Source organism: Variovorax beijingensis, from assembly GCF_007828835.1.
Lineage (GTDB): Bacteria > Pseudomonadota > Gammaproteobacteria > Burkholderiales > Burkholderiaceae_C > Variovorax > Variovorax beijingensis_A.
This window is the reverse complement of record NZ_VIVL01000014.1, coordinates 1-55,969: the sequence shown is the minus strand read 5'-3', so window position 1 is coordinate 55,969 and position 55,969 is coordinate 1. Positions and strand designations below refer to the sequence as shown.

Below are 55,969 nucleotides of genomic sequence, written 5' to 3'. Positions count from 1 at the left end.
CACAGGCCGTCGCCGCGCGGCAGGAGGCATGAGGATGAAGCAGCCCAACGGAAAGAAGAAGTACGGCGGCACGGTGCTGCCACACGCGACATCTGCTGTGAGCGAGCCTCCTGCCCGCGCGTCTCGCCGGGTGGTCATGAGCGTGCTGGCCTTCGCCTTCATGGCCGTCTCGAGCGCAGCGCTTGCACTGGGGCGTCTGCCCGTGGGACCGACAGCGGGTGACATGGACCTCTCACCGTTCTACCGGGCCGCCGGCCTGTTGCCCGATGCACCCGGCGTACTTCTGCGGGAGGAGGCGATGCCGGATCAGCCGGAGATCGACGCCGCCGGTGAAAGCCGGCGCATTCTCCACACGTCCACCGATGCGCGCTGGCAATCAGGCCAAATACCAGTCAGTGGCACGCTCTTCCTGCCCGTCGGAAAGGCGCCGGCCGCAGGCTGGCCCCTCATGGCTTGGGCCCATGGGACGCTCGGCATCGCGGATGCGTGTGCGCCTTCGTGGACCGGATTCCGTCCGCGCGATGCCTCCTACATCAATCGTTGGCTCAAGGCGGGTTTTGCCGTGGTCGTGACGGACTATCAAGGTATGGGCGGCCCAGGCCCACATCCCTATCTCAATTGGCAGGTCGAGGGACGTTCGGTGCTGGATTCCGCCCGGGCGGCCATTGCGGCGCGGCCCGCGCAAATCTCGAACCGGGTCATCATTTCGGGCCAGTCTCAGGGCTCCGGGGCTGCGCTGGGGGCGGCGAGGCTCGCGCGCGACTACGCGCCAGAGTTGAAGGTGCTTGGCGCGGTGGCAACCGGACTTGTCAGCACATTCCCGACGGGGCCGGTTTCACTGCCGACGCGCAACTCGAGCAACATGTTCCTCAGTTTCGCCGCAGGAGGGTTGCGCGACGATGGTCCCCAGATCGACGACATCGTCAGCGACAAGGGCCGCCAGCTCCTCGAGACGGCACGCACCGCTTGTACGGGGGAGGTCATGAAACTCGCCAGGAAGCTGCGTATCGGAGACCTGAGCGAGGCTCTGTCGATCTCCATGGAACGCCTGGGGGAACTTCGCATCCCCGTGACGGACATGCCGATGGGCAACATCGGCGTGCCGCTCTTCGTCGGAACCGGCCTGGCCGATGCAACCATCACTCCCATGCGCCAGTACGCTGCCGTGTCAGCACTGTGCGCGTCCGGCAACGACGTGGTTTGGATTCGCTACGAGGGCCACGGGCATGACGGCGCATTGCACGGGTCATTCGGTGACTCGATGGCCTTTGCGCGCACGGTGATGGCGAAAAAGAAAGTCTCGAGCAACTGCTCGAAGATCGCGCCGCCGGGTCCCCCGGGGGCGCGGCAGGAGGGCCTGATTTTCAATGACGATTGAAGCCATGTCGGTGACATCGTCTGCACTTCTGAGCAACTGCGCTCAAGATCAAGATCCAGGCATCGGGGTCAGTCGCCGCGAACGTTAGGCGTGCTTCGATCTAGGGCATCTGAGCGAATTTCATGGCACAGCTGCAACGCGGGACGCAAGCCCCGCGTACCTGTGCGCGAGCAGCCTGGAGGTTCTCCGTCTCCCGCAGCAAGCTCCGCCAGAAGGCGGTTGCGGGGTTCCTGGGATTTCGGAAAACCGGAAATTCTGATGTGATCGCGATGGCGAGGGCTGTAGTTTCGGAATTCAGTGAATAGCGTTTCAAAGAGCCACGCGCAGCGTGAAAATTCGGAGTATCAGGAACATCTGCTCGGGTAGCCCGAGCCTGTGCGGCTATTTGGTAAATTCCGAAATGAACTCCAGCAGTGTCAAAGTCGAGGCGGTCCGCGCCGCCGACCCGATTGCACCGCCCCCGATTTTGGTGCGCGGGCAGGGCGGCCTTGGGCAGTACGTGCGCCAGGCCAGAAAGCGGCAACAACTTCGCATCGACGACGCGGCGAATCTCTTTGGCGTCTCTGTCGACCTGGTCTCGCGACTTGAGAATGGAGCGGGCTCCGTCAGGCTGGACAAGCTGCAGGCGGTGCTCGATGGGCTTGGTCTTGCTCTTGTGGTCGGACCCAAAAGTGACCTGCAGAGTTTTGTGACCAGGCAGAAGGCGTTAGACGATGAGCGGGTCTGAGGACAATGTGCATCGCTTGCGCGTGACACACGATGGTGGCACCCCGGTCGTTACCAGGGCCATTAAATCCAGCTGTGTGTGGTCGGTCCCGAGAACTCCGTTGTCCCCGACTACCAGCAGAGCCGGGACCGGAAGTTCACTAGCAACGAGTCCAGTGGTGTCGTAGGCATGGGTCGACCGCGGGTCGAGCTCTCGTTCATCGCGGACCTGATGGACCGGATGTGCCGGGTGCCGACGGCTGCCTCGTATGCCGCAGTGCGCTTGCTAGCGACCCTGGCCGGGCGTCGCCTTGGCGGTTCGCATTGAGGGCCGCGCAGTCGCTATCGGTCGCGTTCACGCCCAACTCCATGCCAGGCACGGGTGCGTACGTGACTGGTGCGCCGACTCTGAGTCATCTAAGGCCTTCCCTCAGGGCTTCTCCAGTCCCATGGGAAACGGCCAGTCGGATCCGAAGAGCAGCTTGTCTTCGCCCAGCACCTCCCTGGCCAGGCGTAGGGCCGCAGGGTGGTGGGCAATGCCGTCGGCGTAGAAGCGCCGCGCGGCCTGCAGCGGCGGCTCCACGCCGAGGTCGACGCCCGGCCGCTGGGTGTCGAAACCCTTCTGCAGCCGACCGACCAGGGCGGTGAAGGCGCCGCCCGCATGCGCGAGGCAGAAGCGGATGCGGGGATAGCGCGCGGGGATTCCCGCGAGCACCAGGTGCGAGGCGGCCACGCCGGTTTCGTAGGGGTTGCCGAGCAGGTTCTCCAGGTAGAACTTGGCCAGCCGGGTGTCGGTGCAGGCGCCCGGGTGCAGGAAGGTAAAGACCCCGCGATCGTTCAGCCATTCCCACAGCAGCGCGTAGTGCGCGTCCGAGTACACGATGCCCGGATGCCCGCCCGCGGCCATGGCGACACCGCCAAACGGAGTGTCCTGGTGTTCCTCGATCAGCCGCGCCAGCAGCCCTGGATGTTCGAGCGGCAGGTGCAGCATCGCGGACAGGCGCCCTTCGCTGCGCGCGCAGACCGCGAGTAACTCCTGGTTGACGTAGCGCGCCCACTCGAGCGCCTGGTCCTCGGGCAGGTGCTGGCGGTAGAGCGGCGGCGGAATCGAGACCAGCGCACGCGCGATGGCGTGGGTCCCCATCCACTCGAGTAGGCGCTCGGGCTCGAACAGCGCGCGCACGCCGACGCGGTGACCGTCCAGCTCCAGCGCGGGCTGCTCCGGCAGCCAGCGGACGCCCGGCAGGCCCTCGAGCTGGGCCGCGTTGATGGGCGCCAGGTGCGTGTGAACGTCGAGGTCGGTCATGGGCTCAGCGCGGTTCGAGGTTGGCGTTCATTTCCTTGCCCCAGAATTCGGGCGCCCACTGGGGCCAGATGTAGGGCAGGTCGTTCCAGTCCTTGGACACCCAGGCCTCGCTGATCTTGTCCATGTCGCTGTAGTACTCGATCCAGCTGCCCCAGGGGTCGCGCGTGTAGTGGAAGAGGTTGGAGGCCAGGGCGTGCCGGCCCACGCCGAAGCCTTCCTGGTGGCCGGCCTTGTGCATCTGCAGGCCGCCAAGGCCGACCTCGTCGAGCGAGCCGACGTGGAAGCTGCTGTGCTGGAAGCCGCGGTGGCTGTCCTTGATGAGGCCGAAGCAATGGTGGTCGCGTACCCCCGTGCCGCCCGACATGAAGGAGACCTTGCCCGCGGCGCGGTCGGCGACACGCAGCCCGAGGGCGTCGGCGAAGAAGGCTTCGCTCTTCTCCCAGTCGTCCGTGAACATCAGCAGGTGGCCGAGCTTGCTCGGACGCACCGGCTTGCGCAGGTCCTGCCAGAGGTGCCGGTCGACGCGGGGTTCGGGCGGCGCGGCGGCCGGCGCGGGGGGCTGCAGCGGGGCGCTCGGCACCAGGTTGACCCAGGTGCCCCAGGGGTCCTGGAACCACAGGCCCTCGCGCACGCGGCCGAACGGCGGGGTGAGCGTGCGCACGCTCATGCCGTGCAGGTGCTCCTCGAAGCGCGGCAGGTCCTGCGGCAGGACTGCGAAGGACAGGTGGTGCAGGCGCTTGCTCGCGCCTCCCTGCAGGGCCACTACCTCGGGCGAGGCGGTGGCCGCGAGGCCGGCGTCCGTGTGCATTTGCAGCGCGCCCTGCGCGCGCTTGGCGTTCAGGCCGAACGCGGTGAAGAAATGTTCGGCCACGCCGAGGTCCGGGACCTCCAGGCCGTAGCCGGCCAGGTGCTGAACTCGCAGTATGTTGTCCATGGAAAGTGCTCTTTCAGGTCGAGTAGGTGGAGAGAGCCACCGGGCGCATGGTATTGCGCAGCTCACCGAGGCCGGTGGCGCGCACCACGAGTTCGTCGCCGGCCTTCAGGAAGACGGGCGGCGTTCGCGCGTTGCCGATGCCGCTGGGCGTGCCCGTGAGCAGGATGTCTCCCGCCCTCAGCGTCATGCCGAAGGACAGTTCGCTGATGAGTTGGACCACGCTAAAGGCCATCTGGGCCGCCGAGGCATGCTGCATGCGCGTGCCATTGAGCTCGAGTTCCAGGCTCACCGCCGACAGATCCACTTGGTCGCGCGGCACGATCCACGGCCCCAGGGGCATGGTGCCGTCGATGCTCTTGCCCTTGAGCCACTGGCCGCCGTGGCGGCGCTGCAGGTCGCGCTGCGACACGTCGTTGGCCAGGCAGTAGCCGAACACATGGTCCATGGCCTTGTCCTGCGGGATGCTGCGGCCCGTGCGGCCGATGACGACGACGATCTCGGCCTCGTAGTCCCACTTGGCCGAGAGGGCTGGGTCGAAGGCGATGGCCTGCGTCGGGCCGATCACGGCATCGGGGCCCTTGGTGAAGAAGGTCGGCGCGTCGGGCTTGGGCACGTCCTGGCCCTCACGCTTGCCTTCGCTTTCGTGGAAGTGGTCCCAGTAGTTCCAGCCCGTGCACAGCACGTCGCGGTGGAAGCGCCGGATCGGCGCCAGCACCTCGACCTGTTCCAGCGCGAAGCGTTCGGCCTGGCCGGTGCGGACCCAGGCCTGCACGTTCTTCATCGCATCGTCGCCGCCTTCGATGATGGCGACCAGGTCGCCCAAGTCGGACGGCAGCAGCACGCCCCCCTGCGCGTCCAGCAGGCAGGCGACACGTTCGGCCCCTTGGGCCCGCACAGTTCCCAGCTTCATCGTCATTGCGGGATGACCGCGATGGCGCTGATCTCGATCAGGTAGTCGGGCGACACCATCTTGGCCACTTCGACCATGGTGGAGGCGGGCAGCGGGTTGGCGAAGTACTCGCTGCGCACCTTGTGGATGGCACTGAAGTGCTCGATGTTGCGCACGTAGACGTCCACTCGGCAGATGTCGCTGAGGGTGCCACCCGCGGCCTCGACGGCGGCCTTGAGGTTCTCGCACACCTGGCGGGTCTGCACCGACACATCGCCGATGCCGGTCACGGTGCCGTCCTGGGTGCGCGCGGTCATGCCGGAGATGAAGACCAGGCGGCCCTTGGCCTCGATGGCGGTGGCCTGCGAGAAGTGGCCGTTGGGGGTGGCGAGCAGGGGGGAGGTGATCTGGGTTTTCATGAGGGGTTTTCCAGGAGTGAAAGAGAAGGTCAGGCGGGGAGGCGTTCGGCAATGCCGGCGTCCGCGGAGAGTCGGTTGAGCTTGTGTGCCAGGTCGCCCGAGATCGGGCAGTGCGCGCCGTTGCTGGCGTGGCGCGCGCGTTCGAGGTCGCCGGGTGCGTAGATGCGCTCGGTGCCGGGCGCGCGTCGGGAATCGCGGATGGCCTGGGCGAAGCCGGCCACCTGCGGTGCGATGCCGGCGCCGCCGTGGAGGCGCGCGGCGTCGATGGCGATGAAGGCATGCGAGCAGTCGTAGGGCTTGTCGAGCTCGCCGTAGAGCGGGCGCACCGCGGCGCCCACCGCGCCGTCGGCGAGCGCCCCGCACAGCAGGTCGATGGCCACGGCCAGGCCGAAGCCCTTGGGCCCCGCGGCGGGCAGCAGCATGCCCTGGATGGCCTCGGTGGCCGAGGTCGTGGCCTGGCCCGCGGCGTTCGTGGCCCAGCCCGGCGGGATCGGCTCGCCCTTGGCTTCGGCCAGGCGGATCTTGCCCATGGCGGTGGCGCTCATCGCCATGTCGACCACCAGGGGCTCGTCCTCGCGCGCGGGGAAGGCGATGGCCATGGGGTTGTTGCCGACCACGCGCTCGGCCCCGCCCGGTGCGGGCATCAAGGGCCGGGTGTTGGAGAACGCGAAGCCGACCATGCCCGCGGCGGTGAACTGGCGCGCCCAGTAGGAGGCCGTGCCGAAGTGGAAGGAGTGCCGCACGCTGACCACGCTCACGCCGTGCTGTCGGGCGCGGGCCGTGGCGAGCGCGACGGCCGCGTGGGCCGAGACCTGGCCGAGCGCGTTCCGCGCCGACATCACGACCAGGCCACCGTGGTCTTCGACGACCACGGGCTCGGCGTGGGGGTCGACGCTGCCCTGGCCGATGCGCTGCAGGTAGAGCGGCACCATGGTGACGCCGTGCGAGGCCACGCCTTCGAGGTCGGCGCAGACCAGCGAGTCGGCCACGCCGTCGGCCTTAGCGGCGGCCAGGCCGTGGGCGCGGAAGAGGGCGGCAGTCAAGCCGCGCAGGGCGTCGGCGCTGACACTGAGTTGGCTCATTGCGCGTCCTTGGGGTCGGTGTACCAGTCGGGCACCTGGGGGTAGTGCGGGCCGTCGTAGACCTCGACGACCACCGTTTCCTCGTGCGCCAGCGTCGGGCCGTGCACGTTGCCCTTGGGGTTGCAGTAGAAGGAGCCGGGCAGCAGCGTCACGCCAGTCTTCGTGTACTCGTACTTTCCGCTCAGGCAGTACATGAACTGGTTGGACGCGTGGCTGTGCGGCTTGGGAATGCTCGCGCCCTTAGCGAATTTGATCAGCGCGATGGAGGCGCCGGTCTGCTCGTCGCGCCAGAGCATCTTCTCGGCGACGCCGGCAAGCGACTTCTCGCGCCAGTCCATGCTGGCGGTGGCGATGAGGATCTCGTCGAGGGAGGGTGCGCCGGGCAGGTCGATCGCCGGCGGCGTGGCGGGGGATGTCATCGGGTATCTCCTTGAAGGGTTGTGTCAATGGATTGGCGGTGCGGGCGGCAGCCAGCCGGCGATCGCCCGTTCGGCGAGGACGACCATGAAGTAGGTGGCCATGCCCAGCGCCGAGAGGGCGAAGAGGGCGGCGAAGGCCAGCGGCGTGTTGATCTGCGAGGTGGCGCTGAGCAGCAGGAAGCCCAGGCCTTCGCTGGAGCCGACGAACTCGCCGATCACGGCGCCGATGACGGCGAGCGTCACGGCCACCTTGGAGCCCGTGACCACGAAGGGCAGGGCGGCCGGAAAGCGCACCTTGGCGAACAGCTGCCAGGGCGAGGCGCGAAGGCTGCGCGCCAACTCCAGCAGTTCCTTCGGCGTGGACTGCAGGCCCGCGGCGGTGTCGACCACGATGGGAAAGAAGGCCACGAGCCAGGCGATGGCGAGCTTGGACTCCATGCCGGTGCCCAGCCAGACGAGCAGCAGCGGAGCCAGCGCGACCTTGGGCACCGACTGCAGCGCGACCAGCAGCGGGTAGAACATCAGGTTGATCCAGCGGAAGGTGGACACCGCCACCGCGAGCGGAATGCCCAGCAGCAGCGCCAGGACGAAGCCGTACAGGGTGGCCTTGAAAGTGACCCAGCCGTCCTGCAGCAGCGCAGGCCGGAACTGCACGGTGGCCTGCAGCACCTGCCAGGGCGTGGGCAGCACGGCCGTCGGCAGGGACGCGAGCACGCAGACGGCCTGCCACAGCGCAAGGGCCAGCACGGTGCCGGCGACGGGGTAGGCGCATCGCTTCAGTGCGGACGAAACGCTGTTCATCAGTGGGCATCCTCCGAGAGCGCGGGGGTGGTGTCGTACGGGGTGATGACGCCGAGCGCCTCGCCGGCCTCGCGTTGCGCCTTGACGAAGGCCCCGTCGAAGCGCGTGCCGCGGTGGCGCTCGCTGCCCAGAGCGGGCCGGATCTCCAGCGCCACCCGCGCCGGGCGGCGGCTGAAGACCAGGACCTTGTCGCCGAGGTAGACCGCCTCCGAGATCGAGTGCGTCACGAATAGCACGGCGGCCCCGGTCTGGCGGCGCACGTCGAGCAGCAGGTCGTTCATGTCCAGGCGCGTCAGTTCGTCGAGTGCGCCGAAAGGCTCGTCCATGAGCAGCAGCTTGGGCTCGTGGATCAGCGCGCGGCACAGCGACACGCGCTGTTGCATGCCGCCCGAGAGCTGGTGCGGGCGTGCGCCCTCGAACGCCTCCAGGCCGACCAGGGACAGCAGGTCGCGAGCCCGCTTGCGCGCCGCGGCGTCGCTGCGCTTGAGGATCTCCATGGGAAACAGCACGTTGTCCAGCACGCTGCGCCAAGGCATGAGGCCAGGCGCCTGGAACACGAAGCCGTAGTCGCCATAAGGGCCGTTCACGTCGCGGCCGCCGATGCGCACCGTGCCCGAGGTGCGCGGGATCAGGCCGGCGACGATGCGAAGCAGGGTCGTCTTGCCGCAGCCGCTGGGGCCGAGCAGGGAGACGAACTCCCCCTGCTCGAAGCTGAACGACGCATCGTCCAGTGCCACCAGGTCCTGCGTGGCCTTGCCCCCGAGTTCTCTGGCCGAGAACACCTTTCGGGCGCGATCTATCACTCCATATGCCAAGTGAATCTCCTCGTTCTTGTGGACGCGGCCGCGAAGGCGGGATGCCGGTCGTTTATCCGCTGATATTGCCTGTGCAATACCTTATGATATATTACATGGCATGTCAATCAACCACCCGAGGTGACAGATGAAGGTCCTGAAAGTTGTTCTGGCTGCGGTCGCGGCGGTCCTGGCGCTGGGCGGCACCGCGCAAGCCCAGACGGGCGGCGGTGAGAAGGAGATCCGCTTCGCGCTCGACTTCATTCCCCTGGGTCGGCACGCGCCCTGGTACGTGGCCCTGTCCAAGGGCTACTTTAAAGAAGAGAAGCTCAACGTGAGCATCCTGCCCACCAAGGGCACGGCCGACGCCGTGCGCTACGTCGAGTCCGGCCTCGCGGAAATGGGCTTCATCGATATCCCCAGCCTTGTGGCGGGCGGCGCGGCGGGCGCGTCGGTGCGCATCGTGGCGGGCATCTACCAGAAGGCGCCGTACTGCGTGTTCAGTCTCGACCCGGGCGCCAACGTCGTGTCGCCCAAGGACATGGTCGGCTTGGAGATCGGCTCCAGCAACGCCTCCTTCATGCCGCGCATCTTTGCCGCGTTCATGAAGATGAACAGCCTCGATCCGTCCACGCTCAAGGTCGTGAACATCGATGCCGCGGCGCGCGTGCCCATGCTGGTGTCCAAGAAGGTGCCGGCCATCGACCAGTTCCTGATGGGCGAGCCCTCCATCCGCCGCGCCGTGGGCGGCGCCGGCACCCCCAAGTGCCTGCTGCTGGCCGACCATGGGCTGGACATCTACGCCAACAGCATCGGCGTGAAGGACGACTTCCTCAAAAGCCACCCGGAGGCCGTCACGGGCTTCGTACGCGCCGCCCTGCGCGGCTGGAAGGACGCGCTGGCGAACCCGGAAGAGGCTGCGCGCATCCAGACCAAGTACCTCAAGGCGCTCGATCCCGCCATCGTGGTCGAGGAACTGCAGATCCTCAAGCGCATCGCGCTCACGCCGGACGTGGTGCAGAACGGCTTCGGTACCATGTCCAAGGACAAACTGCGCCGAACGGTGAACTTCATCAGCCAGAACATCGAGATCGCCGGCGGCGCGCCCGACCCGGACCGCCTTTTCGTCGAAGGCTTCCTGCCGGCGACCCCGATCAAGCCCTAGGCGATTCCCAGCCCGAAGACGCGAACACCGCACATGCAGAACAACAACCCCAAGCAACTACCCGTGGCCATCGTGGGCGCGGGCCCCATCGGACTGCTGACGGCGCTGGGCCTGGCGAGCCAGGGCGTGCGTTGCGTCGTCTACGAGGACGACCGGCACCTCTCGCTCGACACCAAGGCCGGCACCATCCTCTCGCGCACGCTGGAGATCTTCCGCCGCTACGGCGTCGCCGACGAGGTGCTGGCCAAGGCCTTGCGGGTCGACGAAATCGGCGAGATCGACCGCCAGACCCAGCGCTCGACCTTCCCCGTGCTCCTGAGCGAGATCGGCGCGGAAACGCGCTACCCCTTCGTCATCAACCTGCCGCAGCAGGACCTGGAGCCCATCCTTGCGCAGTCGCTGGCCCGGCACCCGCTGGTGGAGCTCAAGCTGGGCCACCGGCTCGAGTGCTACGAAGACCACGGCGACCACGTGAGCCTGCACCTGCACACTGCGGAGGGCGAGATCCGGGCCGAGGCGGTGTTTCTGCTGGCGTGCGATGGCGGCCGCAGCACGGTGCGCGCGCAGATGGGCGTGGTCGTGGAGGGCATGTCACTCAACACCAAATACGCACTGGTCGATCTGGTGGTCGATCTCGACACCGAGAACCCGCGCGACTACCCCTACCTCGCATACTTCGCCGACCCCAAGGAATGGATGATCCTGGTGCGGCACCCTCACTGCTGGCGCTTCCTGTACCCCATGGCCGAGGGCGCTCCCGAGCCGACGGCCGAGGAGCTGCGCGACAAGTCGCTTTCGTTCATCGGCGACGTGAGCAATGTCCAACTGCTCAACAAGGTGACCTACAACGTGCACCACCGCGTGGCGCAGGAGTGGCGCCGCGGGCGGGTGTTCCTGATGGGCGACGCCGCGCACCTGATCACACCGATGTGGGCGCTGGGGCTCAATACCGGCGCGCTGGACGCGTCCAACCTGCCGTGGCGGCTGGCGTGGTACCTGCGCGGCTGGGCCGACATCGCCGTGCTGGACGGCTACGAGCGCGAGCAGCGGCCGCTGGCCATCCACGGCTCGGGCGAAATGGCCGAGGCGGCGCGCCAGTCCATGGCCAAGCGCGGCGACGCGGGCGCCCTGAGCGACAACAACTGGAGCAATGCCTGCACCCGCACCATGCTGGGCGTGACGCTCGACGTCGAAGGCAACGGCGAGTGGTCCATGGTGGTGCGGGAAACGCGCCCGCCCGCATGCGCGGGTGCGCGGCTGCCGGACTACCTGCTGCACACGCCCGAGGGACGGCAGGCGCGCGCCCACGACCTGTGTTCGGGTCGGTTCACGGCGTTGTACTTCAGCGACGTGCGCCGCCGGCCCGCGATTCCTGTCAACGGTTCCCCGGCCTTGCGGCACTGGGTGGTTTCGCGCTACGACGCGCCGCACGACAGCGGGCTGCGCGACCGCAGCCTGCTGGACCCGGGCAATGCGCTCATGAGCCGCCTAGGCGTGGCGCCCAATACGCTGGTGCTGGTGCGCCCGGACGAGTACATCGCCGCCATCGTGCCGATGGATGGGACGCTGAATCAGGCCGCCGCGCTGTACGAGCGCATCGTAGGTCTGCCCCCCGTGATGGAGAAACCCCTGTGAAAGCCAGCTTCGACTTTGCCGGCCACGTCGTCCTCGTCGCGGGCGCGGCCTCGGGCATCGGCCGCGCGACCGCGCTCTCCTGCCTGCAGGCCGGCGCGACCGTCCTGGCGATGGACATCGACGCCGCGGGCCTTGCGGCCCTGCCGCCCCAGGCGCGCCTGCTGACACAGGCGGTCGATATCTCCCAGTCCGACGCGGTGCGCGCTGCGCTGCGGCAATGGCTGGCGCGCGTCGGTCGCATCGATGGCGCGGTGCTGACCAGCGCCATCCAGCGGCGCACGCCGATCGACGAAACCAGCGACGCCGAATGGCAGCGCCACATGGACGTCAACCTCTCGGGCGTCTTCTACCTGCTGCGCGAGCTGTTCCCCGTGATGAAGGCGCAGCGCTCGGGCTCGATCATCGCCTTTACCTCGGGCTTGGCGAGCAACGGCTGGATCGGCGCGGCCGCTTACGCGGCCACCAAGGCCGGCATCGTGGGCCTGGTGAAGTCGGCGGCGCTCGAGTTGCGTTCGCACGGCGTGCGCATCAACGCGCTCTCCCCGGGCCTGGTGGCCACGCCCGTGTTCCTGGATTCCGCGAGCGCCGCGGAACTCGATATGTACGAGCGCACGCTCGGGGTGTCGACACCGGAGGAGGTCACGCCGACGCTGATGCACCTGCTGTCGGACGCCGCGGTGTCGATCTCGGGCAACGTGATCGAGCGCCGGCTGATCCCTCGCGCGGAAGCCTGAGCCAACGCCTGAGCCGGCCCGGGGCGGCCCGCGCAGCCTCAGCGCTCGAGCGAGCCGGCCAGGATGCGGTCGTGCAGGGAGCGCAGGTGCTCTTCCATGGCCTTGCGCGCGCCGTTGGCGTCTCGCTCAATGATGGCCTTGAGGATGTTCGTGTGCTCGCGCTGGTTGACGACCAGGCCGTCCTCCTTCATCACGCGCAGGTGCCAGATCAGCTCGGAGCGTTCGTGCAAGGGGCGCTGGGCATCGGCCAGGATCTGGTTGCCCGCCGCTTCCGCGATCAGCCCGTGGAAAGCCCGGTCGAGCTTCATGAAGGACATGCGCTCGCTCTGGTTCACGATGCGCTTGGACTCGGTCACCAGCTGCTTGAGCTCGGCCACCTGCTCCTTGGTGGCGCGCGTGGCCGCCAGGGCCGCGATGTTGGGCTCCATGGCCAGCCGGGCTTCGAGCAAGGTGAGCATGTCCTGCAGCGAATCGGGGCGGATGACCAGGCCCTTGCGCGGAATGACCTCGATCAGGCCCTCGGCCTGCAGGCGGTGCACCGCCTGGTGCACCGGCATGCGGCCGATGTCGAGCAGCTCCATGAGTTCACGCTCGTTCACGAACAGACCCGGCCGCAGCTGCAGCGTGAGGATGCGGCGCTTGAGCTCCTGGTAGGCCTGTTCGGCCAGCGACAGGGAGGGCGATTCGTTGGAGGCGGCTTTTCTGGGCATGGCGGCGAGCGGAACACTAGGCAAGGACCGCCGCGGCGCGGTGGTGACTTACCTTAGATATATCACACAATGCAAGCCCGGGCCGCGCTCAGGGCGAGGCTTGTGTCTCGCTGGGCAGTTCGCCGAAGCGTTCGCGGTAGTAGGCGGAGAAGCGCCCCAGGTGGGTGAAGCCGCAGCGCAGCGCGACCTCGGCGATGGAGTGCGCGTCCCCGCGCCTGAGCTGAGCGCGCGCGGCGTCGAGCCGCTGCAGCCTGAGCCAGGCCATGGGGCGCACGCCGAAGGCGCGCGTGACGTGCGTGTGCAGCGTGCGTTCGCTGACACCCGCGGCTTGCGCCACGTCGCCCAGCGCGATGGGCGAGGCGAGGTTGGCCTGGATGTAGCGGCCCGCGGCCTTGAGCACGCCGCCGTGGCCGCACGGCGCAGCCAAGTCCGCGCCCGCCTGCTCGCTCGCGAGCGTCAACAGGAACAGCGCCAGGCCCGTTTCACAGTGCCGCTCCCAGGCCGGGTGCGCGCCGCGCGCGCCCTCGGTGGACGGGCCGAGCGCGATGAGGGACTGCACGATCGGCCGCCAGCGCGCGCCGTCGACGCGGTCGATGACGGCGAGCGGGGCCGGCCAGGGCGGCGCGCCGCTGGCGGCATCGGGCCCGAGCCCGGTGTCGCTGGCGGTGGCGCGCAACAGCCCGTGCGGCACCCGCAGCAGCAACTGCTCGCTGCCGGGGCTCCAGCGCACGCGCAGGGCGTGGCGCGGCGACAGCAGCGCCGACTGCCCGCTGCCCAGCGACAGCGCTTGGCCATCGCAGACGATGTCGGCGCTCCCGCTCAGTGGGATCTGGATCAGCGAGAAGTCCTCGAACGCGGGGCTCAGGATTTCCGCCTCGGGGCCGTAGCGGATCAGCAGCATGCGGACCGAACGCAGCGGCAGCGCGCACAGCGAGGCGTCGACCTTGCCCTGCCCGATGCGCAGTTCGTGGTCCGCGATCCAGCGGCCGTGCACCGCGCGGGCCTCCTGGGGGTTGGTCGAGCGGAACACCCGCCGCCGATAGAGCGGCGAGGCGTCGACGCCAGGGGCGGCGGACATCGGCGCGCGGCTCAGCCGCCCGAGCCTTCGAACCAGTCGCGGGCCGAGGCGCCCTGGTCCGGGCCCAGGCTGGAGAAGCCGCCATCCACCGCGATGTCGGTGCCCGTGATCCACGAGGCCTCGTCGCTGGCAGCGAAGGCCACGACCCGGCCCACCTCGGCGCCATCGCCCACGCGGCCCAGCGGGTGCGTGATGCCGCCCACGCGGTCGGCGATGCTGCGCGAACCGTGCGCCATGCGCTCAAGCGATGGCGACCAGGTCCAGGCCGGCGACACCGACAGCACGCGGATGCCGCGCGGCGCCAGCGTGACGGCGAAGTTGCGCGTGATCTGGATCATGGCCGCCTTAGAGGCCGGGTAGATGGCGCGGTTGGCCGTGCCGAACTTGCCGCCCACGCTGCCCAGGTTGACCACCACGGCGCCACGGCCCATGTGCGGCTCGACCTTCTGCGTGAACACCGCCGCCGACACCAGGTTGACGTCCAGTGTGGCGTGCCATTGCGCGCGGCTGGAGGCCAGGCCGGCGTCGTCGTAGATGCAGGCGCAGTTCACCAGGATGTCTATCTGGCCGTTGACGGCCAGGGCCTGCGCCACACAGCGCTCGATCGCCTGGTCGTCGGTGATGTCGGCCTCGATGGCGGTGGCCGCCGCGCCGATCTCGGCGGCCACGGCCGTGCCTGCCGGCAGGCCGCGGCCCACGATGAAGACCCGTTGTGCACCCTCGTGCGCCAGGGCGCGGGCGATGTCGGCGCCGATGCCCTGGGTGGCGCCGGTGACGATGGCCACCTTGCCGTTCAGTCTTTGTGTCATGGGAGTTCCGGTGTCAAAGGGCCAGCACCAGGCGCTCGCCGCGCGCGCGCGAGACGCAGATGCAGAAGTTGCCGGCCTCGTGCTCGCGCGCCGACAGGCAGATGTCGCGGTGGTCGGCGTCGCCGCCAAGCACACGCGCCACGCAGATGCCACAGTCGCCCCGGCGGCAGTCGAACAGCGGGTCCAGGCCGGCGCTCTCCATCGCCTCCAGGATGGTCTGGTCGGCCGCCACCGACAACGTGAGCCCCGAGTCCTTGAGTTCGACCTCGAAGGCGCGGTCGCCTTGCGCCGCCAGCGCGCCGGTGAACAACTCGCAATGCAGCCGTTCTTCCGGCCAGCCGAGTTGGCGCGCGGTGTCGAGCACCGCGGCGATGAAGGGCTTGGGGCCGCAGACGTGCAGGTGCCGCTCGGCGATGGGCGGGCCGATCACCGTGGGCAGGGGAATGCCGCGCGAGGGGTTGCCTTCGTCGAACCAGCAGGTGGCGCCCGCCAGCGCCTCGACCTCGCCCGCGTAGGCGCCGAGCTCGCGGCTGCGCGCCACGTAGTGCATTTCGTGGGGCAGGCCCTGGCGTTCGAGCTCGAGCGCCATGCACAGGATGGGCGTGATGCCGATGCCTGCGGCCAGCAGCAGCGGCCGCTGCTGTTGGCCCTGCAGGGGAAAGAGGTTGCGGGGCGGGTTGGCGGTGAGGGTGTCGCCGCTTTGCAGGCTGTGCACCCAGCGCGAGCCACCGCTGCCGTTTTCTTCGAGCTGCACGGCGATTTCCAGCGCGTTCGCGCCGGCCGAGGGCCGCACCAGCGAATACGCGCGGTGCAAGGGGGCTGTGTTGGCCGTGCCGGGCACGTGCAGTTCGATGTGGGCGCCGGCCTCGTAGGCGGGCAGGGGCGCGCCATCGGCCAGGCCCAGCACGAGTTTGCGCACCCGCGGGGTGAGGGTCTCGATGTGCCGGACGTGAAGGGCAAGCGTGGATTCCATGGGGGCCTCGTCGATCGCGGTCTGTCGGTTCGCCGCGCGCCGGTGCGCACGGTGAAATCAATGTAGCGAGGCGGGGCGCGAGAAAAAAGCCAGCATCGGCAGTCCTTGTCCGTTTTCGACGCCGGCGCCGCACGGCGGATCGCCGTCCGGCGGCGCGCCCCGTCGGCATGGTGTAACCCCTCTTGCGCGCCGGGCCGGCGCGCGGGCATCGTTCTTGCAAATTGCACGACCCCACGTGTGCTTGCCGGTGTGTCATGACCCTTGCCTTTGCCCCAGCCCCCACGGGCCTCGCGAGCGCGCGCTCGCCCGCCCAGCTCGATCTCACACCGCTCTACGAGCGCTGCGTGTTCCGTTCCGCGGTGCGCAGCCGCTTCCACCAGTCGCTGCGCGACTCGCTCAACGACCACGAGGTGCAATGGGGCGCCGGCGATGCCGACGCCGTCATGTGGAGCGCCGCCACGCCGCGCCTGCAGCTCATGGTGTTGCGCTACGGCTCCGAGGTCGAGATCCGGCCGCGCCCCTTCGAGGATTTCGGCCTGATGCAGATGCCGCTGCGCGGCTCGATGCAGGTGGAGTCCGCGGGCGGCCGCCACGACGTGGGCCCCGGCCAGGTCGCGGTGCTGTCCTCGCGCGACCCGCTCACGCTGCGCTGGAGCGAAAGCTGCGAGCAGATCATCGTGCGCATGCCGCATTCGTTGCTGCGCAGCGGCGCCTCGAGCATCCGCAGCCCGGGCCGCGCGCCCGACGGGCAGCAGGTGTTCGTGCTGGAGAGCGAAGCGGCGCGGCAATGGGGGGCGCTCCTGCAATCGCTGCTGAACACCTTGCCGGCCAGCGACGCCGCTGACAGCGCGGCATCGCCCTTGCGCGACCCGGCGTGGATACACCACCTCGAAGACGGCATGGCGCTGTTCACCACGCTGCACATGCGCCAGCGTGCGCGCGAAGGCGCAACCACCGAGCCGGGCCCGGCGGCGCCTGGCGCCTCGGGGGGCTCCTCGGCCCGCCTGCAGGCCGCCGAGCGCTGGGTGCGCACGCGGCTGTGCGCACCGCTGGCGCTGGAAGACCTGGCGCGCGCGGCCGGCGTGAGCTCGCGCACCTTCTACATGGACTGCATGCGCCAACTGGGCGTGGGCCCCATGGCCTGGCTGCGCGACCTGCGGCTCGACAGCGCGCGGCGGCAACTGCTCGCCGACCCCGGCCGCAACATCACCGACGTGGCCATCGATTGCGGCTTCGGTCACCTGGGGCGCTTCTCCGCGTACTACCAGCGCCGCTTCGGCGAACTGCCGCGCGACACCGTGGCGCGCGCGCTGCGCTAGCCACCGGCCGGCCCCGACCGCTCGCTGCGTGCGCGGCGCTTGCGGAATCCGGACACAGATGGCGGCGCCGCTTCGGCCACCGGATAGCGCCCCGTCCAGGGCCTTCCTAGACTGGGGCCTCACTGCCCGCGCACGCGCCCCCGGGCGCGGCACCAGTGCCTGCCCCTCGCGTTCGGTCGCGAGCGTTCCCAACGTGTCACCCGAGCTTCAATGAACACCGACGCCTCTCCCTCTCCTTATGTGCACAACGCCTGGTACGTCGCGGCCTGGGCGAAGGACCTCGTGCACGCGATGCGCGCGATCACCATAATGGACCGGCCCGTGCTGCTGTACCGCACCGAGGACGGCCGCCCGATCGCGCTGGAGGACCGCTGCTGCCACCGGCGCGTCCCGCTGTCACGCGGGACCCTGATCGGCGACACCGTGCAGTGCGGCTACCACGGCTTCACCTTCGATTGTTCGGGCCAGTGCATCGCCATTCCCAACCAGGAGCAGATCCCGCCGCGTGCGCGCGTGAAGGGCTACCCGGTGTGCGAGAAGCACCACCTGGTCTGGATCTGGATGGGCGACCCGGCCCGGGCCGACGAAGCGCTGGTACCGGACTTTTCGGTGCTGAGCGACCCGCGCCATGCCTGGGAGCGCGACTACATGCACGCCCAGGGCAACTACCGGCTCATCGTCGACAACCTCAACGACCTGAGCCACCTGAGCTTCGTGCACAGCTCCACCATCGGCAACGCGGCCACCGCGCTCGCGGAGCTGGAGGTCAGCGACGGCGAGCAGGGCGTCACCCAGACGCGATGGATGATCGACACGCCGCCGCCGCCCACGTACCAGCGCCTCGCGGGCTTCGAGGGCCCCATCGACCGCTGGCAGGTCATCGCCTTCCTGCCGCCGACGACGGTGCGCATCCGCACCGGCGGGCGCGCGCGCAGCAACGGCGAGCACAACTTCGACGGCGACGACACCATCGGCATGGTCGCGCTGCACGCCATCACGCCCGAGACGGCCACCACCAGCCACTACTTCTGGGCGCAGACGCACGACTTCCGCACCGATGAACCCGCGGTGACGCAAAGCCTGTTCCAGGAAATCAAGAAGGCCTTCCACGAAGACCTCGAGATCTTCGCGCTGCAGCAGGCCGCGATCCTGAACGACCCGAACGGCGAGGAGATCAGCTGCCGTGCCGACCGCGCGCAGATCGCAGTGCGCCGACACATTCAGCGCCTGCTGCAACAGGAGAGCAGCGGGGCGCCCGCCAGCAAAGATTGATCGCCGCGGCACAAAAAAAGGCCCCGCGGCCTTGCGGTCGGCGGGGCTCCGGGGGCAGCCGGCACGCCGGCTGCGGGCCAGGCATCAGGGCAGCTTGCACTGCGCGGCGTAGGGGTCAGCGTGGTTGGGCAGGATCTCCCCGACGAGCTTGTTGGCGATGCGGCCCGACGCGTCCTTCTGCACCACGCGCATGTACAGCGTGTGGATCGGGAACTGGTTGTTGTTGAATTTGAACGGCCCGCGCAGCGAAGGGAACTGCGCCTCGCGCAGGGCCTTGCGCAGCGCATCGCGGTCGGCCACCTTGCCGTCGACGCGGCGCACGGCGTGGTCGATGAGCAGCGCGGTGTCGTAGGCCTGGGCCGCGGTCATGGTGGGGGCGCGGCCATAGGTCTTGGTGAAGTCTGCCACGAACTTCTGGTTTAGCGCGCCGGGCAGGTCGGCTGCCCAGTGCGAGGCGTTGTAGACGCCGACCATGGGTTCGCCCACCGCGCGCAGCGTGTCTTCATCGGCGGAGTAGCCCGGCGCCAGCAGCGCGATCTGTTTGGTCAGGCCGGCGGCCTCGAACTGCTTGATGAAGTTCACGCCCATGCCGCCGGGCAGGAAAAAGAACACCGCATCGGGCCTGGACGCGCGCAGGGTTGCGATCTCGGCGGCGTAGTCGAGCTGGCCCATCTTGGTGTAGATCTCCTCCACGATCGGCGCCGTGTACTGGCGCTTGAAACCGATCGCCGACTCGCGGCCGCCCGGGTAGTTGGCCGCGATCATGGCCACGCGCTTGTACTCGCGCGTGGCGGCGAAGCGGCCCATGGCCTGGGGGATGTCCTCGTTCTGCCAGGCGGCGACGAAGAAGTTCTTGTGGCACTTGGCGCCTGCGTAGTCCATGGGGCCGGTATTGGTGCTGATGTAGACCGTGTCGCTGGCCAGGATGGTGGGAAGCACCGGCAGCAGCACGTTGGAGTACACGACGCCGGTGAGTATGTCGACCTTGTTGAGCTTGATGAAGCGGTCCACGCTCTGGCGCGCGCTGTCCGGGCTCAGCTGGTCGTCCACGACCTGCAGGTCCAGCGGCAGGCCGCCGAGCCGGTCGCGGTTGTGTTTGACCGCGAGCGCGAAACCGTCGCGCGTGTCCTGGCCGAGCGCGGCGCCCGGCCCCGACAGCGTGGTGAGGAAACCGATCTTCAAGGGGGTGTTCGCCATCGCGGCGGGCGCGGCCAGCAGCGAGGCGGTCAAGGTCAGGGCAGACAGCAGAAGCTTCATTGGGGTCTCCGAAGCAGGGTGGTACAAAAAGGGCGGGAAAGGGAAGGGGTCACAGGCTGAGGTAGCGCGACCACAGCGTGCGGTCGGCGTCGAGCGCGGATGAGGTGCCCTGCCAGGCCACGCGGCCCTTCTCGACGATGATGTGGTGGTCGGCCAGGCGGATCAGGCGGTCCACGTATTTGTCGATCACCAGCGTGGTCTGGCCCTCGCGCCGCAACAGGGCCAGGCAGCGCCAGATTTCTTCGCGGATCAGCGGGGCGAGGCCTTCCGTGGCCTCGTCGAGGATCAGCAGGCGCGGCTGGGTCGACAGCGCGCGCGCGATCGCCAGCATCTGCTGTTCGCCGCCCGAGAGTTGGTTGCCGAAGTTCTTCTGCCGCTCGGCCAGGCGCGGGAAAAGGCGGAACAGGCTGTCCACGTTCCAGTGCGTCGACGCCGAGGCGCCCGGCCGGGGCTTGCGGTAGAAGGCCTGCAGGTGCTCGCGCACGGTCAGGTTGGGAAAGCACTGGCGCCCCTCGGGCACCACCGCCACGCCCAGCCGGGCGATGGCGTCCGAGGCCTGGCCGTCGATGCGGCGGCCGTCGAACTGCACCTCGCCGTTCAAGGGCTTGAGCTGGCCCAGCACGGTTTTCACCGTGGTGCTCTTGCCCATGCCGTTGCGGCCGAGCAGGCCGACGACCTCGCCCGCGGCGATGTCTAGGTCGATGCCGAAGAGCACCTGGCTGCGGCCGTAGCCGGCTTGCACGCCGCGGCAGGAGAGGAGGGTGTTGCCACGGCTCATGCGTTCACCTCGCTGCCCAGGTACACGTCCCGGACCTGTTCGTTGTTGCGGATCTCATCGGGCGTGCCCGAGGCCATCACCCGGCCGTACACCAGCACAGAGATGCGGTCGGCCAGACGGAAGACGGCGTGCATGTCGTGTTCGATCAGCAGGATCGCCATCGACTGGCGCAGCTTCTCGATCAGCTGGGCCACGCGTTCCGACTCGTCTTGCCCCATGCCGGCCATGGGCTCGTCGAGCAGCAGCAGCCTGGGCCGCGCCGCGAGCGCCAGCGCCACGTCGAGCTGGCGCTGGGCGCCGTGCGGCAGGGCGCCGGCGGTGTGGGCCAGGCGGCCCTCGAGGCCCACCATCTGCGCGAGGTCGAGCGCGTGCTCGTTGATCTCGGCGTGCCGGTCGCGCCGGCCCCAGGGGTGCCAGTAGCCCGGCAGGTGCGACTGCGCGGCGAGGCGCAGGTTGTCGAGCACGCTGGCGGCCGGAAAGATGCTGGTCACCTGGAAGCAGCGCGAGAGGCCGGCGCGCACGCGGGCGTGCGCGGACAGGCCTTGCAGTTCGCAGCCGTCGAGCGTGATGCGGCCCTCATCGGCGGGCAGCAGGCCCGAGATCAGGTTGACCAGGGTGCTCTTGCCGGCGCCGTTGGGGCCGATGAGCGCATGGACCTGACCAGGGTGCACATCGATGCTGACGTTGTCGGTCGCCAGCAGGCCGGGGAAGGACTTGCGCAGCCCTTGGGTGGAGAAGAGAGGCTTGGCCATCGGGTCCTCGCGGGGGTCAGTGGGCGGTTGCAGGCTTGCCGCGCCGATGGAGCTGGGCAAGCCCCTGCGGCACCGCCAGCACGATCAGGATCAGCAGGGCGCCGAGCGGCCAGTGCCAGTACTCTGTGGATTGGCGCAGCACCTCTTCGAGCACCATCCACACCGTGGTGCCGATGGCCGCGCCCCAGGGGCGCGCGACGCCACCGAGCACCAGCATGACCAGCAGGATGGAGGACTGCGACCAGTGGATGCTCGAGGGGCTGATGAAGCCGTTGTGCATGATGAGCAGCGAACCCGACAGGCCCGCTATCGCGCCCGCCAGCGTGAAGGCGGCCAGGCGCAGCCGGAAGACCGGATAGCCGAGCGCGGTCATGCGCGCCTCGTTGTCGCGGACGCCGCACAAGGCCTTGCCGTAGCGGCTGCCCAGCAGGTACTGCAGGCCCGCGAAGCAGGCTGCGGCGAAGGCCAGCACGAGCCAGAAGAAGGTGGCGCTGTCGTCCAGGCTCAGGCCCGGGCCGGCTTGCGGCCGAAACGGCAGGTTGTAGCCGTCGTCGCCGCCGTAGATGCGCATGGACACCGCGAGGTAGTACAGCAGCTGCGCGAAGGCCAGCGTGATCATGATGAAGTACACCCCGCGCGTGCGCAGCGCCACCGTGCCCATCAGGCAGGCCACCAGGCCGGCGCACACGCCGCTCAGGGCCCACAGCGCCCAGGCCGATTGCACGCCCGCCTCGACGAAGGCGGCCACCGTGTAGGCGCCGACGCCGACGAAGCCGGCGTGTCCCAGCGCCACCATGCCGCCGTAGCCGACCAGCAGGTTCAGGCTGGCGGTGGCGAGCACGACGATGAGGATGCGGCGCGCGAAGTCGAGGTAGTAGTATTGGTCGGTGGCGGCGGCCCACAGGGGCAGCGAGGCCAGGACCGCCAGCACGATCCAGGGCACGAAGGTGGGGGCGCCGAAGCCGCGCTCCCGGGGCGCGTCCAGGCGCATCGGGCTCGCCGAGGTGATAGGAGTGCTCATGGGGAAGCTGCTTTCTGGCGTTCAGCCGCGGGCCGGGAACAGGCCGCGGGGTTTGAAGAAGAGCACCGCCACCATCAGCAGGTACATGGTCATGCCCGCGAGGGCCGGTGAGGTGTCGGCCACCAGGGCCGGTGGCATGAACTGCTTGAGCAGCGCGGGCGCGAAGGCGCGCCCGACGGTCTCGACGGTGCCCACCAGCAAGGCGCCCACGAGCGCGCCGCGCACCGAGCCGATGCCACCGATGACGATGACGATGAGCGCCGGGATCATGATGGTCTCGCCCATGCCGTTCTGCACCGCCGATAACGGGCCCATCAGCGCGCCGGCCAGGCCCGCGAGCGCGGCGCCCATTAGGAAGATCACCGAGAACACCTGCTTGACGCGAACGCCCATCAGCTGCGCCATGGCGCGGTTCGAGGCGCCTGCGCGCACCAGCATGCCCAGCCGCGTGTGGTTCACCAGGGCATAGAGCAGCGCGGCGACCGCCAGTCCCGCCACTAGCACCAGCACGCGGTACGAGGGGTAGGCCCAGTCGCTCGTGATCTGGATCGGCTGGCTGAAGGCCTGGGGCGCGCCCGCGATGATGGGCGCGGCGCCCCAGGTCGCCTTGACGACGTCGTCGACGATGAGGATCACGCCAAGCGTGGCGACCACCTGGACCAGGTGGTCGGACACGTACAGGCGCCGCATCAGCGCGATCTCGAGCGCCAGCGCCAGCAGCACCGTGCCCACGACCGCGCCGGCCACGGCCAGCACGAAGGAGCCGGTGTAGAGCGAGAGGGTGGCGCCGATGTAGGCGCCCATCGTGAACAGCGAGCCATGCGCCAGGTTCATGGTGTCCATCACTCCGAAGACGAGGGTGAGGCCGGCGGCGAGCAGGAACAGCATCAGCCCGTAGCCCAGGCCATTGAGCAACTGCTCGGCAATGAGGGTGGAAGACATCAGCGGTCCCGTCCTTCGTGGAGGAACGGGGAGGCGGCGTGGACAAGGGGATCGGGCTTCACGAGGTTCTCCTGAGGGTTCGAGGGCGTGAAGAAAGTCTAGGGACGCGCGCTGGAACTCGATATCCGCAGCAGGAAGCCGCTGTCCGCTTTTCGCAGCGCTGGCGCAAGCCTTCATGGGGTTTGCACGGAGGCGGTGCACGCGCTCCGTTCGCGGTGCACGGACGCTGCCGAATCTGGACAGCGCGCGGCCTGGACGATGTGGAAGTTGGCTAGCGCGCGCCTTGGGCTGCGCTCAGACTTGCAGCCACCCCTTTCCCTTCATTGCTCCTCATCGACGAGACACACCCATGACGAACGACGAACTGGCAAAGCTGTTCAGGCCGGGAAGCGTGCACAAACGGCTCTACACCGACAAGGACATCTTCGACCTGGAGATGAACCGCATCTACGGCCAGGCCTGGATCTACGTTGGCCACGAAAGCCAGGTGCCCAGGCCCGGTGACTACCACGCGACGCGCATAGGCGATCAGGACGTGCTGATGGTGCGCGCCAGCGACGGCCAGGTGAACGTGCTCTACAACCGCTGCCCGCACAAGGGCGCCAAGCTGGTGACCGAAGGCGACGGCTGCGCGGGCAAGTTCTTCCGCTGCCCTTACCACGCCTGGACCTTCAAGCTCGATGGCACGCACATGTCGCTGCCGCTGCGCGCCGGCCTGGAAGGCACCTGCTACAGCGCCGACAACCCCGACTTCTCCATGAAGCGCCTGGCGCGCGTGGACCAGTACCGCGGTTTCGTCTTCGCCTCGCAGAGCGCGAGCGGTCCCGACCTGCGCGAGTTCCTCGGCGGCAGCGCGAGCACCATCGACAACCTGTGCGATCGCTCGCCGGTGGGCGAGGTCGAGGTGGCGGGCGGTGTGTTTCGCGTCATGCAGCAGTCGAACTGGAAGGTGTTCTACGAGAACCTGCACGACACCATGCACGCGCCGGCCACGCACGAGTCCTCGGTGGTCGCCGCGCGCGAGCAGTCCAAGGCCATCGGCGAGATGCCTTTCGAGCTGCTGATCCAGGAAGGCAATGGCGAACCCTGGGCCTTCTGGGAAGCGCTCGAGCTGCGCGCCTATCCCTACGGGCACGGCTACATGGAAGGCATCTTCGACCCCAACGCGGCCGAGAAGGACGCCGTCACCAAGGCCCACCAGGCCTCGCTGATCGCCGCGCACGGCGCCGAGCGCGCGCGCGAGATCATGGGCATGAACCGCCACAACACCATCATCTACGGCAGCGGTTCGCCCCACAATGTGTTCCAGCAGTTCCGCGTCATCCGCCCGATCGCGGTGGACCGCACGCTGATCGAGATCCAGGTGTTCCGCTGCAAGGAGGCGCCGCAGGCGGTGTTCGACCGCGCCCTGGTCTACGCCAACCTCATCAACTCGCCCTCGTCCAACGTCATGCCCGACGACGTCGAGCTCTACCGCCGTTGCCAGGAGGGCAATAGCACGCGCGGCGGCGACTGGGTGTCGCAGCACCGCTACCTCGGCACCGACATGTCCATGCCCGACGGCGGTGCCGTGTCCATCAATGGCACCAGCGAACTGCCCATGCGCAACCAGATGGCCGCGTGGCGCCACTACATGCTGGGCGACGACGTGTCCCCCGAACAAGAAGCGGCCTGTACCGGCCGCACCCCATTGAGTACCGCAGGAGCCCAGGCGTGAACCTTCTAGATCGAACCTTCGACCACTCGACCGTGCCGGTGAGCGGTGCGAAACTCGACGTGCAGGCCATCCGCGGCATCGAGCAGTTCCTCTTCAATGAAGCGCGCCTGCTAGACGAGCGCCGCTTCGACGAATGGCTGGGCCTGTGGACGCCCGAGGGACGCTACTGGGTGCCGCGCCACCATGGGCAGCAGTCGCCGTTCGACCAGATCTCGATGTTCTGGGAAGACGCGGTGCTGCGCGAGCTGCGCGTGCGCCGCATCACCAACCCGCGAAACTGGTCGCAGCAACCCGTGACGCGCAGCAGCCGGCTCGTGGGCCAAGTGCAGATCGACGGCCTCGACGCCGAAGGCCGGCTGATCGTGTCGTCCAGCATGCAGCTCACTGAGTACCGGCTGGACCAGCGGCAGCTCGCCGCGCGCGTGTTCCACAAGCTTGAGGCGGGTGATGACGGGCGCTGGCGGCTGCACCTCAAGCGCGTCAACCTGGTCAACTTGGACGCGATCTTCTCGAACCTCGAGGTGTTTCTGTGACACCCGTCACCACTGCCGTGCTGGCGCTGCACTACCAGAACGAGGTGCTGCACCCGGACGGCAAGATTCGCGTCGGCGTCGATGCGAACGACCCGCGGCGGGCGGCGGTGGTGGGCGCGGGGGCGCAGCTGCTCGCGGGCGCGCGCGAACGCGGCTGGCCGGTCATGCACGTGCGCATTGCCTTTCGCTCCGACTACTCGGACTGCCCGGTCAACACGCCGGTGTTTCGCAAAACCGTCGAGCTCGGTGCGGTCAAGGACGGCGAGTGGGGCGCGGACTTTCTCGACCGGCTGGTGCCGCAGGCGCGGCCCCGCGAGTTCGTGTTCACTCACACGCGCATCAGTGGCTTCGCGGGCACCGCGCTTGAGCAGACCCTTCGCATGCTGGGCGTGACGCGCCTCTTGGTGGGCGGCGTGGCCACGCACTCGGTCGTCGAGGGCACGGTGCGCGACGCAGCCGACCGTGGCTTCGAGGTCTGGGTCGCGCAAGACGCTTGTTCCGCTGGCACGCGGCAGGCGCACGAGGCCGCGCTGGCGAGCATGTCGCTCATCGCCACCATCACCGACGTGCCGAGCGGCTTCGCGGCGCTGGACGCGTAGCGGCCTGAGCGGGCGGTGGATCGCGCCTGATCGCGGCGGCGCACCGTGGTGCCCTGGCCGCGCCGCTTTGGCCAGTAACGGCAATGCTCATCCATTTTCCGCCACGACGGGCTCATCGGGCGGGGGCTTAGTGAAACCCAGATTGCCGGGCACCCGAGGGCACCGGTATCGTTCTTGCAAATTGCACGCCCCACGTGTGAAAAGCAGGTGCCTCATGCATGCCGACATTGCCCCCCCGTTGCCCTCGCCCTCGGCGGCGGCGCCTCCGACCGGGCTGGACCTGAGTCCTGTGTACCGTCATTGCGTGTTCCGCTCGGCTGTGCCTAGCCGGTCACACCAGCTGCTGACCGATTCCCTGATCGATCACGAGGTGCAGTGGGGCCGCGGCAGCGTGGATGCGGCCATGTTCCGCGCCGACACTCCCCGGCTGCAGGTCATGGTGCTGCGCTATGGCTCCGAGGTCGAGGTCAAGCCCCGACCCTTCGAAGGCTTTAGTCTGGTGCAGATGCCCCTGCGCGGCACGATGTCGGTGGAGTCCGGCGGCGAGCGGCTTGAGGTGGGGCCGGGCCAGGTCGCGGTGCTGCCCTCGGACCGGCAGCTCAAGCTCGCCTGGAGCGAGGCGTGCGAGCAGATCATCGTTCGTATGCCGCACGCCCTCATGCGCGGCGGGGTGTCGCAGCTCAAGGGCTTTGGCAACGCGCCCGGCGCGCAGCCGGGCTACCTGCTTGACGGCAGCGCCGCGCGCCAGTGGGCCGCGCTGCTGCAATCGCTGCTGGCCGCGGTGCCGGGGCAAGACGGCGCATCGCCACTGCGCGACCCCGCCTGGGTTCACCACATGGAAGACGGCATGGCGCTGTTTACCCTGCTGCACCTGCGCCGTTGGGTCGAACAATCGCTGGCCACGTCGCCAGCGGGCAAGGCCGGCGTCCGTTCGCTGCTCGGGACCTCGGAGCGTTTGCAGGCGGCCGAACGCTGGGTCAGCACCCGGCTGTGCGCGCCGCTGGCCCTGGAGGACCTGGCCCGCGCGGCCGGCGTGAGCGCCCGCACCTTCTACATGGAGTGCATGCGCCAGACGGGCGTGGGCCCCATGACCTGGCTGCGTGACCTGCGCCTGGACGCGGCGCGGCTCAAGCTGCTCGAGCGCACGGACCGAAACGTCACCGACGTGGCCGGCGACTGCGGCTTCGGGCACCTGGGGCGTTTCTCGGCCTACTACCAGCGCCGCTTCGGCGAACTGCCGCGCGAGACCCTGTCGCGCGCGGGTCGCTAGTGTCCTGTCCCAGTAATTCGCCCGCAGAGTCGGGCGAGTTTTTCAAGGATTGAATCGGCGGCGGCGGTCCAGACGAACGGCTTGCAGTTTTCGTTGTACTGGCTGACGAAGCTGTCGATCTTCTTGGTCAGTTCCTTGACGCTCTTGGACGAGCCGCGCCGGATCGCCTTGTCGGTGATGATCCCGAAGAAGCGCTCGACCTGATTGAGCCAGCTGGAATAGGTCGGGACAAAGTGCATATGCCAACGTGGGCGCTGCGCCAGCCATGCATGCACCTTCGGATGCTTGTGGCTGGCGTAGTTGTCCACGACGCAATGCACGTCCAGATCTTGCGACACGGCCTTATCGATCTCGCGCAGGAAGGACAGAAACTCTTGGTGGCGATGGCGCGGCTTGCAACTGGCAAGCACGGCCCCATTGAGCACGCTCAGCGCCGCAAAAAGCGTGATCGTTCCATGACGCACGTGGTCATGGGTGACTCCCTCCACGTAGCCCAGCCCCATCGGCAGCATCGGTTGCGTGCGCTCCAGCGCCTGGCACTGGCTCTTTTCGTCCACACACAGCACCAGAGCGTTCTCGGGTGGATTCAGATACAACCCCACCACGTCGCGTAGCTTCTCAATGAACAGCGCATCGGTGGGCAGCTTGAAGCTCTCTACTCGATGCGGCTTGATCTGAAAGGCTTGCAGGTAGCGCGCGACAGTGCTCTTGCTGATACCCGTTTCGCCCGCCAATGTGCGTGTGCTCCAGTGCGTGGAGCCGTCAGCCGGCTTGGTGTGCAACGTCTTGTTGATCAGCTCGGCAACCCGCTCGTCGCCCATCGATCGCGGGCGGCCAGGGCGAAGTTCGTCATACAGCCCTGGCAGCCGATCGCGTGCATAGCGGCCACGCCACTTCGTCACCGTGGCTCGGTTGATCCCCAGCGCTTGCGCAACGTCGGTGCTGGCCCTGCCTTCGCCTTCACAGGCCAACACGATTCGCGCACGCAACGCCAATGCAGCCGGCAGCGAACGCGACCTGGCCATCGAGGTCAGTTCTGCTGCTCGCCTCCGGTCACGCGGATGGTGGTCGTGCGCGTGTATGCGTTGGGTATGAGGCATCTCCAAGGATGCCCCATCCCACGCAGTTTTTGTGCCTGCGAACTAACGGGACAGGACACCAGCACGCCGGCAGCAGCGTAAACGGCCGCTTGCGTCTCTCCTTCCGAGCGCCAGCACGCCGCTGATCAGGCGGAGGCGAATGGGCTGCGAGAAACGGATAGCGGGTTCCGGTTGGCGGATATCGAGGCCCCGACCCCGTCCCTACACTGAATCCAACGCACGAGCCTCCGCCGAACCGGACGCCGAGCGGTATTCGTTGGCGCTGCACCTGAGCCTTCAACGAGTTCCCCCCCTATACCCAACAAGACCGGAGACACCATGAATCGACTGCTCACTCGCGTCGCGCTCGTCGCGGCCACTATGTGCATCCCCATCGCGAGTGCAAGCGAGACACTGAAGATTGGCTTCCTGACCACGCTCTCGGGTCAGGGCGCGGCGATCGGACAAGACATCAGAGACGGCTTCGCGCTGGGTGTCAAACACAGCGGCGATCGATTGGGCGGCGTTCCCCTGGAAGTCCAGTACGTGGACGACCAGCTCAGTCCAGAGAGCGCTCGCCAGACCGCCGACCGCTTCATCAAGTTGAACAAGGTCGACATCGTCACCGGCGTGGTTTACGGGAGCGTCCTGATTCCGATCCTGCCCGCCATTCTCGCCAGCGACACCGTGTACATCAGCACCAACCCCGGCCCCGCGGATTACGCGGGCGCCAAGTGCCACAAGAACCTCTTCGTGGCGGCGCTGCAGAACGAAGACATCCCGCAAGCCATGGGGCGCTATGCGGCCTCCAAGTCGTACAAACGGGTCGCCTTGATGGCGGCCAACTATCCGGGCGGGCGCGAGGCCATCGTGGGCTTCAAGCGCCAGTTCAAGGAAGTGGCGGTCGAAGAGATCTACACGAAGCTGGGTCAACTCGACTATGCGTCCGAGATAGTCACCTTGCGTGAGTCCAAGCCTGAAGCGATCTTCTTCATGCTGCCTGGCGCCATGGGCATCAACTTCATCAAGCAGTTCGAAGCGGCGGGCCTGACCAAGCAGATTGCCCTGTTGGCCCCGGGTTACTCCGCCGACGAAGACACGATTCGGGCGGTCGGCGATCCCGTGGTCGGGGTGTTCAATGCCTCGCAGTGGTCCGCGGACCTCCCGGGCGCGCTGAACCAGAAGTTCGTCGAGGATTTCACGAAGACCTATGGCCGTCCGCCGACCATGAACGCCTCGCAAGGCTACGACACCGCGTTGCTCATCGACAACGCCGTGCGCAAGACCGGCGGTAAGGTTCGCGATCGCGAAGCGCTGCGGCAGGCGCTGCGCAAGGCGGAGTTCCAGTCTCTGCGCGGTCCGTTCCGTTTCAACACGAACCAGTTTCCGATCCACACGCTGTACCTGCGCGTGGTGCAGAAAGATGCGTCGGGAAAGATCGGTAACAAGTTGGTGGGCGAACTGCTCCCGAACCATGCCGATCCTTATGCGGCGGAATGCAAGCTGTGATCCCGCGCCCGCTCTTTGCGGAATTCGGACGAACCCCTATCAACGCCGGATAGCCAGCCCGGTCTGGCGCGGCGACCATCGCACGGAAACAGGCCCTGTCGCGGGGCCGTCATGCACCACACAAACTTTTCAAGCACCTCAGTCAGGAGCGCATCAATGTCGGATATCACGGGATACAAAGTCGGCGGCTTGTTTGTGGAGACCTGCAAGCCTCGCCAAGCGGGCGCCAGGAAGAACCCCATCATCTTCGTACACGGTGGCTGCCATGGGAGCTGGTCCTGGGAGAAGTTCCTGCCGCACTTCGCCGAGGCAGGCTGGGAGTGCCATGCCCTGAACTGGTTCAACCACAACGGCTCGGATCCGCACCCGAAGAACGATCTGATCCAGCGCGGAATCGCCGACGTGGTGGAAGAGATCTCGCTGGTGGCGGGCCAGTTCGACGCCAAGTCCATCGTCATCGGTCACAGCATGGGCGCGCTGGCGTCGCAGAAGTTCGCCGAGCAGAACGCGCTCGCGGGCCTGGTCCTGAGCACCTCGGTGGTCCCTTCGGAGGTGGGCGGCGCGAAGATTGATGTGCCGGTCGACTTCAGCCGGCCCTGGGGCCCGCCGCCCTTCGAGATGGCGATGCAGCTTTTCTTCCAGGGGCTCACTGAAGAAGAAGGCCGTCACTACTACGCGCTGCTGTGCGCCGAGTCGCCCAGGGCCGCGTACGAAGCGACCCGCTGGACCGTCTCGGTCGACAAGACCCGGGTGTCGGGCCCGGTACTGGTGCTGGGCGCCGAACTGGATGTGTTGACTCCGCCGTCCACCTCGCGCGCGCTGGCCGATTTCTACGGGGCCGACTACCGCTTCATCCGGAGCCGTGGCCATAACCTGCTGCTCGAACCCGGCTGGAAGGAAACCGCGGACCTCATCATCGACTGGCTCGAACGGTCGGTCTGCTGAGCCCGATTCACTGACGCGTGCCTGCGCCCAAGGAGACTCCGTGCCTTCGCACCCAAGTCCCAGCCGGCCGCTGGCCGATGTGCTGCCCACCGACCCGGCGGCAACTGCCCAGGATGTGGTGGTCGGCGCATCCATTCCCCTGTCGGGTCCGCTCGCCGGGTTCGGCATGTACCAGCGCTGGGGTTATGAGACGGCCGTCAAGGACCTGAACCGGGCCGGCGGCATCAGGATCGATGGGCTGCAGCGAAAGATCAGGCTGATCGTTCGCGATGACCAGAGCGATCCGAGCGTCACGGCCGACAACACGGACCGCCTGATCGCCCGTGACGGCGCGGTGGCCATGCTCGGCTCTTGCACACCGCCGCTGGTCAATGCCGGTGCCAGCGTTACAGACCAACGCAAGGTGCCCTTGGTCACGGGTTGCAATCCGCTGGGGGTGTTCAAAGCGGTCAGGCAGTGGCAATACGCATGGAACATCTTTCTCGATGAACACGAGCTGTCGTCGGTTCCGTTCCGGATGATGGCCGACATGGGCCTCGTGTCCAACAAGAAAGTCGCCATACTCACGGACCACGGTCCTCACGAATCGCATCTGGCCGGCCAGCTGTGGCCGGCCCAGGCCGCCAGCGGGGGCTACACCGTCGTCCACAACACCGCCTTGCCTGCCGACCCACAGCAGCTCAGTGCCTTGATCGACCAGGCCCGATTGACCGGGGCGGACATCGTGCTGGTCGATGCCATCCCGCCGCGGGCCATTGCCCTGCGCCAGCAGATGGCCAGCGCGGGCTTTGCGCCCCGGTTTCTCGTCATCGAGAAGGGGGGCGAACCCGAGTTCTTCGCGCAGGCCACCGGCCCCTTGTCCGAAGGGGTTCTCGTCAGCGGCTACTGGGATGCGAGCTTTCCTTACCCCGGGGCCATGCAGCTCGGCCAGCGCTTCGAGGCCGAGACACAAGGAACGCCAGGCGCGCAAATCGCGAACTCGCACGCCGTGGCCCAGGTGCTGCTCGATGCGATTGCACAAGCGGGTTCGCTCGATGCGGAGAAGATCAACGCCGCGATCGCAGCGACTGACAGATCCTATGTCGTGGGGCCGGTGAAGTTCGCCGCGGACCACACCTCTCCCATCCCCCTCACCATGATGCAATGGCAAGGCGGCCGCGCACGCGTCGTCTGGCCGAGCGACCGCGCCAATGGCCACCTGATCGTCGGACTGCCATCCGTGCCTTAGACCCTTCCCGGTTCAAGCCGACCAGTTCAGGCCGGCCGGGTCAGCCAGGCCGGATCGGGGTCGGGCAGTGGATTCGCCGCGATCAGCGCGCGCGTGTAGCCGGCCCGGTCCATCAGGGCCGCGGCGCGCTTGGGGTCGTAGGCCGCGTAGCTGCGGGCCTGCAGGGTGTCGAAGGGCGTCACGTGGCGCTTGAGCAGGCGCTCGGCCAGGCCCTTCTGGTCGATCGGCATCGCCATCGCGAGCGCCTGGCGCACCTTGTCCTGGGTCATGGGCGCGACGTTGGCGAGAAAGATCATGCCGATGTCGGACACCGGCGTGATGCTCGCGCCGAAGTCCCTGGCGCGCAGGCGCTCGGCCTCTTCGTACGGCACTTCGAGCGTGAGGTCGGAGCGGTCCGACTCCAGCTCGGCCACGCGCGCCGAGGGGTCAGTGGTGAACTTGACGACCACGGCCTCGAAGGCCGGCTTGGGGCAGTAGTAGTCCTTGAAGGCGCGCAGGCGAATGTGCGAGTCCGGCACGAATTCGTCGACCTGGTAGGGGCCGCTGCCCACGGGCTTATTGTCAAAGCGCGCGGCGCCCACCTTCTCGTGGTAGGCCTCGGGCAGCATGTGGCCCGCGAGGAAGGCCATCCACTTGAAGAAGGGACGGTGGGGAACACCGTGTCGGGCGCGAAGCCAGAAATCGATCTGGCCGGCCATCACTGCCTGGATCACGGGTGCGGCGCCGCAGTAGGGCACGTGCGTGGCCGTGATGCCGGCGCTTTGTTTGAGCAGTTCGCCGGCCAGGTGAGGGGTGGTGCCGTTGCCCGCCGAGCCATAGCTCGTCTTGTCCGGGTTGGCCTTGGCGTGGCGATGAAGTCCTTGAAATTGTTGGCCGTCAGCGTGGCGCGCGTGATCAGGAAGAGCTGGCTGTCGGCGAGCAGGGCCACGGCTGCAGGTCCTTCTGCGGATCGAAGGGCATGCGCGCAAACATCGACGGGTTCACCAATTCGGTGGTGGAGGTCGTGATCAGGAAGGTGTGGCCGTCGCCGCCGTTACGCGCCACCTCGGTGCCCGCCACGTTGCCGCCCGCGCCGCCACGGTTCTCGATCACCAACGGCTGGCCCAGGGCCTCGCCGAACTGCTGCTGCACCGAGCGCGCCATCACGTCGGCCAGGCCACCGGCCGGAAAGGCCACCCTGAGCCGCACCGGGCGCGTAGGCCAGGCCGCGGTCTGTGCGGCAGCCGGGACCAGCATGGCCAGGCCACACAGGCCGGTGATCAGCGCGATGGCGTGACGGGAGACGGAAACGGGGAGGCGGCTCACGGGAGCTCCGGGAGAACGGGTGGGTGGGGGAAGCGTGGAACGGCAGGCCGGCGCTCATGCGCTCAGGCCCAGGGTATGCAACTGGGCGGCCAGGGCGCGGCCTTCCGAGTCCTTGAGCGCGGCCTCGCGCAGGCGGCCGAGCGCGGCGCCCGCGTCGGGCCGGCCCGCGAGTTCGCGCGCCGCGCGCTGCAGGCGATCGAAGCGGCTGCTGCCGCGCGCATGGGTGTCGCTGTAGCCCTTCACGAGGCGGCGGCAGCGCAGCAGCTCGATCGCGAGCACCGCGTCCTGCGACAGCAAGCGCTGCACCTCGACGAGCCAGGCCTCAATGTGCGCGGTCTCCTCGGCGTGGCGGCGGTTGCCGCGGCGCCGGCCGCGCAGGCCGGCCATGAAGCGCAGCTGCAGGTGGCCGCGCAGCGTGTGGGTCTGGATGCGGCGGCCGCGGTCCAGCATCAGGCCCAGCCGGGCCTTGAGCCGCGGCCAGGCGTCGAGCCAGTCGGCTAGGCCACGCGGCAGCAGGCCCATGATTTCTTCGAGCCGCGGGTGGAAGTACTCCTCGCTGCCCACCACGTCCGTGGCCTGGGCGCCCACCTCGCGGCGCAGGCGGGCTGCGCGCTCGCCGCGGGTCTTGAGATCGGCCACCCGGATCACGTCGTCGTAGCTCATGGCCACCGCGATCCAGCGCGCGGCCTCGACGGCGGCCTCGGCCTGGCGCTCGCCTGCGCTGGCCAGCACATGCCCTACGCGGTCGAGGTACTCGTGGCCATAGGCCGCGTCCTGGTAATCCACCACGCGCGCGATGCCTTCGCCCAGCCAGTTCCAAGCCGGCTCGGGGAAGTTGCGGCGGATGCGGTCGAGCAGCGGCTGCAGGCCGGCGGCCACGGCGCGTTCTGGCAGGGGCCGCGCGGCGGTGAGCATCGGGTCGGCCGGGGGCGGCGGCGGCTCGGCGCGCTGCGCCACGCCCACCGCGGCGCGCAGCGCCGCCAGGCTGGGCGTCACGCCCACGCCACTGCGCTCCACCACGGCCTCGAACTCGGCCTGCGAAAAGGGCAGGGCGCCGCTGCCCGCAAGCGCGCCGAACAGGCTGGCCGAGATCACGCTGCCCTGGCTCACGGCCAAGGCCTGCATGTCGTCGATCACAAGCTGGCGCGACTGCTGGCGCAAGATGGCCAGCACCGCTTCGCTGTCGGCCACGCCGTTGCCCGGCACCATTTTCTCTTCCACCGAGAAGGTGCGGTGGTTGCTGGTGATCACGGTGGTGCGGTCGGGCGTGACGAAGCCGCGCTGCACCGCGCGCCCGGCTTCCATGAGCTCGGCGGCGATCAGTACGTCGACGTCGCCGGGCACGGCCATCTGCGCCATCACGGGCCGCAGGCCGGGCGTGGGCTCGATGAGTTCGATGTAGTAAATGGTGGCGCCGGTGCGCTGCGCCACGCCGGCCACCGAGGTGGACTGCGCGGTCCAGCCCGCGTGTTCGGCCAGGTCCACGATCCAGTCGACCAGCACACCGCCGCCCTGGCCGCCCAGAGCCAGGATGGCGAGGTGGATGCAACGCGGTTGCAAGGGGTTGAGCCGGCTCATTTCAGCGCCTCCAGCGGGAACAGCGCGCGCTCGCTGCGCGCCCGCCACTGGCGCGCCTGCAACCAGCCCACGGTGGATCGGCGGATGCGGTCGCGCCAGCGTTCGAAGCGGCCCGGGTTGTGCACCTTGGTAGCCTTGTAGAACGAGGGGCAGAGCACGGCGGCGTCGGCGACTTCGCCGCAGTGGCCGCAGGCCACGCAGTGCTCGTCCACGCTGGCCACGGGGTCGGGCTTGAGCGCGTCGCCGCTGGGCGCGAGCGTGAGGCTGGGGCAGCCCGAGACGCGCATGCAGGCGTGGTCGCCCGAGCACACAGCGGCGTCGACACCGAAACGTTCCTTGAGCACCCGCTCGCCGCCCTTGATGGCCTTGGCCTTGGCGGGCTTCTCGCGGCGCTGGCGATTGAGCATGCACTCGCTCTGCGCGATCACCACCTTGGGGCCGGGCGTGTTGGTGCTCAACGCTTCCTTGAGCGCGGCGCGCATGCCGTTGATGTCGTAGGTGTGCGTGAGCGTGCGCACCCAGTCCACGCCCACGCCGCGCACCGCGCGCTCGATGGGGTGCTGGGTGCTGCGGTGGGGGTTGAGCGCGCGCGAGGACGGGATGTCCTGCCCGCCCGTGGCCGCCGAGTAGTTGTTGTCCACGATCACGAACACGTTGTCCTGCTTGTTGAACACAGCGTTCGCGATGCCCGAGGTCAGGCCGTTGTGCCAGAAGCCGCCGTCGCCCATGAAGGCGATCGCGCGCTTGGACGCCCCCAGCTGCGCGCCCGCCGCGAAGGCAGAGGCGCTCGAACCACCCAGGCCGTAGCCCATGGTGGTGGCGCCCAGGTTGAAGGGCGGCATGATCGAGAACAGGTGGCAGCCGATGTCGGCCGACACATGGTGCATGCCGAGCTCGCGCTCGACCAACTTGAGCGAGGAGAAGATGGGCCGCTCGGGGCAGCCCACGCAGAGGCCGGGCGGGCGGGGCGGCAGCAGGGTGGCGAGGGCGATCGCGGGGGTTGGTGACGCGCTCGGTGCCAGGATGGTGGCGCTTGCGGTGGCCGTGGCGATGGCCTCGGTGGCGGCCGTGGCCGCGCGCGCCGTCGGCATCGCGAGCGCCACGGGCTTGGCGAAGGCCGCCGGGTGGTGGCGCTCCAGGAAGCCGCGCAGGCCCTTCTGCAGCACGGCCACGGCGTAGTCGCCGCCCAGGGGCAGCAGGTCCTTGCCGTGCACGGCCGTGTCCAGGCCGTGGCGGCGCAGGATGGTGTGCAGGTTCTGCTCGAGGTAGTCGGGCTGGCCTTCTTCCACCATCAGCACCGCGCGCTTGTCCTGGCAGAAGCGGATCACCTCTTCTTCCACAAGCGGGTAGGCCACGTTGAGGACGTAGAGCGGCACGCGCGTGTTGCCGAACAGGTCGGCCTGCTCGAGGTTCTTGAGCGCGCGCAGCACGTTGTTGCTCATGCCACCGAGCGTGATGACGCCGATGTGGTCGAGGTCGCCCTCGACGAATTCATTGAGCTGGTGTTCCTGGATGAACTTCACGGCCGCGGGCCAGCGCTGCTCCAGCTTCTCTTTCTCGTGCAGGAAGGAGGCGGGTGGCAGCACGATGCGGTTCACATCGCGCGTGGGGTTCTCCAGCGCCTGCTTGAGCGTGAAGGCGGGCCGGCGGTTCTCGCGCGTGGTGAAGCTGCCGTGCAGGTGGCAGGAGCGGATGCGCAGCTCCAGCATCACGGGCGTGTTGGTGGCTTCGGACAGCGCGAAGCCGTCGTGCACCGCCTGCACGATCGCGGGAAGGTTGGGCTTGGGGTCGAGCAGCCACATCTGCGACTTCATCGCGAACGCGTGGGTGCGCTCCTGCATGATGGATGAGCCCTCGCCGTAGTCCTCACCCACGATGATCAGCGCGCCGCCCGTGACACCGCCGGAGGCCAGGTTCGCCAGGGCGTCCGAGGCCACGTTGGTGCCCACCGTGCTCTTCCAGGTGACGGCCCCGCGCACGGGGTAGTTCACCGAGGCCGAGAGCGCCGCGGCGGCGGCCGCTTCGCTCGCGGCGGGCTCGAAGTACACGCCGAGTTCGTTGAGGATGGGCTGAGCATCGGCCAGCACGTCCATGAGGTGCGAGATCGGCGAGCCCTGGTAGCCAGTGACGTAGCTCACGCCCGATTCGAGCAAGGCCTTGGTGACGGCGAGGATGCCCTCGCCGCGGAAATCGGTGCCAGCGGGAACGCGCAGTTGCTGCACTTCCCGGGCAAATGAGCGCTCGGCCATGGGATCGTCGAAAGCGGTCTGAAAGAAGGGCTTACTTCACGAGCGCGAGCACGCGCAGCGGGCTGCCCGAGCCGCCCTGGATCTTGAGCGGCGCGGCGAAAATCACCGCGCCCGTGGGCGGCAGCTGGTCGAGGTTCTGCAGGCACTGCAGGCCGTACTTGTTGGCGCCGTGCATGAAGGTGTGGCAGGGGTAGGGCACGGGCCAGGCGAAGGCCTGGCCGGCGTCGGTGTTGATGGTCTCGACGCCGAAGCCGCGCACGTCGCGCTCCTTGATGAGCCATTCCACCGCCTCCTGCGTGGGGCCGGGCGTGTGGGCGCCGTCTTCGCGCATGTTCACGTAGGCCTCGGGCCGGTGGATGCGTTTCGCCCAGCCGGTGCGGAACAGCAGCCACGCCCCTGCGGGGATGCGACCGTGCTGTTGCTCCCAGGCCTTGAGGAAGTCCACCGTGAGCAGCCAGTCGTCGTTCTTCGCCACCTCGGCGCTCGCGTCCACCACCACGGCCGGGCCGATGAACTGGCGCGGGTCGATGGTGTCAACCGTGTTCTGCGCATGATCCTTGCCGCTGACCCAATGGATGGGCGCGTCGAAGTGCGTGCCCGTGTGTTCTCCGCACGAGAAGTTGTTCCAGTACCAGCCCGGGCCGGCGTCGTCGTACTGCGAGATGCGCTCGGACTTGAAGGCCCAGACCTGGCCGAACTGCGGCGGCAATTGCAGCGCGGGGAACTGGTCGGACAGGGCGTGGGTGAGGTCGACGACGCGCACGGCGCCGTTGGCGATGTCCTGTGCGAATTGGGTGAGCGAATCGGCCATTGAGGTCTCCTGCAGTGTCGTTGGAAAAAAGCTTTTGTGGGCAAGGAGTTCAGGCGGCGCCCAGCGATTGCGCGAGCAGGAAGCCAGAGCCGCCGCCCAGGCCGGGACCGGGGTGGGTCGAGGCGCCGATGTGCCAGAGGTGGTCCAGGTGCGTTGCGTGGTTGCGCGTGCCGCGCATTGGGCGCCAGAGGAAGTACTGGTCCAGGCCGCAGTCGCCGCCGTAGGGGTCGCCGCCCACCAGGTTCATGTTCATCGCCTCGAGGTCGGTGGGCGAGATCACGGCGCGCGCGAGCAGGCTCGCCTTGAGGTTGGGGATCTGGCGAGCCAGGCGCTCGATGATGCGGTCGGCATAGGCTTCGCGCAGCGCGGGCGTCCAGCGGCGGCCCGCGGGCACCTCGATCAGGCCGGCCGCATCGCCCACGGGCTCGCGCGGGCATTCGGGCAGCTGGACCCACAGGATGTGCTTGCCCGCGGGCGCGCGGCTCGGGTCCAGCGCCGTGGGCTGGGCCACGCAGATCGTGGGCTCGGCGGGCAGCAGGCCACGCTCGGCCTCGTTGACCGCGCGCGAAATCGCGTCGGCGCCGCTCGTGAGGTGCAGGTAGCCCACGCTGTCGAGCGAGGCGTCGGGCCAGCGCGGCGCTTTGGACAGCGCCAGGTGGATCTGCATGTTGCCCTTGCCGTAGCGCCACTGGCGCGCTTGCGTAGCGAGCGGGGCGGGCACTTGCGTGGGGTCGAGCAGGCGCTGGTAGAGCTGGGTGGGCGTGACGTTGCAGACCACGTCCTTGGCGCGGTACTCGCGACCGTCCACCAGGCGCACGCCCACTGCCTTGCCGTTCTCCACCAGCACGCGGGCCACGTCGCAGCCGATTTCCAGTTCGCCGCCGGCCTCGCGGATCAGCGTCTCGAAGGCGCGCACGGTGTTGGCGTTGCCGCCCTGCACCATGGGCATGCCCACGGCCTCGAGCGTGAAGGCCACGACCTGTGCCATCAGCGCCGACAGCGGCGCGTCGGGCCCCAGGCCGCAGTGCAACACCCAGGGCGCGAGCAGTGCACCCACCAGATCGCTCTGGAACCGCTGTTCGAGCCAAGGCCGCGCGGGCGTGAGCGCTTCGCCAAAGAAGCCCGCGAGCGCGTGCGGGCCTTGTTTCCAGGCCGCGCCGGCTAGGGTCTTCGCGGTGCCCAGGCGCCAGAGTTCGTTGCCCAGCAGCGAAAACAGCAGCGGGGCCTGCGCGCCCACCTCGTCGAGCGCGGCGGCATAGGCCGCGCCGTCGCCCGGGCGCAGGGCCGCAAAGCGCTGCACGTTGCGTTCGCGCGACCGCGCGAGCACCAGGTGGCGGCCATCGGGCGTGAGCACGCCGGTGGGCGAATCGGTGTTGCAGTACTGCAGGCCGGCCGCGTGCAAGGCCTTGCCCAGCGCGGCGTAGGCGGGCCCCACCAGGAACATCGGGTGGGCCGTGGACAAGGTGTCGTGGCGCAGGCCCGGCAGGGTCAGCTCGTCGGTGCGGATGCAGCCGCCAAGTACGGTTTCGCGCTCCAGCACGCGAACGCGGCGGCCGGCGCGCGCGAGCAGCGCGGCACAGACCAGGGAGTTGATGCCGCTGCCGACGAGCAAGACATCGTCGGTTCGGGAACGGGGATTTTGCATGGGGGGATCTTGCGGTGGCGGGTCGAGGTCGGCTATCCGAATCCCGCGCCGCACCATCCGAAATCCGAGAATCCGCCCGCCCGCTCAGGCCAGCGCGGCGTGCTGATCGACGAAGCGCTCGTAAGCGGCGGGGTCGGTCCACCAGGGGGAAAAGTCCGGCGGGTTGTTGAAGTTGTTGGTCGTGGGGATCTGTCCGGCCGCGCCCAGCAGATTCAGGATGTGATGCGGCGGCGTGAGCAGGCTGTTGGTCCAGTTCACCACGTGCTCGCGTAGTCCCAGTAGCGCTCGAAGGTGGCGTTCATCCAGGCGGCGTCGAAGGCGCCGTTGCCGCGCGCCACGATGCTGTCGTGCACCACCTTGAAGGCCTTGAGGGCGTTGTTGGAGCCCTGGCCCGTGATCGGGTCGTTCACTCAGACCGCGTCGCCCATGCCGGACACCTGCGCCTCCCGAGGGCAAGGTGGCGACGGGCTTGCGGACGGTGGGCGCGAAGCGGCCCGCGAGCACGCAGTTGTGATCGGCTGGATCTCCACGCGCTCGGCTGTGGGGCACATCAACCTCGCGCCCTACAGTTTCTTCAACGTCTTCAACTACAAGCCGCCGATCGTGGCCTTCTCCAGCGTGGGCTGGAAGGACACCATTTGCAACGTGCGGGACAGCGGCGAGTTCGTGGTCAACTTGGCCACCCGCGCGCTCGCGGAGCAGCTAAACCTGTCCTGCGCCGAGCTGGCGTCGACCGAGGACGAACTCGGCTTCACGGGCCTGGACACGCTGGCCTCGCAATACGTGGCCGCGCCGCGCGTGCGGCAAGGCCCCCGTGTCTCTGGAGTGCAAGCTGACGCACTTGCAGCGTAATAGCCCGACGAAGGCCGTCCTTGCCTGATGCGCAGGCTGCAGGAAGCATCTGACCTCAATCGCAGACCCGCTTGGAGGTGTGCGCTCATTTGGGGATGCGGCGTGAATCTTGGACTGGTTATGTAGCGATCCCAAGGGCCCTGCGGTACTCGACGGGGCTGCGGGCGCCCAGCGAGATCTTGATGCGTTGCTCGTTGTACCAGCGGATGTAAGCGTCCAAGGCCTGAGTGAACTGCTCCATGGTCGTGGCCTGCCAGTCGCGGGCGTAGAACCACTCCGTCTTCAGTCGTCCAAAGAAGCCTTCACAGGCCGCATTGTCTGGCGAGTAGCCCTTGCGTGACATCGAACGTACCAGCTTGGCCTGGGCGATGCGTGACAGCCATCCTGGCCAACGGTAGTGGGCGCCGCGGCGGAGTGAACAACAGGTCGTGCGTCTGTGCTTCCCAATGAAGCGATTGCTGCGTCCAGCATCGTGTTGACGAGCTCTGCATCGGGTCGTGTGCCGATGGACCAGCTCACCACCATCCATCGAAGCAATCGACTATGGGCGAGAGGTAGACCTTGCCAGCGGGCAGTTGGAGATGTCGATGAACCACTTCTGGCTCGGCGCCGCGGCGCTAAAGTCGCGGTTCAGCAGGTTCTCCGGTGCCGGGCGGATCTCGCGCCACATCAACCGCTGGCTCGTCGCTTCGGTGCGATCGCGCATCCCATAACGCGCTTGCAAGGCGCATTCCTGGTCATGGTAGATCGAGCTCTCCTTGGAGTACCTGGCGCCGCCTGCGCTGCGCCGCAATGGCTTCGGCGAGCGTCGTGGCCCGGAATGACGATCATCGATGGAGCGGTGACTTGCCCTACTGGCTGGAACCGGATGCGATCAGATCAGCAATCAATTCTGCGACCTGGTTGGCTGCCTCGATTTGCGGCAGATGGCCCACGTTGTCCAGAGTGCGGCTGGTTGCGTGCGGCACAGCCCGCAGCACATGTTCCACAAGTGCCTGCGTGACAACGTTCTCGTGGCTTCCACAGGCAAAGACCACCGGCATATCGAGCTTCGCGAAAACATCCACGTTGCTGACCGGCCTTCGGGCAAACGCACCGGCCGGCATGAACGGAGTGGAGATGGCCCCTTGTGCGATCAGCGCGTCGTGAAGGTCCGCGGGAAGCGGGCTTCGTGAGATCGCCTGAACGAAACAGCGAATCGCGGCCACCCGTTCCGACAAGTCTTGGCTGGTGGACGCTTGCAATGCGGGCAGCGTGTCCGGCTGGACGTAGTCCTGGGCAACCCCGGGTGGCTCCGCGACCGCTGCGAGGAGGAGTAGGCTCTTCACGGCCGAGCTTCCCATGTGGCGAAGGTAGTCGAGCGCCACGACGCCGCCGTAGGAGTGTGCGACCAGTATGAAGTGTTTAAGGCCCAGCGCCGACGTGACCGCCGCGATATCTTCCGCCCACACCTTGCTGTCGGCGTAGGCCAATGGTTCCGCGGGCTTGTCGGAGGCGCCGTGCCCACGCAGTTCCACCGTGACGAGGTTCGCCTGGCTAGCCAGCGGCCCTCGGATCAGCGGGGCCCACGAAAACCTTCCACCGAGAAAGCCGTGGATCAGCAGAACCGCTGGCCCGTCGGCGGGTCCCCAGGCCTGCGCGGTGACAAAGACCCCGTTGGCGCCGGCGACGCGGATGCTCTGCCGCGGAGGCGGCATGACGGGTTGGATTGCGGGTTGTGAGGTCACAACGAGTCCTTTCGATCGTTCTTGGAAGACAGACTGTGGGGTGGAGCTAGGTCGGATTGCTATCCGGTTTGCGCCGCTTCTGGCCGGAGAAAGCCAGGGGCTTTGGATCTAGTCCCCGTGGGACCATGGCAGGAAGCCCGTGGATCGAGCGCAGTTGATGTACTCGGCTGACAGCATGCCTTCCGGCAGCACGGACACCTCGTGTCCAAGCTTGACCGCAACCTCGCCCTGAAAGCGCTGGACCATCGATATGGCGGCCTGGAAAATGTTCAGATGCGTGGGATGTGTGTGCGTCCACCGCTCCAATGTCTGCAACGACTCGAAGTAGCCGAACGTGCTCGTGCGATTCAGATCGACGGCTCCGCTCATGTCGTACTCACGGATGTAGCGCATGCCGTAGCACCTCGCCTCGGTCCTGTTGTCGTTGAGGTAGTCCAAACCGACGCGCAAGACCGGCTCGACGTTGCCGAGATACCAATCGACTTCGGCTGCCTGTGCCTGCGACCAGTCTTGGAACGAACGGATCACGCAAGTATTTCCGGGGAGGGTGATCCGGACGCGCCGGCCCCGCGTTTCCGTGGCTGCCGGCGGTCGCCGCATGAAATCGGGCGCGGCGGACGGCATCGTGTCGTGGGCGCTTGCGGGAATGCGCTCGCGAGCGGAGCCCCAGTAGCCGTGCACGTCGGTCTTGCGCATCTGCTTGTCGATCTGCGCCATGCCATCGTAGGCTGCGTCGTTCGAATAGTTGGTTTCGTTGCGCTCGACAGGAATGACCATGGACTCTCGCCACAGGCCTAGCGGCCCCTCAAGAAGCGCATCGGCAGCCCAGAGCGAGGCGACCTGCGGCGTCGTGAGCCACGCAGCGTAGTGCGCAGGCGAATTCCAGTAGGCATAGAAGATGTCGGATCTTTCGCCGCCGGGGCCCGTCGCGATGCCGCGCCCGAGGCTGGCCGGACCCACCGCGCCAGCAAACGTGTTGATCACACGCTCGAGCAAGGCGCTGGCATCAGCCCCGCTCGATTCCACGCCGACGAGGCAACGGACATAATGTGTGCGGTGCGCAGGCGTCGCGACTTCCCACGTAGCATAGTGATTGACGTGGCCTGCGGGTCGCAGGCTTGCGGCGCGATCGCCCTGAGTCGCTGACTTGTTCACCGAAGCTCAACCTTTCTACTGTCCGATGGCGCAAACAATAGCGGATGGATCAAGCAAATTCATCCCTCCAAATGGAGGGATGGGGAGCTGCACACGAGCGCGCAGGTGGGACGACCTTTCCGCGTTAGACCCTGACTTTGTGTTGGCTGATGCGGTCCTGGAGATCACGACAGCTGTTGACCGCGAGCTCCTCGCTGCCACTGCGGTGGACTTGGGGCGGCGCTTGTTCGGTGCCGCTGCGGCGGGCTTCTTCCTGTTCGATGGAGGCGGCACGTGCCCGCAAGTTGTCCATGCCAAGGGGGCCGCAGCCGGGTTCGTGGAGGAATACGAGCACGGTTTGAGGCGAGTGGACCCGGTGTTGCGACTCGTGCGCAGAAGCGGTCGCGCCGCAAGCGCGCGGTGTGCTATCGCACCTGTTGACTGGGGCACGGCCGCGATTGCCGGGCATCTCAAGCGATGGGGATTTGGCGACTCGATGCAGGGGCCGCTGCATGGCGGTGGACGGATTGTCGGGACCCTGAACGTGGTGCGGCATCGCGATGACCGTCCGTTTGGCGCCGGCGATCTCGCAGCATTCGAGAGGGTATGCCGAGCCTTGTCGCATGCGTTGGACGTTGACGTGCGACTTGCGTCGGCGGCCTCGGATTGCGCACTTGCCAACCCGGGCGGCCCTCTGATGAGGCTGGAGGGGCGCGCGAGAGACGTCGGATGGCTCGTCCTCGATGGTGCGACGAACAAGGTGATCGCGCGTCAACTTGGCATCTCTGAGCCGACGGCCAAGGAGCATGTTGAACGCTTGCGCGCGCGCTTCGGAGCGGTCAACCGGACTCAGCTCGCGGCGTGTCTGGCGCAGCACTTGGTTCGTCCGGCCGAAAGCGGATGAGATTGGCAGCGAACGGCCAGCTTGGACGCATTTGAGCCTTCCAGACTGAAACTTCCGGGGCGGTCCGATTGATCAACAGAAAGGAGGCTCTGGGGTTTCAAGATGGAGCGCATCTCTCACGACGATGAGGTGACCCGGCATGGCACTGACGGGTTCAGTCAGCCAAAAGCACATGTCAGTCATGGCGAAGCAGCGGCATATTTCGCCAAGAAGTCGGCCAGTTGCAGCGCAGCGCTGCCGGACTCGTCCTCCAGGCGCATCACTCCGAGCGAGCCAAACGGATAGACAGTATCCAGATGGAGAATTTTGTAGTGCCCCGCTTCCACCAGCTGCCTGACGACGCTGTGGGGCACAAGCGAGACCATATCGGTTTGCTGAAGCAGCGACCAGCTCAGTGATGCGGCCCGTGTGATGATCCTGCAGGTCCTTGCGGGCGGATCCCAGCTGCGCGTCAGGTCTCCAAACAAGGCCTGAGCCGCCGTCGAAATCGGCAAGGGCAACCAGAGCTGCGATTGAAGTTCGTCGAATCGGATGCTGCGGCGCCCGGCCAGCGGATGATGGGATCCGCAAACCACCACGAAGCTGTCGTCGAACAGCCAGCTGAAGGTCCAGCCCTCAGGGAGGATGGACGGCTGGCGGCACAGCACCAGGTCGGCATCCCGATGCGCCACCGCCAAGCCCAGTTGTTCCACGTCAACCTCGGCAACCTGCACCACGATGTCCGGACGCACGGCGTTGAACGCGGGAAGCGCGCGCACCAGCAAGCCCGAAATGCCGCCAGTGATGGAGGCGACCCTTACCGCGCCCTGCGCCTCGCCATGCCGCGCCGCCACCATTTCGGCGCCGTGCGCCAGATTGTCCAGGATGCGCCGCGCCGATGGAAGAAGTGCCGCGCCCATGGGCGTGGGGCGGACACCGCGCGCGTGCCGGTAGAAGAGCTGTGTGTCCAGCAGCTCTTCAAGGTCCTTGAGAAGGTGTGTCACCGCGGGCTGCGTGAGGCCCAGGTCCTCGGCCGTCCGCCGAAGGCTGCCCAGTTCCGCCAGCTTCACGAGCATTTGCAGATGCCGGAAGCGGCTGCGCGACAAGAGGCGATTCAGGAGGACGCTCGGCAGCATAGGTATAAAAGATATTTATCGTTACCCCATTCATTCTATTTGTTGTTAATTCCTGCCAACCTAGACTCGCGCTGAAACCAGGAGACACGCATGAGATCAATTCCCTTCGGTATTCGCTTCGTTCTGCTGATGGCCGGTCTGTGGGCGGCTGTCGGCGTCTGCCAGGCCTCCGAGCCGTATCCGGCAAAACCAATCACGCTGATCGTCCCTTACCCTCCAGGCGCGGCAGTCGATACCGCCGGGCGCCTCATCGCCCAGGATCTGGGCAAACGCCTGGGGCAGCAAGTCGTAATCGAAAACGTCGGCGGCGCCTCTGGAACGATAGGCGCCAAAAAGGCGCTGCGCGCGCCCGCCGACGGCTACACGCTGATGCTCGGGAACGTCAGCGACATGGTTCTGGCCCCGATGATCGTCAAAGACGCGAAATACGAGGGCAGCGACTTTGCCCCGATCGCGAAGATGCTCGGCGGGACCGCCGTGCTCGTTGCCAAGCCAAGCTTTCCCGCCAACACGACTGACGAACTGATTGCCTACGCGAAAGCCAATCCCGAGAAGGTGAGCATGGGCTCCACGGGAAGCGCCACCTTCCAGACACTGGCGGCGCTGATTTTTCAACAGAAAGCCGGCATCAAGTTCGTCGAGGTTCCCTACAAAGGGGGGGCGCCCATGACAGTTGATCTGATGGGCGGCCAGCTCGACCTCGGGGCAATCGCGTTGCCATCCGTATTGCAGTACATCCGGCAAGGAAAACTCAAGTCCCTTGGCGTCCTGAGTGCGCAGCGCGACATCAACGCCCCTGATCTGCCCACCGTCAACGAGTCTCGGCATGTCAAGGACGTCGGGGCCATCATGTGGGCAGGCATCGTGGGGCCGCCCAAGCTTCCCGCGGAGGTGGTCGAGAAGCTGAACAGAACGATCAACGAAATGATGCGCTCGGCTGACTTCAGGCAAGCGCACGCCCAGCTCGGAAGCATCACTTTCGAGCCGTCCACGCCGGCGGACTTCCACAAGTTCATCAGTGAAGAGCAAGTCCGCTATCGGCAACTGATCGATGGCAGGGAGAAATAGATTGACCTCGGTTCAAACAGATGACCACAAGGCGCTGAATTTTCACGACCTGCCCACGCGGACCGCAAGGCTGCGAAACGGGATCGAGCTGTGCTACGTGGAGCAGGGAAACGGTCTGCCTCTCGTCTTCATTCATGGGCTCCTTGGAGACTGGCGGTCCTGGCAACCCCAATGGGATGCGTTCCTGGCGCAGGGCTACCGATGCCTTTCCTACAGCCGACGCTATAGCTTTCCGAATGCCAACGAGTTCGCTTCGCCAGATCATTCGGCGCTGGTCGATGCTGCCGACCTCGCCGGCCTTCTCGATGCACTCGGCATCCCCGCGGCGATCTTGATCGGAACGTCCTACGGGGCATTCACGGCTCTCGCTTTCGCCGTGCACCATCCCAGGCGTGCCCTGGCGATCGTCGCCACCGAGCCACCGATGATGAGGTATGCCGACTTCAGCCACGAGGGGAAAGTCCTGCGCGCCGAGTTCGAGCGTAAAACTCAGGCCGCGGCGCATGCCCTTCAACGGGGCAACGACGAGGAAGCCGTCCGCACGATGACCGATGCGATCAACGGCGGAGAAGCCAGCTCCGCGAACACCGCAGGCGCTTTGCAGCGCCGCTTCGAGAATGCCAAAGCCATGCGGGCGTTGATGCTGTCGACCGATCCGTTTCCATTTCTATCGCCGCAACAGCTGCGGGAAATTGCGCCCCCAACGTTGCTCGTCGTCGGCGAGCGAACGCAGCCGATCCATGACGCGGTGTTTCGCAACGTCTGCGCTGCAATGCCGCAAGCGCGCGCCAGCCGGGTCCATGGAGCTGGACACGGCGTGCATCGGGACAACCCGAAGGAATTCAATGCGATCGCCCTGCAGTTTCTCCAGCGCGAGATCGAATCACTGCCGCGGGCAATCCCGTGAGAGGAGACAAGATGAGCCTTTTTGCAACGCCCCTTACCAGCGCGGGCGGCATCGCTCAGTTCGAGCGCGACCAAAGCAAGCGCGTCCTGTGGGAGAGCCTCCTTTGCGGCTCCATCTATGCGGCATTCCAGCGCAGCTCGTCCGCTTTCGGTCCCACCACCGCAGTCACCTTCGTCCGATCGTCCGCGGGTCCCGACATATCGATCAGCTACAAGCAGCTATTCGAAGGCATCACAAGGACCGCCAATTTCTTGGGGGATATGGGGGGCCGCGGGTGTGGAGTTGCCTACATGCTTCCCGCATCCATTGAAACGCATTTCTTGCTGTGGGGCGCCGAATCTGCTGGGTATGCGGTGCCGCTGAATCCGTTCCTGCTGCCGACCGAAATCGTCGAGTTGGTCAAGTCGGCGGGGTGCAAGCTGTTTGTCGTTCCGAAAACAGACGATCCGGAAATTGCGAGACGGACCGAGGCTGTCAGGCAGGGCGTCCCGGGCATTCGTGTCATCGCGATCGGTCAAGGCCCCTTGCCGCCTTCGGCGATCGAATACGAACATGAAGTTGTGCGATACAGCGGCAGCGAGGCAACGCACTTCGATGCCGCGCGGTCGTCTTTGGACACCGTCGCCTACTTCCACACGGGCGGAACAACCGGAACGCCGAAGCTGGTTGCTCATGCGAGCAAGAATCAGCTGGCGGCCGCAGCCGGTGCTGCTGCCATGCTCCATCTGGGCCCGGGACAACGCCTCACGAATGGAATGCCGCTGTTTCACGTCGGCGGCACGGTCGCGAGCAGCCTCGCTCCTTTCCTGGCCGGTGCGCAGATCGTTGTAATGTCGGGCCTAGGGTTCCGAAACCCCGACATGATCTCCGGTATATGGAGGATCGTCGAGCGCTGCAAAGTGACCGCCCTTGCGGCAGTGCCCACGGCCATGGGCGCTCTTCTCAACACCGCGGTGGATGCCGACATCTCTTCGATTCAATGGGGCCTCACAGGTGCCGCCTCGTGCCCGCAGAGTGTGACCGAACGATTCCAGCAAGTGACCGGGGCTTGCCTGCATGAGGTCTTGGGGATGACGGAGACAGGCGGAGTCACTGCGGTCGATCCCGTCGGCGATGCCTCGACTGCTGGTTCGGTCGGCTTCCGGCTGCCGCACACCCGGTTGCGCGTTCGCAAGCTTCTCAGTGACGGTGCGCTGGGGGCCGACTGCGATGCTGACGAGATCGGCGTGCTCTTTGTTGAAGGCGCCCATGTTTCTTCCGGCTACCTGGATCCCGCCCAGAACGAGGGGGTTTTCATCGAAGGTGGCCTGAACACTGGTGATCTGGCGTACTTCGGCGAGAACGGCAAGCTTTTTGTGGCCGGACGAAGCAAGGACCTGATCATCCGCAGTGGTCATAACATCGATCCAGGCATGATCGAGAACGCATGTGTGGCGCACCCCGCGGTGTCTCTTGCTGCCGCCGTCGGCCAGCCGGATGCATATGCGGGGGAGCTTCCGGTTGTTTTTGTGTCGCTCAAGCCAGGCCAGAAAGCCGATGTCCCGGAGTTGATAGCGTATGCGCGTGAGCGCATTGCCGAGAGACCGGCTTGGCCGAAATCCATATACGTTGTCGATTCGATCCCGATGACACCCGTCGGCAAGATTTACAAACCGGCCCTACGCGCAGAGGCAGCGCGGCGAGCATTGACGGATCAGATTGCACAGATCGCGCCGGGATCAAGCTTTCAGATCCATGTGGCGAGCGCGGGCAAACGGGGCCTGCACGTCGACGTTGAGTTGTCAACAACGGATGAGGCCGCGCGCATTGCGGTCGAGACGTTTCTGAAAGCCCATACCTTCAGCTGGTCATTGATGAAGCCTTCCTAAAACGTAGCGCGTTGCTGTTGTCTTCCAGCGCGGCATGATCGGCCGCGTATCCTCCTGGGGAACGGCCACCCGTACTCGAACGCGGCCAGGCGTGCCTTGTACGCGCACCCCGACTTCGTATATCAGGTCGAGTTGCTACTGAAGCTCATGGCAGAAGGTCAGGCAAACCGCCGTCCTTCACCACGCGGTCAAATGCGGTCCCGTGGGGCCTAGGCTAACGAGCAAGTTTTCCTACTTCTAGCAAGGGAAGTGTTAGGGATTTCGAGTCGCTGCTTGGGCGTCAGTTGAAAGACGCCACAGTCATAGGCGAGGTCACGGGCGGCCGAGCTCATCCTATGAAGCCATTCCGGCTCGATGAGCACCTACAGATTTGGGTACCGTTTGCTCGCGCGGTCAACCCCATCACCAAGGGAAATTGGGAGGGCCGCGAAGTTCAGCCCGATGTTGTCTTGCCGGCGGACGCGGCGCTCAATCGTGCTCACCTGTCCGCCCTAAGACTGATGCGTGACAGCGGAAGGATTCCGCCATAGCTGATGACCTAGACAGGGCGACGACTGTGGCTTCGGAGGCGGAGTCCAAGGCCACTCAGAAGTAGTGGCAGATTGCGGTCTACGCAGCCACAGGGCAATGTCGGGCCCTTCCACGACGGCGACGCATCCGGCTAGAGTCGGCCATAACCCGCCGTCCGAGACGTGCCCCTAGCTAAACCGATACGGTCGTCTTTTCCGCCGGTGGTCGCGACTCGATGCCGCCTCTTTGAGGGTGCCCTCTGATGGATAGACGGAGTCTGCCGGCGGTCGCTCGAACTGCCGCTATCGTTCAGAGGGACCGTACGGCACCTAGTTCCGGGTCAAATTGGTCAACAAGAGGAGAAAACTCAATGAAAATCTCTGCGCTCACTCTCGCATTCGCCCTCGTTTCCCCCGCTGCGCTCGCGGCTGACCAGGAATGGGACTACCAGCTGAGCGGCGTCAGCCCGGCTAGCGGAACGCAGCGCCCGACAAGCGGGAAGAACATCGCCGAGCTCAATCAAAGCAAGGACGGGAGCTACGAATTCCGTATCCGTGGGAATACCGCGCCAAGTTGCTACAAGAGCTTCAGGACCGCTCAGGTGGAGAAGGCCGATGGCACCCTCATCATCACCCCCGAGCCGCTGTTCGGCAGCTGCGAGCGCATTCGCCTTGTTGTTAAGGTGAACGGCAGTGGTGGCGTCCAACAGCAGCTCATAGGCAAGAAACCGAACCAATCGTGGCAGGACGAAGAAGTACAAGGTTATGGCCTCACCGCCAGATGACACCCAACGGGAGAATTCAGGCGCCTGCTTGACGAATACGCTTTCAGAAATTCGTTCATGAAGCTGGTAGCCGCAAGACGGCAAAATCCGAACAGAATCGGAATTTGGGCGCAGCCCTACAGCGGAAGTTCCAGCGCCTCCGATTTGCGCAGCATGACGACCTGCCGTCAGAGATAGTCCGTCGGAATAGCCTGGGAACCCCAGACCGGAACCCGTCCTGCGTACTCTCCCAACCAGACCTCCAGCAATGCGCACCGCCTTTTGCGGAAACTATGACGCCCTTTCGAGGAAAACTACGGATCCGCCATCTCGAGATCGTCTTGATGGTTGCGGATCAAGGCAGCCTGTCCAAGGCCGCTTCCCAGCTGCACATGACGCAATCGGGCCTCTCTCGCGCGATAGCGGAGATCGAGGAGTGCGTGGACGGTCGCTTGTTCGAGCGCTCCGCCAAAGGCATGGTTTGCACGCCCCTCGGTCTGGCCATGTGCCGACACGCCAGCATCCTGCTGAGCGATTTCGGCAAGGCGGAGGCGGATTTGGCTGCAGTCGCCCGAGGGGAACTGGGCAGTCTCACTGTGGGATGTTTTGCGATGTTCAGCGGCTGGCCGCTCGCCGACGCCGTTCGAGGATTTCGCGGGGCCCATCCACAAGTCGCACTCACGATACAGATGGGTACTCACGAGCGACTGATCGAAGACTTGGACTCGGGCTCGCTCGACGTGTTGATCAGTCGCTACACCGCCAGCCTGGATCCGTTGATCTACCGCTCCATTTCCCTGCTGGACGATAGCGTCGTCCTGACCTGTTCCATCGGGCATCCGCTGGCTGCTTCGACTGACCCGAAGTTGGCAGACTGCGCACGCTATCCGTGGTTGACAGCCCTGCCGGGCGGCCGGATACGCAGAGAACTGGACGACATGTGGAGACGGCACAGCTTGGCGCCTCCCGCCATGATTGGTGCCCTGTCACTGGAGTTTGGAATGGCGATGTTGTCCAGCGGCGAGGGGAACTATGTGTGGATGCTCCCCGGAGGCGTTGCTGCAGCTTTGCAGGCGCGCGGCGCGCTATGCGTTCTCCCTGTCGACCTGCAACTTGCGACATTCCCATTGGCGGCGATCTGGCGCAGAGACAGGTCGAGCACGCGCCAGGTCCGCGCCTTCATCGCCGCTCTCGCCAGGGTCGTCAAGGAAGGACAGGCGGCGTAGAGCGCGTCTGATCGATCGCGCTGTTCTGAGCCTGTGATCGCAGGCATGAGTGTCGCGCATGGCGATGCTCGGAAGCCGCATGACCAAAAGTACTCACGCATGCCTACCATTGCCCGGCATGGCGGACCGTGTCCACGTTCCGCATGTCACGACGAGGGGCATCCAAAGTGGGCGAAGACGTGCAAGCCATTGTTCGCAATGGCAAGGTGATCGGAACTCGGGAACATGGCGTCTGCCGGTTCAGCGCGATTCCGTATGCGCAGGCGCCTGTTGACGACCTGCGCTGGCGTGCTCCGGTGGCTGCGCAGTGGACAGGCTGTCTGGACGCCACACGACCTGGTCCCGTGGCGCCGCAACTGCCCTCACGTCTGCGCGGCGCCATGGGCGACTTCGACGCTGCGCAGTCCGAAGACTGCTTGCACCTGACCGTCTGGACCCCAGCAGCTGATGGCGGTCGACGCCCCGTGGTCGTCTGGCTTCATGGCGGCGCGTGGCAAAGCGGCGGCGCAGCACTCGAGTGGTACTCCGGGGCGCAGCTCGCCGTGCAGGGCGACATCGTGATGGTCTCGCCGAACTATCGCCTGGCCGCACTGGGCTGGCTTTTCGTTCCGGGCATGGTTGCCAACGTGGGGCTGCTGGATCAAGAGGCTGCCATCGATTGGGTTGTAGAGCACATCGAGAGTTTTGGCGGCGATCCGCGCAAGATCACGGTCATGGGGCAGTCTGCGGGTGCCGCATCGATTGCATGTCTCTTGGCCAGAAGGCCGCGCTTCAATCGCGCAATCATGCAAAGCGCTTCGTTGGGACGTGGATTCCGCAGCGTCGAACAGGCCCATCGATTGGGACGGATCCTGCTTCAAGCGGCAGGCGCCAGGGATCTCGACGAAGCACGCACGCTACCGTGGGAAGCACTCTTGCGCGCGCAGCAGGCTCCAGAGGTTGTCGAGGCCTTGATTGCGGAAGGCGACCATCGCAGCCTCTTCGCTCTGGTCAGCGATGGGGAAGTTCTCCCTCAGGACATGCAGTCCGAGCTGCAGGCCGCCGCAGGCCGCGCCGATGTCCTCATCGGCTATACGGGAGACGAGATGAAGGCCTTCCCCGACGCGCCGATGGACGAAGCCGGTCGGCGCGTCGGCGATGAGATCTTTGGCGCACCTTCGCGCCAATGGGCACAGGACGCAGCTGCACAGGGGCGCGGTGCGTGGGTCTTCAAGTTCGACCACGCTCCCTCTGACGCGTTCGGGGCATGCCATTGCATCGAACTGCCTTTCGTTTTCGGCACGCTCGATCGATTTCGCGATGCCCCGATGTTGCATGGCCTTCGTCCGCAAGACGCGCAGCGCCTGATGCGGGAGATTCAAGCGGCCTGGATCGCTTTCATTCGAGGCGGTTCGCCTGGATGGGATGCCTCGCCGCGGATCAGGGCCTTCGATTAAACGCTAGGTGCGTCCTGTAACTCAGCTCCGAAAGGGAACATCTTGATCAAAAAGATCGTTGCGGCATCCTTGATGCTCATGTCCGCCGTCGCCATGGCAGGGTTCCCGGAGGAGCCGGTAAAAATCATTGTGGCAAATCCGGCCGGCGGGCCAGTGGATGTCATGGTGCGCGTCTTGGCCCATCGACTCAGCGCGTCGTGGGGGCAGCCAGTCGTGGTTGAGAATAAGCCAGGCGGGTCGGGTATCGTGAGTACAGGCGCATTGGTCAAGGCCAAGCCTGACGGCTACACGCTGGGCATGGTGGTTGCGTCTGCTCTCACCATCGTTCCATTTGCAGTGGAAAGGCTGCCATACGATCCCGTGCGTGATCTGAAGCCGGTTTCACTTGTCGCGCGCACGCCTTTCGTCTTCGTCGTTGATCGGGCTAGTCCTCTCAAGACTTGGCAGGACTTCGTGCGGGAAAGCGCAAAGCGCGACTTGAGCGTGGGCTCCATGTCGATTGGCACGGCGTTCCATCTCGTGTGGGAGCAGACTGCACGACAGGCAGGCATCAAGGCGCTGTATGTCCCTTCGCCGTCCTCCGGCAAAACGCAGAGTGACCTGATCGGCGGCATCTTGGACGTGGCGCTGGATGCGCCGTCCAGCGCCAAGGGTCTGATCGACGGCGGGCGCCTACGGCCACTCGCGGTCACGAGCAAGGAGCGATTCCCCGGGTTGCCGCAGACACCTACTCTCGAGGAGCTGGGTCTGAAGGGCTACTCCGCCCAGCCATGGATCGGGTTGATGGCGCCGGCCGGCACACCCGCAGACCGCATCGCACAGATCCAGCAGGCAGTTGCGACTCTTCTCAAAGATCCTGCGCTGAAGGCGCAGATGGAGTCTCTGGGCATGACCCCGGTGGGCAGCAGTGCAGAAGAGCTTGCCGCCACGATCTTGAACGACCGACGGGACATGGAACCTCTGGTGAAAAAGCTAGGCATCAGGCTGCAATAGCACTTGCCGGGCTTGCTGTTTGCGGAAGTCCGCAAACAGGCGTGCCGCTCACTGGCAGTGACCACGATAGCGAGGGCGCACCTGCGATCCCTTGCATGCGCACGCCACGGTCGCATCAACGGAACCGTTCGATCCTCTCGCCGCCTCTATTGACTCCAACTGCGGTGAGACCTTGGCCCAAAGAGCGATAAGTAACCTTAGAGAAATCTGCAATGAAAAAACCTCTGTTCGCGCTGATCACTTTGACCGGTTGTGGCATCGCATTGGCTCAGTCGTCCGTCACGCTTTTCGGCGTGGTTGATGCGTCAGTCAGTGGCTATTCAAATCGTTCGAATGACGAACGCGCGGTGCTGCTCCATCAAGGCAGCGTCAAACTCAGCCGTACTGCGCTCTCCAATTCCGGCTACAACCCGAGCCGTCTGGGCTTCCGCGGCACGGAAGACCTCGGCGGAGGCCTGGCAGCTAGCTTCTGGTTCGAAGCGCCGATGACAAATGACGATGGTGCCACCGGCGTTTCGAGCTTCACGCGGCGCTCAACGGTAAGCCTGTCAGGTGGTTTCGGTGAAATCCGTCTTGGTCGCGACTACACGCCGACGTTCTGGAGCAACGCCGTGTTCGATCCGTTCGGCGCCAATGGTGTCGGCACCAATTTGATCCACTCCGCCAACAATTTCAATGTCACTGGCGGCACGGGTGGCGTCGCTGGGAACCCCAACGTTCTGCGTGCCAGCAACTCGATCGGCTACTTCCTGCCACCGAATCTAAGTGGTTTCTACGGCCAGCTGCAGTATGCGTTCCATGAGCAGACCAAGTACGATCCGGGCACATCCACGCCGGTAAACGCACTCGGCGTTGCCGCCCCAACGCGTGCTGGTAGGTATGTCGGCGGCCGCTTTGGCTATGCCGACGGCGCGTTGGACGTTGCAGTGGCGTATGGCAACAGCACGAGCGGTGATCAGTTCTATCTTGGCACCACCGATTCTGTGAAGACCATGAACCTCGGGGCGTCCTACGACTTTGGGCCGGTCAAGCTTTTTGGAGAACTGTCGCACTCCAAGAGCTCGCGCAACTTCGCAGTCACCCCGATGGCCGCAACCAGCGGTATCGATTTGGGAGGTTACCTGCTCGGTGTGACCGTGCCCATCGGCGCAGGCCTAGTTCGCGCGTCCTATTCGCGCGTCCACTACGACCGCAACCTGCCTTTCACCCTGCTCGATGATCCGAAGGCAAGCAAGCTCTCACTGGGCTATGTGTACAACCTTTCGAAGCGTACGGCGCTTTATGCAACGATTGCACGCGTGAGCAACAGGAATGGTGCCGCTCTCACCGTAGGTGGTGCGGCCTTCATCAGCAACGCTGTCTTCACTCCGCGACTCTCGAGGGGCTATGACTTGGGCATTCGGCATGCATTCTGATGGTGACGTCGCTCGCATCGGCGCACCGTCCCAGCCGAACAAGTTGAGCACGGCAGAAATTCCGGATTGCTTACGCGACGTACGGCAAGCCTAGTTGCCCCAAGCGCGATGCAAACTTGCAAGACATACTCGAGCCGGACGCCGGTAGTGTCCCGGGAGTCGCGTTCGTGCTCGACATGCAGCAGCCAGGTGCTGAGCTGGCGTTTTAGCCCGAGGTTCTCGAAAATGTCAGTGACCTACTGTCCGGTGGATGAGCGTCATTCCAAGGGTCGCTCAATATCTGATGTGAATGTGAGGCAATCTGAATCGCCCCGGCTCTGAACTGACCCCAGAAGTTGGACGAACTTCAAGGGGTTTCATGAAGAAGTACGAAGCGGAGTTCAAGCTCAAGGTCGTCGAGAGCTTTTTAGC

General features: G+C 66.5%; 52 protein-coding genes and 3 pseudogenes (1 of these 55 cut by a window edge). 25 read left to right on the top strand and 30 right to left on the bottom strand.

Features of this window, described 5'->3' with window-relative positions; all coding sequences use genetic code 11:
* From FB547_RS28810 to FB547_RS28800, 3 genes are all read left to right on the top strand, one after another.
* Positions 1 to 32: the final stretch of an MmgE/PrpD family protein gene (locus FB547_RS28810; RefSeq protein ID WP_145747044.1), read on the top strand. Its footprint begins 1,372 nt before the window's first position; the window shows 32 of its 1,404 coding nt (coding positions 1,373-1,404); the start codon falls outside the window, past its left edge; its stop codon occupies positions 30 to 32.
* Between the two features lie 2 nt (positions 33 to 34).
* Positions 35 to 1,378 carry a lipase family protein gene (locus FB547_RS28805; protein ID WP_222431256.1) on the top strand — a complete coding sequence of 448 codons (1,344 nt, stop codon included), beginning with the start codon at positions 35 to 37 and terminating at the stop codon, positions 1,376 to 1,378.
* 400 nt (positions 1,379 to 1,778) lie between these two features.
* Entirely contained in the window at positions 1,779 to 2,105 is a 327-nt protein-coding gene (locus FB547_RS28800) for a helix-turn-helix domain-containing protein (protein WP_145747043.1), read from the top strand.
* Positions 2,106 to 2,513: 408 nt separating this feature from the next.
* Here the strand turns inward: FB547_RS28800 and FB547_RS28795 are convergent, their stop codons facing one another.
* From FB547_RS28795 to FB547_RS28760, 8 genes are read right to left on the bottom strand one after another with little or no spacing between them, the layout of a single operon-like run.
* Positions 2,514 to 3,389, bottom strand: coding sequence for an amidohydrolase family protein (locus tag FB547_RS28795; RefSeq protein WP_145747042.1), 876 nt, complete (start codon positions 3,387 to 3,389; stop codon positions 2,514 to 2,516).
* A gap of 4 nt (positions 3,390 to 3,393) precedes the next feature.
* Positions 3,394 to 4,323 carry a VOC family protein gene (locus FB547_RS28790; protein WP_145747041.1) on the bottom strand — a complete coding sequence of 310 codons (930 nt, stop codon included), beginning with the start codon at positions 4,321 to 4,323 and terminating at the stop codon, positions 3,394 to 3,396.
* Between the two features lie 13 nt (positions 4,324 to 4,336).
* Entirely contained in the window at positions 4,337 to 5,233 is an 897-nt protein-coding gene (locus FB547_RS28785; protein ID WP_261380442.1) for a fumarylacetoacetate hydrolase family protein, read from the bottom strand.
* 2 nt (positions 5,234 to 5,235) lie between these two features.
* Positions 5,236 to 5,631, bottom strand: a complete 396-nt coding sequence (locus tag FB547_RS28780; protein ID WP_145747039.1) for a RidA family protein — start codon at positions 5,629 to 5,631, stop codon at positions 5,236 to 5,238.
* 29 nt (positions 5,632 to 5,660) lie between these two features.
* Positions 5,661 to 6,713 carry an Ldh family oxidoreductase gene (locus tag FB547_RS28775; protein WP_145747038.1) on the bottom strand — a complete coding sequence of 351 codons (1,053 nt, stop codon included), beginning with the start codon at positions 6,711 to 6,713 and terminating at the stop codon, positions 5,661 to 5,663.
* Positions 6,710 to 7,132 (bottom strand): cupin domain-containing protein, encoded by a 423-nt coding sequence (locus FB547_RS28770; protein ID WP_093300016.1) that lies wholly within the window; start codon positions 7,130 to 7,132, stop codon positions 6,710 to 6,712. Before FB547_RS28770 ends, FB547_RS28775 begins: the two co-directional genes overlap by 4 nt.
* A gap of 24 nt (positions 7,133 to 7,156) precedes the next feature.
* Positions 7,157 to 7,933 (bottom strand): ABC transporter permease, encoded by a 777-nt coding sequence (locus FB547_RS28765; protein ID WP_145747037.1) that lies wholly within the window; start codon positions 7,931 to 7,933, stop codon positions 7,157 to 7,159.
* Positions 7,933 to 8,748, bottom strand: a complete 816-nt coding sequence (locus tag FB547_RS28760) for an ABC transporter ATP-binding protein (RefSeq protein WP_145747036.1) — start codon at positions 8,746 to 8,748, stop codon at positions 7,933 to 7,935. The genes FB547_RS28765 and FB547_RS28760 overlap by 1 nt, the downstream gene beginning before the upstream one ends.
* A 127-nt stretch (positions 8,749 to 8,875) precedes the next feature.
* On the opposite strand from FB547_RS28760, the gene FB547_RS28755 reads away from it, so the two are divergent.
* From FB547_RS28755 to FB547_RS28745, 3 genes are read left to right on the top strand one after another with little or no spacing between them, the layout of a single operon-like run.
* Positions 8,876 to 9,892 (top strand): ABC transporter substrate-binding protein, encoded by a 1,017-nt coding sequence (locus tag FB547_RS28755; RefSeq protein WP_093300011.1) that lies wholly within the window; start codon positions 8,876 to 8,878, stop codon positions 9,890 to 9,892.
* A gap of 33 nt (positions 9,893 to 9,925) precedes the next feature.
* Entirely contained in the window at positions 9,926 to 11,527 is a 1,602-nt protein-coding gene (locus tag FB547_RS28750; protein ID WP_145747035.1) for an FAD-dependent monooxygenase, read from the top strand.
* Positions 11,524 to 12,261 carry an SDR family NAD(P)-dependent oxidoreductase gene (locus FB547_RS28745; protein WP_145747034.1) on the top strand — a complete coding sequence of 246 codons (738 nt, stop codon included), beginning with the start codon at positions 11,524 to 11,526 and terminating at the stop codon, positions 12,259 to 12,261. Before FB547_RS28750 ends, FB547_RS28745 begins: the two co-directional genes overlap by 4 nt.
* A gap of 38 nt (positions 12,262 to 12,299) precedes the next feature.
* Here the strand turns inward: FB547_RS28745 and FB547_RS28740 are convergent, their stop codons facing one another.
* From FB547_RS28740 to FB547_RS28725, 4 genes are all read right to left on the bottom strand, one after another.
* Positions 12,300 to 12,971 (bottom strand): GntR family transcriptional regulator, encoded by a 672-nt coding sequence (locus tag FB547_RS28740; RefSeq protein ID WP_093300007.1) that lies wholly within the window; start codon positions 12,969 to 12,971, stop codon positions 12,300 to 12,302.
* Between the two features lie 88 nt (positions 12,972 to 13,059).
* Positions 13,060 to 14,049: an AraC family transcriptional regulator gene (locus tag FB547_RS28735; RefSeq protein WP_093300005.1), complete on the bottom strand. Its 990-nt coding sequence runs from the start codon at positions 14,047 to 14,049 to the stop codon at positions 13,060 to 13,062.
* An 11-nt stretch (positions 14,050 to 14,060) separates the two neighbouring features.
* A complete protein-coding gene (locus tag FB547_RS28730; protein ID WP_145747033.1) occupies positions 14,061 to 14,858 on the bottom strand; it encodes an SDR family oxidoreductase in 798 nt (265 codons plus the stop codon).
* A 13-nt stretch (positions 14,859 to 14,871) separates the two neighbouring features.
* Positions 14,872 to 15,831, bottom strand: coding sequence for a PDR/VanB family oxidoreductase (locus tag FB547_RS28725; RefSeq protein ID WP_145747032.1), 960 nt, complete (start codon positions 15,829 to 15,831; stop codon positions 14,872 to 14,874).
* 254 nt (positions 15,832 to 16,085) lie between these two features.
* Here FB547_RS28725 and FB547_RS28720 point away from each other — a divergent pair, with 254 nt between their 5' ends.
* Together FB547_RS28720 and FB547_RS28715 are read left to right on the top strand one after the other, a co-directional pair.
* On the top strand, positions 16,086 to 17,150 hold the full coding sequence (locus FB547_RS28720) for an AraC family transcriptional regulator (protein WP_093300000.1): 1,065 nt from the start codon (positions 16,086 to 16,088) through the stop codon (positions 17,148 to 17,150).
* Positions 17,151 to 17,360: 210 nt separating this feature from the next.
* Positions 17,361 to 18,422 carry an aromatic ring-hydroxylating dioxygenase subunit alpha gene (locus FB547_RS28715; RefSeq protein WP_145747031.1) on the top strand — a complete coding sequence of 354 codons (1,062 nt, stop codon included), beginning with the start codon at positions 17,361 to 17,363 and terminating at the stop codon, positions 18,420 to 18,422.
* Between the two features lie 84 nt (positions 18,423 to 18,506).
* On the opposite strand, the gene FB547_RS28710 is transcribed toward FB547_RS28715, so the two are convergent.
* Genes FB547_RS28710 through FB547_RS28690 form a run of 5 tightly spaced genes read right to left on the bottom strand, consistent with a single transcriptional unit; the run spans position 18,507 to position 23,172 of the window.
* The gene (locus tag FB547_RS28710) at positions 18,507 to 19,679 is read right to left on the bottom strand and encodes an ABC transporter substrate-binding protein (RefSeq protein ID WP_093299997.1); all 1,173 of its coding nucleotides are present in this window, start codon (positions 19,677 to 19,679) and stop codon (positions 18,507 to 18,509) included.
* A gap of 49 nt (positions 19,680 to 19,728) precedes the next feature.
* Entirely contained in the window at positions 19,729 to 20,457 is a 729-nt protein-coding gene (locus FB547_RS28705; RefSeq protein ID WP_145747030.1) for an ABC transporter ATP-binding protein, read from the bottom strand.
* Complete coding sequence (locus tag FB547_RS28700) at positions 20,454 to 21,209, bottom strand: ABC transporter ATP-binding protein (RefSeq protein WP_093299994.1); 756 nt, start codon at positions 21,207 to 21,209, stop codon at positions 20,454 to 20,456. The genes FB547_RS28705 and FB547_RS28700 overlap by 4 nt, the downstream gene beginning before the upstream one ends.
* Before the next feature lie 16 nt (positions 21,210 to 21,225).
* Positions 21,226 to 22,200, bottom strand: a complete 975-nt coding sequence (locus FB547_RS28695) for a branched-chain amino acid ABC transporter permease (protein ID WP_145747104.1) — start codon at positions 22,198 to 22,200, stop codon at positions 21,226 to 21,228.
* Positions 22,201 to 22,251: 51 nt separating this feature from the next.
* Positions 22,252 to 23,172, bottom strand: coding sequence for a branched-chain amino acid ABC transporter permease (locus FB547_RS28690; protein WP_145747029.1), 921 nt, complete (start codon positions 23,170 to 23,172; stop codon positions 22,252 to 22,254).
* 349 nt (positions 23,173 to 23,521) lie between these two features.
* Here FB547_RS28690 and FB547_RS28685 point away from each other — a divergent pair, with 349 nt between their 5' ends.
* From FB547_RS28685 to FB547_RS28670, 4 genes are all read left to right on the top strand, one after another.
* Positions 23,522 to 24,889, top strand: coding sequence for an aromatic ring-hydroxylating dioxygenase subunit alpha (locus tag FB547_RS28685; RefSeq protein ID WP_145747028.1), 1,368 nt, complete (start codon positions 23,522 to 23,524; stop codon positions 24,887 to 24,889).
* Positions 24,886 to 25,422: an aromatic-ring-hydroxylating dioxygenase subunit beta gene (locus FB547_RS28680; protein WP_145747027.1), complete on the top strand. Its 537-nt coding sequence runs from the start codon at positions 24,886 to 24,888 to the stop codon at positions 25,420 to 25,422. Before FB547_RS28685 ends, FB547_RS28680 begins: the two co-directional genes overlap by 4 nt.
* Entirely contained in the window at positions 25,419 to 26,021 is a 603-nt protein-coding gene (locus FB547_RS28675; protein WP_145747026.1) for a cysteine hydrolase family protein, read from the top strand. Before FB547_RS28680 ends, FB547_RS28675 begins: the two co-directional genes overlap by 4 nt.
* Positions 26,022 to 26,235: 214 nt before the next feature.
* On the top strand, positions 26,236 to 27,291 hold the full coding sequence (locus FB547_RS28670; protein WP_145747025.1) for an AraC family transcriptional regulator: 1,056 nt from the start codon (positions 26,236 to 26,238) through the stop codon (positions 27,289 to 27,291).
* Here the strand turns inward: FB547_RS28670 and FB547_RS28665 are convergent.
* Complete coding sequence (locus FB547_RS28665) at positions 27,288 to 28,316, bottom strand: IS630 family transposase (RefSeq protein ID WP_261380441.1); 1,029 nt, start codon at positions 28,314 to 28,316, stop codon at positions 27,288 to 27,290. The two genes, FB547_RS28670 and FB547_RS28665, sit on opposite strands and share 4 nt — an antisense overlap.
* Positions 28,317 to 28,709: 393 nt before the next feature.
* Here FB547_RS28665 and FB547_RS28660 point away from each other — a divergent pair, with 393 nt between their 5' ends.
* From FB547_RS28660 to FB547_RS28650, 3 genes are all read left to right on the top strand, one after another.
* Positions 28,710 to 29,879, top strand: coding sequence for an ABC transporter substrate-binding protein (locus tag FB547_RS28660; protein ID WP_145747024.1), 1,170 nt, complete (start codon positions 28,710 to 28,712; stop codon positions 29,877 to 29,879).
* 156 nt (positions 29,880 to 30,035) lie between these two features.
* Complete coding sequence (locus tag FB547_RS28655; RefSeq protein ID WP_186454278.1) at positions 30,036 to 30,824, top strand: alpha/beta hydrolase; 789 nt, start codon at positions 30,036 to 30,038, stop codon at positions 30,822 to 30,824.
* A 40-nt stretch (positions 30,825 to 30,864) separates the two neighbouring features.
* Positions 30,865 to 32,052 carry an amino acid ABC transporter substrate-binding protein gene (locus tag FB547_RS28650; RefSeq protein ID WP_145747022.1) on the top strand — a complete coding sequence of 396 codons (1,188 nt, stop codon included), beginning with the start codon at positions 30,865 to 30,867 and terminating at the stop codon, positions 32,050 to 32,052.
* A gap of 26 nt (positions 32,053 to 32,078) precedes the next feature.
* Here the strand turns inward: FB547_RS28650 and FB547_RS33715 are convergent, their stop codons facing one another.
* From FB547_RS33715 to FB547_RS33700, 8 genes and pseudogenes are all read right to left on the bottom strand, one after another.
* Positions 32,079 to 32,789: an ABC transporter substrate-binding protein gene (locus FB547_RS33715; RefSeq protein WP_261380448.1), complete on the bottom strand. Its 711-nt coding sequence runs from the start codon at positions 32,787 to 32,789 to the stop codon at positions 32,079 to 32,081.
* Positions 32,790 to 33,020, bottom strand: a pseudogene (locus FB547_RS33710) (tripartite tricarboxylate transporter substrate-binding protein); the annotation flags it as partial.
* A complete protein-coding gene (locus FB547_RS33705) occupies positions 32,947 to 33,357 on the bottom strand; it encodes a Bug family tripartite tricarboxylate transporter substrate binding protein (protein ID WP_261380440.1) in 411 nt (136 codons plus the stop codon). The pseudogene FB547_RS33710 and the gene FB547_RS33705, both read right to left, overlap by 74 nt.
* 54 nt (positions 33,358 to 33,411) lie before the next feature.
* A complete protein-coding gene (locus FB547_RS28635) occupies positions 33,412 to 34,935 on the bottom strand; it encodes an indolepyruvate oxidoreductase subunit beta family protein (protein ID WP_145747020.1) in 1,524 nt (507 codons plus the stop codon).
* Entirely contained in the window at positions 34,932 to 37,184 is a 2,253-nt protein-coding gene (locus FB547_RS28630; protein WP_145747019.1) for an indolepyruvate ferredoxin oxidoreductase subunit alpha, read from the bottom strand. The genes FB547_RS28635 and FB547_RS28630 overlap by 4 nt, the downstream gene beginning before the upstream one ends.
* 31 nt (positions 37,185 to 37,215) lie before the next feature.
* Positions 37,216 to 37,995 carry a cyclase family protein gene (locus tag FB547_RS28625; protein ID WP_145747018.1) on the bottom strand — a complete coding sequence of 260 codons (780 nt, stop codon included), beginning with the start codon at positions 37,993 to 37,995 and terminating at the stop codon, positions 37,216 to 37,218.
* Positions 37,996 to 38,044: 49 nt separating this feature from the next.
* The gene (locus tag FB547_RS28620) at positions 38,045 to 39,640 is read right to left on the bottom strand and encodes a phytoene desaturase family protein (protein ID WP_145747017.1); all 1,596 of its coding nucleotides are present in this window, start codon (positions 39,638 to 39,640) and stop codon (positions 38,045 to 38,047) included.
* Positions 39,641 to 39,724: 84 nt separating this feature from the next.
* A pseudogene (locus FB547_RS33700) lies at positions 39,725 to 40,156 on the bottom strand (FAD-binding oxidoreductase); the annotation flags it as partial.
* On the opposite strand from FB547_RS33700, the gene FB547_RS28615 reads away from it, so the two are divergent.
* Positions 40,151 to 40,492, top strand: coding sequence for a flavin reductase family protein (locus FB547_RS28615; protein ID WP_261380439.1), 342 nt, complete (start codon positions 40,151 to 40,153; stop codon positions 40,490 to 40,492). The pseudogene FB547_RS33700 and the gene FB547_RS28615 sit on opposite strands and share 6 nt — an antisense overlap.
* 118 nt (positions 40,493 to 40,610) lie before the next feature.
* Here FB547_RS28615 and FB547_RS28610 read toward each other — a convergent pair.
* The 3 genes and pseudogenes from FB547_RS28610 to FB547_RS28600 all read right to left on the bottom strand — a co-directional run.
* A pseudogene (locus FB547_RS28610) lies at positions 40,611 to 41,153 on the bottom strand (IS3 family transposase); the annotation flags it as partial.
* A gap of 190 nt (positions 41,154 to 41,343) precedes the next feature.
* The gene (locus FB547_RS28605; RefSeq protein WP_145747015.1) at positions 41,344 to 42,219 is read right to left on the bottom strand and encodes an alpha/beta fold hydrolase; all 876 of its coding nucleotides are present in this window, start codon (positions 42,217 to 42,219) and stop codon (positions 41,344 to 41,346) included.
* A gap of 108 nt (positions 42,220 to 42,327) precedes the next feature.
* Positions 42,328 to 43,374 carry a phenylacetaldoxime dehydratase family protein gene (locus FB547_RS28600; protein WP_145747014.1) on the bottom strand — a complete coding sequence of 349 codons (1,047 nt, stop codon included), beginning with the start codon at positions 43,372 to 43,374 and terminating at the stop codon, positions 42,328 to 42,330.
* Between FB547_RS28600 and FB547_RS28595 the strand changes: the two genes are divergently transcribed.
* Positions 43,367 to 44,257 carry a helix-turn-helix transcriptional regulator gene (locus FB547_RS28595; RefSeq protein WP_143042901.1) on the top strand — a complete coding sequence of 297 codons (891 nt, stop codon included), beginning with the start codon at positions 43,367 to 43,369 and terminating at the stop codon, positions 44,255 to 44,257. The two genes, FB547_RS28600 and FB547_RS28595, sit on opposite strands and share 8 nt — an antisense overlap.
* A 179-nt stretch (positions 44,258 to 44,436) precedes the next feature.
* On the opposite strand, the gene FB547_RS28590 is transcribed toward FB547_RS28595, so the two are convergent.
* Entirely contained in the window at positions 44,437 to 45,372 is a 936-nt protein-coding gene (locus FB547_RS28590; RefSeq protein ID WP_093299966.1) for a LysR family transcriptional regulator, read from the bottom strand.
* A 90-nt stretch (positions 45,373 to 45,462) separates the two neighbouring features.
* Here FB547_RS28590 and FB547_RS28585 point away from each other — a divergent pair, with 90 nt between their 5' ends.
* The 8 genes from FB547_RS28585 to FB547_RS28550 all read left to right on the top strand — a co-directional run bounded on the left by FB547_RS28585 (position 45,463) and on the right by FB547_RS28550 (position 55,558).
* Positions 45,463 to 46,440, top strand: coding sequence for a Bug family tripartite tricarboxylate transporter substrate binding protein (locus FB547_RS28585; protein WP_093299965.1), 978 nt, complete (start codon positions 45,463 to 45,465; stop codon positions 46,438 to 46,440).
* Between the two features lies 1 nt (position 46,441).
* Positions 46,442 to 47,347 (top strand): alpha/beta fold hydrolase, encoded by a 906-nt coding sequence (locus FB547_RS28580; protein WP_186454275.1) that lies wholly within the window; start codon positions 46,442 to 46,444, stop codon positions 47,345 to 47,347.
* An 11-nt stretch (positions 47,348 to 47,358) separates the two neighbouring features.
* Positions 47,359 to 49,215 (top strand): AMP-binding protein, encoded by a 1,857-nt coding sequence (locus FB547_RS28575; protein ID WP_145747012.1) that lies wholly within the window; start codon positions 47,359 to 47,361, stop codon positions 49,213 to 49,215.
* An 880-nt stretch (positions 49,216 to 50,095) separates the two neighbouring features.
* A complete protein-coding gene (locus FB547_RS28570; RefSeq protein WP_145747011.1) occupies positions 50,096 to 50,509 on the top strand; it encodes a hypothetical protein in 414 nt (137 codons plus the stop codon).
* Between the two features lie 272 nt (positions 50,510 to 50,781).
* Entirely contained in the window at positions 50,782 to 51,714 is a 933-nt protein-coding gene (locus tag FB547_RS28565; RefSeq protein WP_145747010.1) for a LysR family transcriptional regulator, read from the top strand.
* A 167-nt stretch (positions 51,715 to 51,881) separates the two neighbouring features.
* The gene (locus tag FB547_RS28560) at positions 51,882 to 53,150 is read left to right on the top strand and encodes a carboxylesterase/lipase family protein (protein ID WP_261380438.1); all 1,269 of its coding nucleotides are present in this window, start codon (positions 51,882 to 51,884) and stop codon (positions 53,148 to 53,150) included.
* Positions 53,151 to 53,192: 42 nt separating this feature from the next.
* Complete coding sequence (locus FB547_RS28555; protein WP_261380437.1) at positions 53,193 to 54,143, top strand: Bug family tripartite tricarboxylate transporter substrate binding protein; 951 nt, start codon at positions 53,193 to 53,195, stop codon at positions 54,141 to 54,143.
* 212 nt (positions 54,144 to 54,355) lie between these two features.
* A complete protein-coding gene (locus FB547_RS28550) occupies positions 54,356 to 55,558 on the top strand; it encodes a porin (protein WP_145747009.1) in 1,203 nt (400 codons plus the stop codon).
* The last annotated feature ends 411 nt before the right edge of the window (positions 55,559 to 55,969 follow it).

What these genes read in the sequence shown, in the direction of transcription:
- FB547_RS28755 (WP_093300011.1), top strand. Translation starts at nt 8,876, where the DNA reads ATGAAGGTCCTGAAAGTTGTTCTGGCTGCGGTCGCGGCGGTCCTGGCG.
- FB547_RS28630 (WP_145747019.1), bottom strand. Translation starts at nt 37,184, where the DNA reads ATGGCCGAGCGCTCATTTGCCCGGGAAGTGCAGCAACTGCGCGTTCCC.
- FB547_RS28720 (WP_093300000.1), top strand. Translation starts at nt 16,086, where the DNA reads ATGACCCTTGCCTTTGCCCCAGCCCCCACGGGCCTCGCGAGCGCGCGC.
- FB547_RS28575 (WP_145747012.1), top strand. Translation starts at nt 47,359, where the DNA reads ATGAGCCTTTTTGCAACGCCCCTTACCAGCGCGGGCGGCATCGCTCAG.
- FB547_RS28710 (WP_093299997.1), bottom strand. Translation starts at nt 19,679, where the DNA reads ATGAAGCTTCTGCTGTCTGCCCTGACCTTGACCGCCTCGCTGCTGGCC.
- FB547_RS28665 (WP_261380441.1), bottom strand. Translation starts at nt 28,316, where the DNA reads ATGGCCAGGTCGCGTTCGCTGCCGGCTGCATTGGCGTTGCGTGCGCGA.
- FB547_RS28690 (WP_145747029.1), bottom strand. Translation starts at nt 23,172, where the DNA reads ATGTCTTCCACCCTCATTGCCGAGCAGTTGCTCAATGGCCTGGGCTAC.
- FB547_RS28625 (WP_145747018.1), bottom strand. Translation starts at nt 37,995, where the DNA reads ATGGCCGATTCGCTCACCCAATTCGCACAGGACATCGCCAACGGCGCC.
- FB547_RS28800 (WP_145747043.1), top strand. Translation starts at nt 1,779, where the DNA reads ATGAACTCCAGCAGTGTCAAAGTCGAGGCGGTCCGCGCCGCCGACCCG.
- FB547_RS28570 (WP_145747011.1), top strand. Translation starts at nt 50,096, where the DNA reads ATGAAAATCTCTGCGCTCACTCTCGCATTCGCCCTCGTTTCCCCCGCT.
- FB547_RS28670 (WP_145747025.1), top strand. Translation starts at nt 26,236, where the DNA reads ATGCATGCCGACATTGCCCCCCCGTTGCCCTCGCCCTCGGCGGCGGCG.
- FB547_RS28765 (WP_145747037.1), bottom strand. Translation starts at nt 7,933, where the DNA reads ATGAACAGCGTTTCGTCCGCACTGAAGCGATGCGCCTACCCCGTCGCC.
- FB547_RS28715 (WP_145747031.1), top strand. Translation starts at nt 17,361, where the DNA reads ATGAACACCGACGCCTCTCCCTCTCCTTATGTGCACAACGCCTGGTAC.
- FB547_RS28635 (WP_145747020.1), bottom strand. Translation starts at nt 34,935, where the DNA reads ATGAGCCGGCTCAACCCCTTGCAACCGCGTTGCATCCACCTCGCCATC.
- FB547_RS28735 (WP_093300005.1), bottom strand. Translation starts at nt 14,049, where the DNA reads ATGTCCGCCGCCCCTGGCGTCGACGCCTCGCCGCTCTATCGGCGGCGG.
- FB547_RS28770 (WP_093300016.1), bottom strand. Translation starts at nt 7,132, where the DNA reads ATGACATCCCCCGCCACGCCGCCGGCGATCGACCTGCCCGGCGCACCC.
- FB547_RS28780 (WP_145747039.1), bottom strand. Translation starts at nt 5,631, where the DNA reads ATGAAAACCCAGATCACCTCCCCCCTGCTCGCCACCCCCAACGGCCAC.
- FB547_RS28620 (WP_145747017.1), bottom strand. Translation starts at nt 39,640, where the DNA reads ATGCAAAATCCCCGTTCCCGAACCGACGATGTCTTGCTCGTCGGCAGC.
- FB547_RS28785 (WP_261380442.1), bottom strand. Translation starts at nt 5,233, where the DNA reads ATGAAGCTGGGAACTGTGCGGGCCCAAGGGGCCGAACGTGTCGCCTGC.
- FB547_RS28750 (WP_145747035.1), top strand. Translation starts at nt 9,926, where the DNA reads ATGCAGAACAACAACCCCAAGCAACTACCCGTGGCCATCGTGGGCGCG.
- FB547_RS28775 (WP_145747038.1), bottom strand. Translation starts at nt 6,713, where the DNA reads ATGAGCCAACTCAGTGTCAGCGCCGACGCCCTGCGCGGCTTGACTGCC.
- FB547_RS28740 (WP_093300007.1), bottom strand. Translation starts at nt 12,971, where the DNA reads ATGCCCAGAAAAGCCGCCTCCAACGAATCGCCCTCCCTGTCGCTGGCC.
- FB547_RS28695 (WP_145747104.1), bottom strand. Translation starts at nt 22,200, where the DNA reads ATGCGCCTGGACGCGCCCCGGGAGCGCGGCTTCGGCGCCCCCACCTTC.
- FB547_RS28795 (WP_145747042.1), bottom strand. Translation starts at nt 3,389, where the DNA reads ATGACCGACCTCGACGTTCACACGCACCTGGCGCCCATCAACGCGGCC.
- FB547_RS28790 (WP_145747041.1), bottom strand. Translation starts at nt 4,323, where the DNA reads ATGGACAACATACTGCGAGTTCAGCACCTGGCCGGCTACGGCCTGGAG.
- FB547_RS28565 (WP_145747010.1), top strand. Translation starts at nt 50,782, where the DNA reads ATGACGCCCTTTCGAGGAAAACTACGGATCCGCCATCTCGAGATCGTC.
- FB547_RS28590 (WP_093299966.1), bottom strand. Translation starts at nt 45,372, where the DNA reads ATGCTGCCGAGCGTCCTCCTGAATCGCCTCTTGTCGCGCAGCCGCTTC.
- FB547_RS28660 (WP_145747024.1), top strand. Translation starts at nt 28,710, where the DNA reads ATGAATCGACTGCTCACTCGCGTCGCGCTCGTCGCGGCCACTATGTGC.
- FB547_RS28725 (WP_145747032.1), bottom strand. Translation starts at nt 15,831, where the DNA reads ATGGAATCCACGCTTGCCCTTCACGTCCGGCACATCGAGACCCTCACC.
- FB547_RS28685 (WP_145747028.1), top strand. Translation starts at nt 23,522, where the DNA reads ATGACGAACGACGAACTGGCAAAGCTGTTCAGGCCGGGAAGCGTGCAC.
- FB547_RS28705 (WP_145747030.1), bottom strand. Translation starts at nt 20,457, where the DNA reads ATGAGCCGTGGCAACACCCTCCTCTCCTGCCGCGGCGTGCAAGCCGGC.
- FB547_RS28700 (WP_093299994.1), bottom strand. Translation starts at nt 21,209, where the DNA reads ATGGCCAAGCCTCTCTTCTCCACCCAAGGGCTGCGCAAGTCCTTCCCC.
- FB547_RS28550 (WP_145747009.1), top strand. Translation starts at nt 54,356, where the DNA reads ATGAAAAAACCTCTGTTCGCGCTGATCACTTTGACCGGTTGTGGCATC.
- FB547_RS28585 (WP_093299965.1), top strand. Translation starts at nt 45,463, where the DNA reads ATGAGATCAATTCCCTTCGGTATTCGCTTCGTTCTGCTGATGGCCGGT.
- FB547_RS28805 (WP_222431256.1), top strand. Translation starts at nt 35, where the DNA reads ATGAAGCAGCCCAACGGAAAGAAGAAGTACGGCGGCACGGTGCTGCCA.
- FB547_RS28655 (WP_186454278.1), top strand. Translation starts at nt 30,036, where the DNA reads ATGTCGGATATCACGGGATACAAAGTCGGCGGCTTGTTTGTGGAGACC.
- FB547_RS28730 (WP_145747033.1), bottom strand. Translation starts at nt 14,858, where the DNA reads ATGACACAAAGACTGAACGGCAAGGTGGCCATCGTCACCGGCGCCACC.